This is a genomic window from Burkholderia torrens (genome assembly GCF_984668525.1).
The window spans coordinates 685,452-740,350 of sequence record NZ_OZ480213.1; the positions used below are offsets into that span (position 1 = coordinate 685,452).

Annotated in this window: 56 protein-coding genes and 3 pseudogenes (1 of these 59 only partly in view); 29 read left to right on the forward strand and 30 right to left on the reverse strand. The window is 67.8% G+C overall.

The genetic code is table 11. The features are described 5' to 3' along the window. Positions 1 to 293 precede the first annotated feature (293 nt). The 4 genes from AC5LXX_RS33365 (at position 294) to AC5LXX_RS33380 (ending at position 4,651) form a co-directional block, all read left to right on the forward strand. The gene (locus AC5LXX_RS33365) at positions 294 to 1,478 is read left to right on the forward strand and encodes a porin (protein ID WP_493413494.1); all 1,185 of its coding nucleotides are present in this window, start codon (positions 294 to 296) and stop codon (positions 1,476 to 1,478) included. 132 nt (positions 1,479 to 1,610) lie between these two features. Then, on the forward strand, positions 1,611 to 2,867 hold the full coding sequence (soxC, locus tag AC5LXX_RS33370) for a sulfite dehydrogenase (RefSeq protein ID WP_493413495.1): 1,257 nt from the start codon (positions 1,611 to 1,613) through the stop codon (positions 2,865 to 2,867). Continuing rightward, a complete protein-coding gene (locus AC5LXX_RS33375) occupies positions 2,860 to 3,384 on the forward strand; it encodes a c-type cytochrome (protein WP_493413496.1) in 525 nt (174 codons plus the stop codon). Before soxC ends, AC5LXX_RS33375 begins: the two co-directional genes overlap by 8 nt. A gap of 79 nt (positions 3,385 to 3,463) precedes the next feature. Beyond that, positions 3,464 to 4,651: an LLM class flavin-dependent oxidoreductase gene (locus AC5LXX_RS33380; RefSeq protein WP_493413497.1), complete on the forward strand. Its 1,188-nt coding sequence runs from the start codon at positions 3,464 to 3,466 to the stop codon at positions 4,649 to 4,651. A 31-nt stretch (positions 4,652 to 4,682) separates the two neighbouring features. Here AC5LXX_RS33380 and AC5LXX_RS33385 read toward each other — a convergent pair whose 3' ends face one another. The 5 genes from AC5LXX_RS33385 to AC5LXX_RS33405 form a co-directional block, all read right to left on the reverse strand. Continuing rightward, on the reverse strand, positions 4,683 to 5,900 hold the full coding sequence (locus AC5LXX_RS33385) for an acyl-CoA dehydrogenase family protein (protein WP_493413498.1): 1,218 nt from the start codon (positions 5,898 to 5,900) through the stop codon (positions 4,683 to 4,685). Between the two features lie 150 nt (positions 5,901 to 6,050). After that, a complete protein-coding gene (locus AC5LXX_RS33390) occupies positions 6,051 to 6,938 on the reverse strand; it encodes an ABC transporter permease (protein WP_493413499.1) in 888 nt (295 codons plus the stop codon). Then, entirely contained in the window at positions 6,935 to 7,924 is a 990-nt protein-coding gene (locus tag AC5LXX_RS33395) for an ABC transporter ATP-binding protein (protein WP_493413500.1), read from the reverse strand. Before AC5LXX_RS33395 ends, AC5LXX_RS33390 begins: the two co-directional genes overlap by 4 nt. Positions 7,925 to 7,991: 67 nt before the next feature. After that, the gene (locus tag AC5LXX_RS33400) at positions 7,992 to 9,023 is read right to left on the reverse strand and encodes an ABC transporter substrate-binding protein (RefSeq protein ID WP_493413501.1); all 1,032 of its coding nucleotides are present in this window, start codon (positions 9,021 to 9,023) and stop codon (positions 7,992 to 7,994) included. A gap of 48 nt (positions 9,024 to 9,071) precedes the next feature. After that, positions 9,072 to 9,998, reverse strand: a complete 927-nt coding sequence (locus AC5LXX_RS33405) for a TauD/TfdA dioxygenase family protein (protein ID WP_493413502.1) — start codon at positions 9,996 to 9,998, stop codon at positions 9,072 to 9,074. 409 nt (positions 9,999 to 10,407) lie between these two features. On the opposite strand from AC5LXX_RS33405, the gene AC5LXX_RS33410 reads away from it, so the two are divergent. Next, a complete protein-coding gene (locus tag AC5LXX_RS33410; RefSeq protein ID WP_493413503.1) occupies positions 10,408 to 10,692 on the forward strand; it encodes a helix-turn-helix domain-containing protein in 285 nt (94 codons plus the stop codon). A 49-nt stretch (positions 10,693 to 10,741) separates the two neighbouring features. Further along, positions 10,742 to 10,879 (forward strand): annotated as a pseudogene (locus AC5LXX_RS33415) (HipA domain-containing protein); the annotation flags it as partial. Between the two features lie 62 nt (positions 10,880 to 10,941). On the opposite strand, the gene AC5LXX_RS33420 reads toward AC5LXX_RS33415, so the two are convergent. Further along, on the reverse strand, positions 10,942 to 11,346 hold the full coding sequence (locus AC5LXX_RS33420) for a winged helix-turn-helix transcriptional regulator (RefSeq protein WP_493413504.1): 405 nt from the start codon (positions 11,344 to 11,346) through the stop codon (positions 10,942 to 10,944). A gap of 90 nt (positions 11,347 to 11,436) precedes the next feature. On the opposite strand from AC5LXX_RS33420, the gene AC5LXX_RS33425 reads away from it, so the two are divergent. Next, the gene (locus tag AC5LXX_RS33425; protein WP_493413505.1) at positions 11,437 to 12,063 is read left to right on the forward strand and encodes an FMN-dependent NADH-azoreductase; all 627 of its coding nucleotides are present in this window, start codon (positions 11,437 to 11,439) and stop codon (positions 12,061 to 12,063) included. A gap of 112 nt (positions 12,064 to 12,175) precedes the next feature. Here AC5LXX_RS33425 and AC5LXX_RS33430 read toward each other — a convergent pair whose 3' ends face one another. Beyond that, a complete protein-coding gene (locus AC5LXX_RS33430; protein WP_493413506.1) occupies positions 12,176 to 12,361 on the reverse strand; it encodes a hypothetical protein in 186 nt (61 codons plus the stop codon). A 16-nt stretch (positions 12,362 to 12,377) separates the two neighbouring features. After that, positions 12,378 to 13,307 (reverse strand): LysR substrate-binding domain-containing protein, encoded by a 930-nt coding sequence (locus AC5LXX_RS33435; RefSeq protein ID WP_493413507.1) that lies wholly within the window; start codon positions 13,305 to 13,307, stop codon positions 12,378 to 12,380. Between the two features lie 94 nt (positions 13,308 to 13,401). On the opposite strand from AC5LXX_RS33435, the gene AC5LXX_RS33440 reads away from it, so the two are divergent. Further along, entirely contained in the window at positions 13,402 to 14,499 is a 1,098-nt protein-coding gene (locus AC5LXX_RS33440; RefSeq protein WP_493413508.1) for an alpha/beta fold hydrolase, read from the forward strand. Positions 14,500 to 14,675: 176 nt separating this feature from the next. After that, a pseudogene (locus AC5LXX_RS33445) lies at positions 14,676 to 15,059 on the forward strand (transposase); the annotation flags it as partial. A 95-nt stretch (positions 15,060 to 15,154) separates the two neighbouring features. Here the strand turns inward: AC5LXX_RS33445 and AC5LXX_RS33450 are convergent. Then, a complete protein-coding gene (locus AC5LXX_RS33450; RefSeq protein ID WP_493413509.1) occupies positions 15,155 to 16,120 on the reverse strand; it encodes an SDR family NAD(P)-dependent oxidoreductase in 966 nt (321 codons plus the stop codon). A 139-nt stretch (positions 16,121 to 16,259) separates the two neighbouring features. Here AC5LXX_RS33450 and AC5LXX_RS33455 point away from each other — a divergent pair, with 139 nt between their 5' ends. Then, positions 16,260 to 17,180: an AraC family transcriptional regulator gene (locus AC5LXX_RS33455; protein ID WP_493413510.1), complete on the forward strand. Its 921-nt coding sequence runs from the start codon at positions 16,260 to 16,262 to the stop codon at positions 17,178 to 17,180. Positions 17,181 to 17,370: 190 nt separating this feature from the next. Here AC5LXX_RS33455 and AC5LXX_RS33460 read toward each other — a convergent pair whose 3' ends face one another. The 5 genes from AC5LXX_RS33460 to AC5LXX_RS33480 form a co-directional block, all read right to left on the reverse strand. Further along, positions 17,371 to 17,901: an OsmC family protein gene (locus AC5LXX_RS33460; protein ID WP_493413511.1), complete on the reverse strand. Its 531-nt coding sequence runs from the start codon at positions 17,899 to 17,901 to the stop codon at positions 17,371 to 17,373. A 70-nt stretch (positions 17,902 to 17,971) separates the two neighbouring features. Beyond that, positions 17,972 to 19,042, reverse strand: a complete 1,071-nt coding sequence (locus AC5LXX_RS33465; RefSeq protein ID WP_493413512.1) for a substrate-binding domain-containing protein — start codon at positions 19,040 to 19,042, stop codon at positions 17,972 to 17,974. Between the two features lie 177 nt (positions 19,043 to 19,219). Next, entirely contained in the window at positions 19,220 to 20,275 is a 1,056-nt protein-coding gene (locus AC5LXX_RS33470; protein ID WP_493413513.1) for an ABC transporter permease, read from the reverse strand. Continuing rightward, on the reverse strand, positions 20,272 to 21,765 hold the full coding sequence (locus AC5LXX_RS33475) for a sugar ABC transporter ATP-binding protein (protein ID WP_493413514.1): 1,494 nt from the start codon (positions 21,763 to 21,765) through the stop codon (positions 20,272 to 20,274). Before AC5LXX_RS33475 ends, AC5LXX_RS33470 begins: the two co-directional genes overlap by 4 nt. A 166-nt stretch (positions 21,766 to 21,931) precedes the next feature. Further along, positions 21,932 to 23,239 (reverse strand): NtaA/DmoA family FMN-dependent monooxygenase, encoded by a 1,308-nt coding sequence (locus AC5LXX_RS33480; protein WP_493413515.1) that lies wholly within the window; start codon positions 23,237 to 23,239, stop codon positions 21,932 to 21,934. Between the two features lie 339 nt (positions 23,240 to 23,578). Here AC5LXX_RS33480 and AC5LXX_RS33485 point away from each other — a divergent pair, with 339 nt between their 5' ends. From AC5LXX_RS33485 to AC5LXX_RS33510, 6 genes are read left to right on the forward strand one after another with little or no spacing between them, the layout of a single operon-like run. Beyond that, a complete protein-coding gene (locus tag AC5LXX_RS33485; RefSeq protein ID WP_493413516.1) occupies positions 23,579 to 24,730 on the forward strand; it encodes an MsnO8 family LLM class oxidoreductase in 1,152 nt (383 codons plus the stop codon). After that, positions 24,727 to 25,302 carry a GNAT family N-acetyltransferase gene (locus tag AC5LXX_RS33490; protein WP_493413517.1) on the forward strand — a complete coding sequence of 192 codons (576 nt, stop codon included), beginning with the start codon at positions 24,727 to 24,729 and terminating at the stop codon, positions 25,300 to 25,302. Before AC5LXX_RS33485 ends, AC5LXX_RS33490 begins: the two co-directional genes overlap by 4 nt. 57 nt (positions 25,303 to 25,359) lie before the next feature. Then, the gene (locus AC5LXX_RS33495; RefSeq protein WP_493413518.1) at positions 25,360 to 27,000 is read left to right on the forward strand and encodes an ABC transporter substrate-binding protein; all 1,641 of its coding nucleotides are present in this window, start codon (positions 25,360 to 25,362) and stop codon (positions 26,998 to 27,000) included. A 35-nt stretch (positions 27,001 to 27,035) separates the two neighbouring features. Beyond that, positions 27,036 to 28,046: an ABC transporter permease gene (locus AC5LXX_RS33500; RefSeq protein ID WP_493413519.1), complete on the forward strand. Its 1,011-nt coding sequence runs from the start codon at positions 27,036 to 27,038 to the stop codon at positions 28,044 to 28,046. 13 nt (positions 28,047 to 28,059) lie between these two features. After that, positions 28,060 to 28,929: an ABC transporter permease gene (locus tag AC5LXX_RS33505; RefSeq protein ID WP_493413520.1), complete on the forward strand. Its 870-nt coding sequence runs from the start codon at positions 28,060 to 28,062 to the stop codon at positions 28,927 to 28,929. Next, positions 28,926 to 30,599 carry a dipeptide ABC transporter ATP-binding protein gene (locus AC5LXX_RS33510; protein WP_493413521.1) on the forward strand — a complete coding sequence of 558 codons (1,674 nt, stop codon included), beginning with the start codon at positions 28,926 to 28,928 and terminating at the stop codon, positions 30,597 to 30,599. Before AC5LXX_RS33505 ends, AC5LXX_RS33510 begins: the two co-directional genes overlap by 4 nt. A gap of 25 nt (positions 30,600 to 30,624) precedes the next feature. Here AC5LXX_RS33510 and AC5LXX_RS33515 read toward each other — a convergent pair whose 3' ends face one another. Beyond that, positions 30,625 to 30,837, reverse strand: coding sequence for a twin transmembrane helix small protein (locus tag AC5LXX_RS33515; protein WP_006489184.1), 213 nt, complete (start codon positions 30,835 to 30,837; stop codon positions 30,625 to 30,627). Then, on the reverse strand, positions 30,834 to 31,184 hold the full coding sequence (locus tag AC5LXX_RS33520) for a hypothetical protein (RefSeq protein WP_493413522.1): 351 nt from the start codon (positions 31,182 to 31,184) through the stop codon (positions 30,834 to 30,836). Before AC5LXX_RS33520 ends, AC5LXX_RS33515 begins: the two co-directional genes overlap by 4 nt. Positions 31,185 to 31,410: 226 nt before the next feature. Between AC5LXX_RS33520 and AC5LXX_RS33525 the strand changes: the two genes are divergently transcribed. After that, positions 31,411 to 32,169 (forward strand): YoaK family protein, encoded by a 759-nt coding sequence (locus tag AC5LXX_RS33525; RefSeq protein ID WP_124452640.1) that lies wholly within the window; start codon positions 31,411 to 31,413, stop codon positions 32,167 to 32,169. A gap of 87 nt (positions 32,170 to 32,256) precedes the next feature. Further along, on the forward strand, positions 32,257 to 32,442 hold the full coding sequence (locus tag AC5LXX_RS33530; protein ID WP_124452638.1) for a ribbon-helix-helix protein, CopG family: 186 nt from the start codon (positions 32,257 to 32,259) through the stop codon (positions 32,440 to 32,442). A gap of 34 nt (positions 32,443 to 32,476) precedes the next feature. Here AC5LXX_RS33530 and AC5LXX_RS33535 read toward each other — a convergent pair whose 3' ends face one another. Together AC5LXX_RS33535 and AC5LXX_RS33540 are read right to left on the reverse strand one after the other, a co-directional pair. Then, a complete protein-coding gene (locus AC5LXX_RS33535; protein WP_493413523.1) occupies positions 32,477 to 33,313 on the reverse strand; it encodes a class I SAM-dependent methyltransferase in 837 nt (278 codons plus the stop codon). 40 nt (positions 33,314 to 33,353) lie between these two features. Further along, entirely contained in the window at positions 33,354 to 33,698 is a 345-nt protein-coding gene (locus tag AC5LXX_RS33540) for a zinc ribbon domain-containing protein YjdM (RefSeq protein ID WP_031401187.1), read from the reverse strand. A 389-nt stretch (positions 33,699 to 34,087) separates the two neighbouring features. On the opposite strand from AC5LXX_RS33540, the gene AC5LXX_RS33545 reads away from it, so the two are divergent. The 3 genes from AC5LXX_RS33545 to AC5LXX_RS33555 all read left to right on the forward strand — a co-directional run bounded on the left by AC5LXX_RS33545 (position 34,088) and on the right by AC5LXX_RS33555 (position 35,411). Further along, positions 34,088 to 34,351, forward strand: coding sequence for an HPr family phosphocarrier protein (locus AC5LXX_RS33545; protein ID WP_493413524.1), 264 nt, complete (start codon positions 34,088 to 34,090; stop codon positions 34,349 to 34,351). 65 nt (positions 34,352 to 34,416) lie between these two features. Further along, positions 34,417 to 34,638, forward strand: a complete 222-nt coding sequence (locus tag AC5LXX_RS33550) for a hypothetical protein (protein WP_034190041.1) — start codon at positions 34,417 to 34,419, stop codon at positions 34,636 to 34,638. Between the two features lie 233 nt (positions 34,639 to 34,871). Further along, positions 34,872 to 35,411, forward strand: a complete 540-nt coding sequence (locus AC5LXX_RS33555; protein ID WP_493413525.1) for a GNAT family N-acetyltransferase — start codon at positions 34,872 to 34,874, stop codon at positions 35,409 to 35,411. A gap of 31 nt (positions 35,412 to 35,442) precedes the next feature. On the opposite strand, the gene AC5LXX_RS33560 is transcribed toward AC5LXX_RS33555, so the two are convergent. Both AC5LXX_RS33560 and AC5LXX_RS33565 read right to left on the reverse strand, forming a co-directional pair. After that, positions 35,443 to 35,664, reverse strand: a complete 222-nt coding sequence (locus AC5LXX_RS33560; protein ID WP_493405614.1) for a hypothetical protein — start codon at positions 35,662 to 35,664, stop codon at positions 35,443 to 35,445. A gap of 23 nt (positions 35,665 to 35,687) precedes the next feature. Continuing rightward, on the reverse strand, positions 35,688 to 36,158 hold the full coding sequence (locus tag AC5LXX_RS33565; protein ID WP_493413526.1) for a hypothetical protein: 471 nt from the start codon (positions 36,156 to 36,158) through the stop codon (positions 35,688 to 35,690). A gap of 421 nt (positions 36,159 to 36,579) precedes the next feature. Between AC5LXX_RS33565 and AC5LXX_RS33570 the strand changes: the two genes are divergently transcribed. Beyond that, positions 36,580 to 37,290, forward strand: a complete 711-nt coding sequence (locus tag AC5LXX_RS33570; RefSeq protein ID WP_493413527.1) for a response regulator — start codon at positions 36,580 to 36,582, stop codon at positions 37,288 to 37,290. An 18-nt stretch (positions 37,291 to 37,308) separates the two neighbouring features. On the opposite strand, the gene AC5LXX_RS33575 is transcribed toward AC5LXX_RS33570, so the two are convergent. The 7 genes and pseudogenes from AC5LXX_RS33575 to AC5LXX_RS33605 all read right to left on the reverse strand — a co-directional run bounded on the left by AC5LXX_RS33575 (position 37,309) and on the right by AC5LXX_RS33605 (position 44,036). Then, on the reverse strand, positions 37,309 to 38,937 hold the full coding sequence (locus AC5LXX_RS33575) for an efflux transporter outer membrane subunit (protein ID WP_493413528.1): 1,629 nt from the start codon (positions 38,935 to 38,937) through the stop codon (positions 37,309 to 37,311). Between the two features lie 2 nt (positions 38,938 to 38,939). After that, positions 38,940 to 40,532, reverse strand: coding sequence for a DHA2 family efflux MFS transporter permease subunit (locus AC5LXX_RS33580; RefSeq protein ID WP_493413529.1), 1,593 nt, complete (start codon positions 40,530 to 40,532; stop codon positions 38,940 to 38,942). 88 nt (positions 40,533 to 40,620) lie between these two features. Beyond that, positions 40,621 to 41,997, reverse strand: a complete 1,377-nt coding sequence (locus AC5LXX_RS33585) for an HlyD family secretion protein (RefSeq protein ID WP_493413530.1) — start codon at positions 41,995 to 41,997, stop codon at positions 40,621 to 40,623. 122 nt (positions 41,998 to 42,119) lie between these two features. Next, positions 42,120 to 42,605: a DUF1641 domain-containing protein gene (locus AC5LXX_RS33590; RefSeq protein WP_493413531.1), complete on the reverse strand. Its 486-nt coding sequence runs from the start codon at positions 42,603 to 42,605 to the stop codon at positions 42,120 to 42,122. 116 nt (positions 42,606 to 42,721) lie between these two features. Next, positions 42,722 to 42,904, reverse strand: a pseudogene (locus tag AC5LXX_RS33595) (BON domain-containing protein); the annotation flags it as partial. A 154-nt stretch (positions 42,905 to 43,058) separates the two neighbouring features. Further along, positions 43,059 to 43,571 carry a low affinity iron permease family protein gene (locus AC5LXX_RS33600; RefSeq protein WP_493413532.1) on the reverse strand — a complete coding sequence of 171 codons (513 nt, stop codon included), beginning with the start codon at positions 43,569 to 43,571 and terminating at the stop codon, positions 43,059 to 43,061. A gap of 144 nt (positions 43,572 to 43,715) precedes the next feature. Beyond that, positions 43,716 to 44,036, reverse strand: a complete 321-nt coding sequence (locus tag AC5LXX_RS33605) for a DUF305 domain-containing protein (RefSeq protein ID WP_493414330.1) — start codon at positions 44,034 to 44,036, stop codon at positions 43,716 to 43,718. On the opposite strand from AC5LXX_RS33605, the gene AC5LXX_RS33610 reads away from it, so the two are divergent. The 5 genes from AC5LXX_RS33610 to AC5LXX_RS33630 all read left to right on the forward strand — a co-directional run bounded on the left by AC5LXX_RS33610 (position 44,019) and on the right by AC5LXX_RS33630 (position 51,686). Next, entirely contained in the window at positions 44,019 to 45,872 is a 1,854-nt protein-coding gene (locus AC5LXX_RS33610; RefSeq protein ID WP_493413533.1) for a thiamine pyrophosphate-requiring protein, read from the forward strand. The genes AC5LXX_RS33605 and AC5LXX_RS33610 overlap by 18 nt on opposite strands. A 226-nt stretch (positions 45,873 to 46,098) precedes the next feature. Beyond that, on the forward strand, positions 46,099 to 47,073 hold the full coding sequence (coxB, locus tag AC5LXX_RS33615; protein ID WP_493414331.1) for a cytochrome c oxidase subunit II: 975 nt from the start codon (positions 46,099 to 46,101) through the stop codon (positions 47,071 to 47,073). 13 nt (positions 47,074 to 47,086) lie between these two features. Further along, positions 47,087 to 49,726 carry a cytochrome c oxidase subunit I gene (ctaD, locus tag AC5LXX_RS33620; RefSeq protein WP_493413534.1) on the forward strand — a complete coding sequence of 880 codons (2,640 nt, stop codon included), beginning with the start codon at positions 47,087 to 47,089 and terminating at the stop codon, positions 49,724 to 49,726. Then, entirely contained in the window at positions 49,723 to 50,124 is a 402-nt protein-coding gene (locus AC5LXX_RS33625) for a cytochrome C oxidase subunit I (protein ID WP_493413535.1), read from the forward strand. The genes ctaD and AC5LXX_RS33625 overlap by 4 nt, the downstream gene beginning before the upstream one ends. Further along, on the forward strand, positions 50,115 to 51,686 hold the full coding sequence (locus tag AC5LXX_RS33630; protein ID WP_493413536.1) for a c-type cytochrome: 1,572 nt from the start codon (positions 50,115 to 50,117) through the stop codon (positions 51,684 to 51,686). Before AC5LXX_RS33625 ends, AC5LXX_RS33630 begins: the two co-directional genes overlap by 10 nt. Positions 51,687 to 51,774: 88 nt before the next feature. On the opposite strand, the gene AC5LXX_RS33635 is transcribed toward AC5LXX_RS33630, so the two are convergent. The 3 genes from AC5LXX_RS33635 to AC5LXX_RS33645 form a co-directional block, all read right to left on the reverse strand. Next, the gene (locus AC5LXX_RS33635) at positions 51,775 to 52,140 is read right to left on the reverse strand and encodes an addiction module antidote protein (protein ID WP_493413537.1); all 366 of its coding nucleotides are present in this window, start codon (positions 52,138 to 52,140) and stop codon (positions 51,775 to 51,777) included. Positions 52,141 to 52,142: 2 nt separating this feature from the next. Then, positions 52,143 to 52,439 (reverse strand): type II toxin-antitoxin system RelE/ParE family toxin, encoded by a 297-nt coding sequence (locus AC5LXX_RS33640; RefSeq protein ID WP_185658178.1) that lies wholly within the window; start codon positions 52,437 to 52,439, stop codon positions 52,143 to 52,145. Between the two features lie 152 nt (positions 52,440 to 52,591). Then, positions 52,592 to 54,052 (reverse strand): efflux transporter outer membrane subunit, encoded by a 1,461-nt coding sequence (locus AC5LXX_RS33645; RefSeq protein WP_493413538.1) that lies wholly within the window; start codon positions 54,050 to 54,052, stop codon positions 52,592 to 52,594. Between the two features lie 77 nt (positions 54,053 to 54,129). Between AC5LXX_RS33645 and AC5LXX_RS33650 the strand changes: the two genes are divergently transcribed. After that, on the forward strand, positions 54,130 to 54,747 hold the full coding sequence (locus AC5LXX_RS33650) for a TetR/AcrR family transcriptional regulator (protein ID WP_493413539.1): 618 nt from the start codon (positions 54,130 to 54,132) through the stop codon (positions 54,745 to 54,747). An 82-nt stretch (positions 54,748 to 54,829) separates the two neighbouring features. Next, on the forward strand, positions 54,830 to 54,899 hold the beginning of the coding sequence (locus AC5LXX_RS33655; protein ID WP_493413540.1) for an efflux RND transporter periplasmic adaptor subunit. 1,055 nt of this gene lie beyond the right edge of the window; 70 of the gene's 1,125 nt are visible here — the first part of the coding sequence; it begins with the start codon at positions 54,830 to 54,832; the stop codon falls past the right edge of the window.

Genomic DNA, 54,899 nt, shown 5'->3' on the forward strand with positions numbered 1-54,899 from the left:
CGTAAAAACATCGCGAGCGCGGCCGCCTGCGATGCGGACATCGAACGATTTCATCGATCGATATGACGGCGTGCACGGGTTCGAGGCGCCCGGCGTACGCCGTTCAATCGATGCATTCGCCGCAACGTGCGCATCGGACGCGATCGCGGCGGACATGCCGAGCCGGCGGCAACGCACATTACAAATCGGACGCGCTGCGATTTACAAACCACGGATCGACCGTTCGTCGGCGCGCCTGTCGTCAATAGCATCGTGATCCTCGCAGATGTACCCATAAAAAACAGAGGATAGTCATGATCAAAAAATCGGTAGTCCTGGGTTTGGTTTCGATCGGTTCGGTCAGTGCGTACGCGCAGAGTTCGGTCACGTTGTACGGCGTCGTCGACGCCGGCATCGCGTACACGAACAACCAGGGCGGCGCAAGCAACATCCAGCAGACGAGCGGCAAGCTGAGCGGTAGCCGCTGGGGCCTGAAAGGTGCGGAAGATCTCGGTGGCGACCTGCAGGCGGTCTTCACGCTCGAAGGCGGGTTCCGCCCGAGCGATGGCGGGCTCGGCCAGGGCGGCCGCCTGTTCGGCCGCTCCGCATACGTGGGCCTCGGCAAGAAGGGTCTCGGCACGCTGACGTTCGGCCGCCAGTACGAGCCGATCACCGACCTCGTCGCGCAGTACTCGGGCGCCGGCTTCTGGTCGCCGGCCACGCACGTGGGCGACAACGACAACCTGAACCAGAGCTTCCGGCTGAACAACGCGGTGAAATTCCGCAGCGACACGATCGCCGGCTTCACGGCCGACCTGCTCTATGCATTCAGCAACCAGGCAAACGGCGGTGCGGGTACCGGCTTCTCGAACAACAACGCGTGGGGCGCGTCGGCGAACTATGTGAACGGCCCGCTGTCGGTCGGCGGCGGCTACGTGCGGTTCAACCACCCGAACTCGACGTCGAACACCAGCGGCGCGGTGGGCGGCGCTACTTCGACCACCGGCAACGACTACAGCGGCGCATTCTTCTACGGGCTGAACGGCGGCGTGCTCAAGCAACAGATCGGTGCATTCGGCGCGAACTACGCGCTCGGCCGTGCGACGCTCGGCTTCGCATGGAGCCACACGCAGCTCAACTATGTCGACGGCTCGTCGCGCAAGTTCAACAACTACGACGTGAACGCGCGCTACCAGGTCACGCCGGCCGCCACGCTGATCGGCGTGTATACGTTCACCGACGGGCGCGCGAGCGGCCTGCCGGGCACCGGCGGCCAGACGCTGAAGCCGCGCTGGCACCAGTTCACGCTCGGGTTCGACTACGCGCTGTCGAAGCGCACCGATATCTACGTATCGGGCATTTACCAGCTCGCGGCCGGCGATGCGAGCACGGCCACGTCAGGCGGCTATCGCAAGATCGCGGCGATCTCGAACATCGGCAGCGCGTCGTCGACGAACCGCCAGCTCGCGTTCGTCAGCGGGCTGCGCGTGAAGTTCTGACGGCACGCGCAGCGGGCGCAGCGCGATAAGCGCAATAAGCAAAGCGGGAATCGTTGTTTGCCGCGCCGCGCCCGGTTGCCGAGAATGTTCGTTTCCCTGCGCGCGGCTCCCGCGCGTAACCTGCGTTCGACCATGACCGATTCCCGCTTTCCTCCCCGTGCACCGCGAAGCGGTCGGCGCACGGCGCTGCGCCAGCTCGCCGGCGGCTGGGCGGCGGCGCTGCTGCCTGCCGGCGGTGCGCTCGCGAGCCAGCCGCTCGATGTGCCGCCGTGGACGCGCGCGCCCGGTGCGCCGCTGCTGTCGCCACCGTACGGCGTGCCGGGGCAGCACGAGCGCGACGTGATCCGTCGCAGCGCCCGATCGCCCGCGCTACCGGGTTCCGGCTCGTCGATGACGCCGCTCGCCGACCTGTTCGGCGACATCACGCCGAACGGGCTCGTCTACGAGCGTCATCACGCGGGCGTACCGGACATCGATGCGCAGCGTCATCGCATCGTCGTGCACGGCCTCGTGCGCGAGCCGCGCGTCTTCACGTTGGACGACCTGCTGCGTTTTCCGTCCGAATCTCGGATCCACTTCCTCGAATGCTCGGGCAACACCGGCAGCGAATGGAACGGCCCGAGCGGGCTGCCGGTTCAGTTCACGCACGGGCTGCTGTCGTGCTGCGAATGGACCGGTGTCCGGCTGTCGACGCTGCTCGATGAAACGGGCATCGATGCCGACGCACGCTGGCTGCTCGCCGAAGGCGCGGACGGCGCGGCGATGACGCGCAGCTTGCCGCTCGACCGGATTCTCGAGCGCGCGCTGGTCGTCTATGCGCAGAACGGCGAACGACTGCGGCCGGAGAACGGCTACCCGGTGCGGCTGATCGTGCCGGGTTTCGAAGGCAACACGAACATCAAGTGGCTGCGACGGCTGAAGCTGGTGCGGGCGCCGGAGATGACTCGCGAGGAAACGTCGAAATACACGAATCTGCTGTCCGACGGCTGCGCGCGCCAGTTCGTGTTCGAGATGGACGCGAAGTCGGTCATCACGCGGCCGTCGGCCGGCCATCGGCTCGCCGCGCACGGCTATTACCCGATCAGCGGCTACGCGTGGTCGGGCCGCGGCCGGATTCGCTCGGTCGACGTATCGACCGACGGTGGTCGCACGTGGCGCCCCGCACGGCTCGCCGGCGACGTACGCGACCGTGCGTTGACGCGCTTCGAAGCCGACTGGGTGTGGCGCGGCGAGCCGGCCGACCTGCAAAGCCGCGCGACCGACGAGACGGGTTACGTGCAGCCGACCCGCGACGCGCTCGTCGCCGCGCGCGGCCTGAACTCGCAGTACCACTACAACGGCATCCAGAACTGGCGCGTCGGCACGGACGGCGAGGTGCGCAATGCGTAAGCCGCTCGCTTGCCTGCTGGCGGCCTGCGCGATGACGTCGAGCGCGTTCGGCGCCGGCTTCGGCCTCGGGCAGCCGGTCGACCGCGCGGCGCTCGCCGCGTGGGACATCGACGTCGCGCCGAACGGCAGCGGCCTGCCGCCCGGTGCGGGCACGGTCGCGCGCGGCGGCCACGTGTTCGCGGACAAATGCGCGATGTGTCACGGCGCCGGCGGCGAAGGCGGCGTCGGCGATCCGCTCGTCGGCGGCATCGGTTCGCTCGCCAGCGCGAAACCCAAAAAGACGGTCGGCAGCTACTGGCCCTACGCGACGACGCTGTTCGACTACATTCGCCGTGCGATGCCGTACAACGCGCCGCAATCGCTGAGCGCGGACGACGTCTATGCGGTCACCGCGTACGTTCTCCACCTGAACGGCATCGTGCCCGGCGACGCCCGGCTCGACGTACGCACGCTGCCGCACGTGCAGATGCCGAACCGCGACGGCTTCGTGCCCGACCCGAGGCCGGGCAAGCTATGACGCGCCCTGCTCCGCTTGCCGCCGCATCGGGCACCGCAGCCCCATGAGTCGCGTCGCACCTTTCAGCAAGGAACCCGTGATGAGCGATCCATCCCTCGCCGCCCAGCTCGTGCCGTCGCCGTTCGTCGACGTCCGTTCGCCGGCGGATTTCCCCGACAGCCCCGTGTCGCATGCGCTCGCGCAGCCGCTGATGCTCGGGCTGTTCCTGCCGATCCAGGCCGGCGGATGGAGTGCATCGACGTTGCCGCGCACGACCGACTGGACGTTCGACTACAACGCCGACCTGGTCGCACGTGCCGAGGCGCTCGGCTTCGATCTCGTGTTCGCGCTGTCGCAATGGCTGCCGAAAGGCGGCTACGGCGGCGTGTTCGACGGTCAGGCGCTCGACTCGTTCATGACGCTGGCCGCGCTGACCGCACGCACCGAGCGGATCATCCTCGTCGCGACGAGCCACGTGCTCTACGGGCCGTGGCACCCGCTGCATTTCGCGAAATTCACCGCGACGCTCGATCACATCTCGCGCGGGCGCTGGGGCGTCAATGTCGTGACGGGCCACCGTGCGATCGAGCACGAGATGTTCGGCTGGAACCGGATCGAGCACGACCGCCGCTACGAGCTGGCAGCCGAATTCCTCGATGCGGTCCAGCAGTTGTGGGCGCAACCGGACAACTTCAGCTATACGCCGGCGCTGTCGAGCTGGCGCCTGGGCGGCGCATTCGTGACGCCGAAGCCGCGCTACGGCCGCCCGTTGCTGATCAACGCGACGGGCTCCGACGCCGGCATCGAGTTCGCGGCGCGCTATTCGGACATCGTGTTCGTCACGAGCCCGGCCGGCCCCGACGCCGAACGCGCGATCGACGTGCTGCCCGCGCATACCGCTCGCGTGAAGGCGGCCGCCGCCGCACACGGCCGGACGATCCGCACGCTGCTCAATCCGCTCGTGATCTGCCGCGAGACGGCGGCGGAGGCGCGCGCGTACCGCGACGCGATCGTCGCGCATGCGGACGAAGGCAGCTTCCACCGTTTCGACAGCGATGCGCATGCGTGGCGTGGCGGCTTCGACCAACGTTCGCAGGCCGCCGCGCGCGCGATCGGCGGCAACATCTCGATCACGGGCTCGCCCGACGAAGTCGCCGACACCATCGTGCGGCTGCACCGCGCGGGCATCGACGGCATCCAGCTGAGCTTCTACGACTTCAGGCCCGATCTCGACTTCTTCGGCGAGCGCGTGCTGCCGCTGCTGCGCGAAGCCGGCTTGCGGCGCTGACGTCCGGCCGCGCAAGCCTGCCGCGGCGCGGTCAGAACACGCGCCCTTCGGTCAGGTGCGTCGTCACGCCGTTCAGCGTGTAGTCACCGATCACGCGCGCCTTGTGCAGCAGCGGGTTGTGACTGAAGATCGTGCGCAGGTTGCGCCAGTGCCGGTCGAAGTTGTGTGAGCGCGCCGTCGCCGACGCGCCGCCGACTTCGAACAACCGCTCGGCCGCATGCAGCGCGAGCTTGCTGACGATCAGCTGCGTACGAGCGGTCGCGAGCGCGCTGTCGAGCACGAGCGCATCCGCGTCGGCAGCGCCTGCTTCGATCGCATCGGCTGAGCGATCGAGCGCCCGCGCGTTTTCGCGCACGAGCGCGTCGATCGCGTGACTGTGCGCGGACAGCTCGCCGACGACCTGCTGGACGAAATGATCGTCACGTGCGGTCGGCGCCGGGCTGTGCAGTGCCGGGCGTCCGTGCTCGAGCACGTAGCGGCGTGCATCGGCCACCACGTTGCGCACGATGCCCGCCCCCGTCGCGACGAGATGCAGCTGCCGCAGCGCGCCGCAATGACGGCCGACGAGCGTCGATCCGTCGCGCGGCGCCACTTCGTCCACGAACACCTGCACGTCGTCCAGCACCAGGCTGCCGCTCGCCGTCATGCGCTGCCCCATCCCGTCCCAGTCGTCGAGCACCTGCAGGCCGTCGCGCGCGACGGGAATGATTACGGCCAGCGCGTCGCCCTGCTCGTCTTCCACGTTGATGCGTGCGAAATCGGCGAACGCGGTGCCGGTCGAATAGTATTTGCGGCCCGTCACACGATGGTGCCCGCCGTCGCGGCGCAGCACGGTCGTGTTCTCGCCCGGCCGCGACGTACCGAGTTCCGTCGACGCGCCGCCGAAGATCGCGCCGGCCAGCACGCGTTCGAGCTGCACGTCGTTGAACGGCGTGCGCGGCGAGAGCCGCAGCGTCTCGGTCTGGTCGTAGTGAATGCGCAGCGCGTGCGCGAGATTCGAATCGGCGGCGGCCAGCGTTGCGATCGTGTCGAACAGATCGACCAGCGTGCCACCGAGGCCGCCGCGTTCGACAGGAATCCGCAACGCGCCCAGCGCCGAGCGCCGGAAGATCGCGAAGCCTTCGAACGGCAGTTCGCGGCGAGCTTCGCGTTGCGCGGCATCCTGGCCGATCGCGTTCGCGACATCGGGCAGCGTGGCGAGCGCGTCGCGCAACGCGTCGCGCGGATCGACGGCATCACGGGCAGTCATCGGGCAAATCCTTGTGCGAGAAGATCGGAAGCGTCGCGGCGTGGCGCGATCGCGGCATCGCAAAGTATAGGGACGCATCCGGCGCGCGCGAAAAACCGATTTCAGCTTTTGTTATGCGTGCGCCGGGATTGGTCGCGCATCGCCGCCGCGTCAGTGCTGGATGCCCCAGCGGCGCACGGTCACGCGCTCGAGCGTGTCGAACACGAGGTTCTCGACGAGCAGGCCGATCACGATGACGGCCGCGAGACCCGCGAACACGCGGTCGGTATATAGCTCGTTGCGGTTCTGGAAAATGTACCAGCCGAGCCCGCCCTGCCCGGCGCTCGCGCCGAACACGAGTTCGGCCGCGATCAGCGTGCGCCACGCGAATGCCCAGCCGACGCGCAGGCCCGACAGGATCGACGGCAGCGCGGCCGGCACGAGGATCAGCGCGATCTGGCGCAGGCCCGTGAGGCCGTAGTTGCGCCCGGCCATCTTCAGCGTGGCCGGCACGCTGGCGAAGCCCGTGTACATGCTGAGCGCGAGCGGCCACAGCACCGCATGCACGAGCACGAACAGCAGGCTGCCGGTGCCGAGCCCGAACCACAACAGCGCGATCGGCAGCAACGCGATCGACGGCAGTGGATTGAACATCGACGTGAGCATCGTCAACAGGTCGCGGCCGATGCGCGTCGACACCGCGAGCGACGTCAGCACGAACGCGAAAAACACGCCGAGCGCATAGCCGCGCAGCAGTACCGACATCGAGATGCCGGTCTTGACGAGCAGTTCGCCGGACTCGATGCCCTGCACGAATGCGGCCAGCGTCGCGCCGAAGGTCGGCACGAGCAGGTCGTTCGCGACGATGCGCGCGACGATTTCCCATGCGGCGATCAGCACGAGCGCAATGACGCTGCGGCGAAACCACCCGGCGTCGACGATGCGACGCACCAGCGGAGCCGGCGCCGCGCGTTCGGCATCGGGCAGCGTGTCGAGCGTGCGCTCGTACTCGGCGCGAACGGGCGGCAGCGGCGTCAGGGACGGATCGATCGTGCTCACGATGCTGTTGCCTCCGTGGTTGGCGCGCCGGTCGCATCGGTATCGAACAGCAGGCGATGAATCCGTGCGACGTTGTCGCGGAAGTCGCCGGTATCGACGTTGTCGAGCGAATGCTCGTGACTGTTGAGTTCCGCGCGTACGCGGCCGGGATGCGGCGACAGCAGCAGGATCCGGTTGCCGACGACGAGCGCCTCCTCGATCGAATGCGTGACGAACAGCAACGTGAATCGGAACTCGTCCCATAACCGCAGCAGTTCCTCCTGCATCTTGCGGCGCGTGAGCGCATCGAGGGCGGCGAACGGTTCGTCCATCAACAGCACGCGCGGCTGCATGGCGAGTGCACGTGCGATCGCGACACGCTGCTTCATGCCGCCCGACAGCGTGTGCGGATAGGCATCGGCGAATGCACTCAGTCCGACCTTGTCGAGATAGTGAAGCGCACGCTCGCGCGCATCGGCACGCGACAGTTTCGCGGCGGCGCGCAACGGAAACGCGACGTTCTCGACGACCGTCTTCCATGGCGGCAACTGGTCGAACTCCTGGAACACCACGACGCGATCGGGGCCCGGCCCGCGCACGGGTTTGCCGTCGAGTGCGATCGAACCGGATACGGGCTCGATGAAACCGGCAATCGCCTTCAGCAGCGTCGACTTCCCGCACCCCGACGGGCCGAGCAGCACGAAGCGATCGCTGCCGTACACGTCGAAGCTCACCTGGTGCGTTGCGCGGACGATCCGCGCGCCGCTCCGGTATTCGAGGCTGACGCGGTCGATGGCCAGCAGGCGCTCGCTGTGCGAACCGGCCTGCGCGTCGTCCAGGCCGGACTGCCCGGCAACAGGCGTGGCGGGCGCGGCCTGAGCGGCGGGCGACGCACCGCGACGCGACGCATACGGCGGCAGCCAGGTTCGGAGTGAATTGGCGTTCACGATCGGGACTCTTGCGGGGAAAGCATCAACATACGGCCGCGCGTGGCGCGGACCAACCATCGATTGAGCATATCGAAACCGCGCCGACGCATAAGCGTCGATCGCGGCGTCGAAGCGCCGGCGCGGTTCAACTGCCGCCGGCAGTCGCCGGATCGTCGAAGAAGTAGTCGCGCCACGATTTCGGTTCGTTGCGGATCGCGCCGGTGCGATGCATGAACTGCGCGAGCGGCAGCGTGTTCTGCGGCGCGGTCTTGAACTGCACCTGCGGATTGCGCAGGATCTTCAGCAGCAATGCGCGATCGATCTTCGATCCGTTCACGCGAATATACGTATCAGCCGCACGCTCGGGATCGGCCGCGATCTGCCGCGCGGCGTCGGCCAGCGCGGCGACGAATGCGTGGTAGGTCTTCGGGTTGTCGTCGCGGAATTTTTCCGTCGCGTACAGCACCGTCGCGGAGCTCGGGCCGCCGAGCACGTCATACGAATTCAGCACGATGTGCGCGTTCGGGTTGCCGGCCAGTTCCTGCTCCTGGAACGGCGGATTGCCGAAGTGGCCGGTGATCACGCTGCTGTTCGCGAGAATCGCGGCCGTCGCGTCGGGGTGCGGAATCGCCTGCGTGAGCGCGTCGAGCTTGTCGAACTGCTTGTCGCCCCACTGCTTCGCGGCCGCATACTGCAGCACGCGCGACTGCACCGACACGCCGACTGCCGGCACCGCGATGCGGTCCTTCGCGCTCAGGTCGGCGATCGTCTTCACGCTCGGGTTGCTGCTGACGAGGTAGTACGGGAAATTGCCGAGCGACGCGACGCCCTTCACGTTCTGCCGGCCGCGCGTGCGGTCCCACACGGTCAGCAACGGCCCGACGCCCGCACCGGCAACGTCGACCGCGCCCGACAGCAGCGCGTCGTTCACGGCCGCGCCGCCCGACAGGCGCACCCAGTCGACCTTGATGTCGAGGCCGGCCTTGCGCCCTTTCTTTTCGATCAGTTGCTGGTCGCGCGCGACGTTCAGCATCAGGTAGACGACGCCGAACTGCTCGGCGATGCGGATGCGGCCTTCCGCATGCGCGGCTTGCGGAATGACCGCGCCCGCGAATGCGAGCGCGGCGGTAAGCGTGGCCGCCAGCGCGCGGCGCGCCGGCAAAAACGAAAACGACATCGGAACTCCGGTCGGGATGGGGCGGGAATGAATGACGCGGCGCGCGGCTCAGAAAGGCGCGTCGCCTTCGATCGTCGTGCGGTACAGCTTGCGGCGCAGGTGGTCCGGCGTGCCGGCGGCGAGATGCATCAGCGAACGGTTGTCCCAGAACACGAGATCGTGCTCGCGCCACCGGTGCCGGTACTGATGCTCGGCGCGGACGCTGTGCGCGAACAGTTCGTCGAGCAGCGCGCGGCTTTCATCGTCCGGCAAGCCGACGATGCGCGTCGTGAAATGCTCGCTGACGAACAGCGCCTTGCGGCCGGTTTCGGGATGCGTGCGCACGACCGGGTGGACCACCGCCGCAACCTGCGCGACCTGCTCGTGCGACAGCTTCGGCCGCCATGGGCTGCGCGCCCGCAGCTCCTCGTAGCGCGCGAGATACGTATGCTCAGCGCGCAGCCCTTCCACCGCGCGGCGCAGGTGGGCCGGCAGTGTGTCCCACGCGAGATGCATGTTCGCGAACAGCGTATCGCCGCCTTCCGCCGGCAATTCCTGCGCGTGCAGCAGCGAGCCGAGGCTCGGCTTTTCCTTGTACGACAGGTCGGAATGCCAGAAATGGCCGGCATCGCCGAGCCCGACCGGTTTGCCGTTCTCGACGATGTTCGACACGATCAGCACTTCCGGGTGGCCGGCCAGCGCGAACTGGTGCAGCACGTGGATCTGCAGCGGGCCGAAGCGGCGGCTGAACGCGATGTGCTCGTCCGGCGTGATGCGCTGGTCGCGAAACACCAGCACGTGGTGATCGAGATGCGCGCGATGGATCCGCGCGAAATCGTCGGCGCCGACCGGTTGCGACAAGTCGAGGCCGATCACCTCGGCGCCGAGCGGCGCGTCGAACGGCACGATGTCGAAATGCTGCGCCGCGCCGTCCGGCCGCAAGGCGGGATGCCCGGCAGAAAGCGTTGCGGCGTCGCGGATGGCGGGAGTCGTCACGGCACGGCCTCTGATTCGGTCAAAACGCGAATCTACGAGGCCGTGCCGGCGCGCGTCAACGAAGCGATTCGGATACGTTTATCTGCTGCGGTGATTAAGATCGCTGCTTGCGCATACGGCAGCGATCGGGGGCGGAATCGTCCAACCGGCGCCGACGTCCACTGGGCGTCCTTGCCGGCGTGCCGGGGGAAGCGCAAGCAAAGTCGCCCTCTTGTCTCTTTTTCCGTATCCGCTCGGATACGGACATGCTGCCCAGCACTTTTTCTTGATGTTTTGTTCCCGATCGGGTACGAAATGATCCTCCTGCGGCCAAAATCTGCTGTTCGTTTCCGAACGAATACGAATCAATGCCCGACCCGGCAAGTTGTGCAATATTGTTCCCGCTCAGATACGAAGCACGGAGAACGTCATGTCGGAGTCCCAGTCCATCGACACGATCGGCGCGCTCGCCCACCTCATTCGCGCGGCCCGGATCCAGCAAGGGTTCACGCGGGACGCACTCGCGAACGCGACCGGCCTGTCGCCGAAATTCATCAGCCAGGTGGAAGCCGGGAAGCCGACCGCGCAAATCGGCAAGGTCATGCTGCTGCTGGGCGAGCTCGGCGTGCGCCTGTACGCCGAGTCGTCGGTCGAGATTTCGGAAGCCACCGCGCTGAAGGCCGCGCAACGCCGCAGGAGCAGCCATGGCGGCTAGAACGCTAATCGCCTCGGCCAACGGCGTGCGCATGGGCACGCTCTCCGACGATCGTCACGTCGAGCAGACGCTCGATGATGTGCGGCACATCGCGCACCCGGACGCCGGGGAAATGCGGTTGCTGAATTCGATCGTCGCGATGCCGATCGCGGAAATGGGGGGCGCGCTGCGGCAGACGCGCGGATAGGCTGCCGCGCGCGGGTGTCGTGCCGTTGCCGATACCTGCGAGCGCCCTCTCCCGGCCGAACGTCAGGCCTGCTCCGAGCCGCCTCGCTTGGTGCGCGCATGCGTGTCCTGATCATAGCGTGCACGGTTGTTCTCGATCTCTTCGAGATGCTCTCCCGCCCACGCACCCAATGCACGAACCGGCACCGCCAGAGCGTGTCCGAGCGGCGTCAGCGCATATTCGACTTGCGGGGGCACCGTCGGGTAGACCGTGCGGCTGACCATGCCGTCACGCTCGAGCGCCTTGAGGGTACGCGTGAGCATCTGCTGCGAGATGCCGCCGACCGTCCGCTTGATCTCGTTGAAGCGGTGTGGCCGCTCGACCAGCACCCTGACGATCATCACCGTCCATTTGTCGCCGACGATTGCGAGCACCTTGCCGACTTCATGGCAGCGGGTGCTGACGCCTGGTTGGGCAGGCATATCCATCTGACCTAGTCCTAAAAATGTGCGTTCTTGGCGGATCGCCTCCAGTTACATAGCATAGTGCCGATCGCAAATCCACACCGGAGGTATCCAGTGAACCTGCTTCATCTCGATTCCAGCATCATGGGCGCGAACTCCGCCAGTCGCGTGCTTTCTGCCGCCATCGTCGAGCGGATCGTCGAATCAAATGACGCGGTGAATGTCACCTATCGCGATCTTGCCAGCGAAACGCCCCCGCACCTCTCCTTCGACGCGTTCATGGCGCTCGACGCCGGCAAGGACGTGCAGCAGTTTCTCGAAACCGACGTCGTGGTGATCGGGGCGGGCTTCTACAATTTTTCGGTTCCCACCCAGCTCAAGGCCTGGATCGATCATATTGTCGTGCGCGGCAAGACTTTCGCGCGCGGCGAGAACGGGCCGATCGGTCTCGCCCAGGGCAAGCGCGTGTTCGTCGCGCTGGCGCGCGGCAATGTTTACAGCGAGGGATCCCCGTATCAGGCGTTCGAGCATGCCGAGACCCTGCTTCGCTCGGTATTCACGTTCCTCGGTATCCCGGATATCGAGTTCATCGTCGCTGAAGGGCTCGGGCGCAGCGAGGAGGTACGCCACTCGTCGATCGCGAGTGCACTTGAAAAAGTGCGCAAGCTCTCTCCGAAAGCTGCGGCTTCGGCAGCGCGGGGTATGAACAACGCAAGCGCAATTTCCTATCAGAAGCCTTGAGGTTATGAAATTCCTTGCACTAATGTCTCGAATGCATTGACTGGCGGCCTACTGCTTGAAATCCCGTGAGCTAAACGCGTGATCGACCTGCCGAACTCGCTACACCTCGTCGCTATGCAGATAGGTCGACGTTGTCGGTTCTTAGCATCATCCAAAGCCTGACACCTGCCTTCCCATTGCTGCCGTCAGGTGGCCCGCTATCGACGCTTGAGGCGAGCGCTTGCGGGCCACACATCACCTTGCGGGTTTCGTTGTTGCGGGAGTCTGCTGCGTACACGTTGCCGCCGGCGTCGACCATGACGCCAGTCGGACCGTTAAACAATGCTGCTGCCCCTCGTGTACGTTGGAGCGCTATTGATCACGTCGCTCGCTTCGTATTCTTGGAACAAGCGCCATACCTTTTGCACGTGGGGCGATGCGGGCCCCTGACTCATGAACATCGCGAGGGGCCACGTCGGGAGACTCGCGTCCAGGACGCGAGCATAGCGAACCCCTGCGAACTGGAGGCGTTGTGTCGAGGTCGGCAAGAGTGTGGCGCCGAGTCCGGCGGAGACCAGCGATAGGAGGCTCAATGCCCGGTTGGCCTCCGCGACGATCCGTACATCCACTCCTGCCTTGGTAAAAGTATCGAGCAATTGTGCATGCAGGACCGGCCCTTGCGAGGCGGGGAACAAGATCAGCCCCCTGTCGGCAATGTCCCGCAGCGTGATATCTCCGTGTTGTCCATCGTCGAATAGCGCCGCGATGCTGTTCTCCGGAGTGAAGGGATGAACACGCAGCGGGCCAGCGAGGTTGAACGGCGGGTGGGCGAATCCGATATCGATCCTGCCGCTTGCGAGCGCGCTCAACTGGTCGTTGGTCGAAAGCTCGCGCAATTCGGGTTGAACTGCCGGGAACCGCGTCCTCATGGCGAGCAATCGTCGAGGCAGGTGCTCATACAGGGCGGCCGAATCGAAACCGATTCGAACGACCCCTGCCTCGCCACTTTCCACTGATTGTGCGATGGCGGTCGCACGATCGGCATGGTGGACCGAGGCTTGCGCCTCCTCCCGGAAAACTGCACCCGCGACGGTCAAGGTCAAGCGCCGATGCGCGCGAGCGAACAACAGAACTCCCAGTTCCTTTTCCAGACGCGCAATGGATTGACTGAGCGGTGGTTGCGCCATGCCAAGCCGCTGAGCGGCGCGCCCCATGTGCAATTCCTCAGCGACGGCAAGAAAATGGCGCAGGTGGCGAAGTTCCATATCGCAGTGATATCAAAAATATTCAAAACCATTATAGATAGATCATCGATAGATCGGGACAATCTTCCCTAGCGCTACTATTTTTGAGGACACCATGCGCCATACCAATTGGGCCATCGCCGCATTGCTTAGTTTTGCTTCCTTCTCCGCGCAGGAAATTCGCGCTGAAGTGATGCGTCGCGACTACACCGTAAAGGCCGAAGATGGTCTGCAAATTTTCGTGCGCGAGCTGCGCGACGACAAGGCGTGCGTTGATCGCGGCCCCATGCTCCTGGTCAATGGCGGCCGGCCAGGGGTATTGGCGAGTTGGGACGTTGATGCGGCGGAACCTTCCACGGCGGAAGCGTTCGCAAAGGCCGGACATCATCTCTATCTCATGGATGTACGCGGTTTCGGTCGATCGGAATTTCCGCCCGAAATGGACGACGGGCGCCTTGGCGCACCTCCGGCCGTGCGATCCAACCAGGCGGTGCGGGACATTGCCGCGGTCGTTCGCGATATTCAGCGCCGCAACCCGGGGGAAACGCGCCTGACGGCAATGGGATGGGCCACTGGCTCGCAGTGGCTCGGCCATTATGCGTCGCTCTATCCGGAAAGCATCTCACATCTGATCTACTATAACGGCGCGTATGGCGGCCCGGCGGGCGGATGGCGATTACAGGCGGAGTTCGGCGCTCCGGACGATCCCGCACAACTGGATCGGAAGCGTTATGGCGCTTACCAGTCCTCGACCGCCGGTGCGTTGGGCAACCGCTGGCGCGACGAAGGCGTTGACCCTGCCTTTCTGGAGCGCTACGTTGCGTTGGCCATGGAAGGAGACAAGGCCGCGAAGGCTCGGCATCCCGCCAGTTTTCACCATCCTACCGGGCCGCTTGCCGACACCTTGCTGATGGTCAACGGCAGGCCGATCTTCGATGCGTCGTTCATCCGCTCGAACGTGCTAATCCTGCGGTCCGACAACGACTTTTGGTCCCGGCCGGTGGATGCGCAGACCTTATTGGCACATCTGACTAACGCGGCTTCCACACGGTTCGTCGAACTGCCGGGCGCATCCCACTACGCACACCTACTGCCCGCCCCAGATCGGCGCACGTTCATCGAAACCGTGCTCGCCTTTACGGCACCACTAGTCGCAGGGAGCGAAACCGTGCTGCGGGAGTGTACCGATAACAAGGGGGCGGCACATTCGTAAGCGGCTGAGAAAAGGCAGCCATACCATTCTCAACGCGCACTTTCGCAGCGACAAGCCATGTACTCGGAGAATGTACGGTAGAGGCCGTCAATTCGTACCTGATCCCACTAGATCCCTCAGTCTTTCCCAAACTTTTCGTCCGGATACAACGCTTCAAGTGGCTCGGGATCGTCCACACCCCGATCTACGCGGCTGCCAGCGAAGAGGCGGCACGGCAGGCACTGCAAGACTTCGCCGACGAACCGTGGGGCGCGACGTACCCAACGATCGTGCAGTCGTGGCAACGCGCGTGGGAACACGTCGTGCCGTTCTACGTGTTTCCGCCGGAGATTCGACGGGTCGTGTACACCACGAACGCCATAGAAAGTTTGAACATGCAGTTGCGCAAGATCATCAAGACCCGCGGTCACCTCCCGAATGATGAGGCCGCGATCAAGCTGCTCTGGCTGGCACTGCGCAACGTACTGGCCAAAACCGTGCGGTCTGCGTTCAACTGGAAATCAGCGATGAACCAGTCTGCTATCTTGTTCGGAGAGCGATTTGTGCAGGCGCGTGGATAACGTGCTGTTCAACCGCCTCGCCAACAAAAATGCGGACAGGTTCGAGTATCGTGCCGCCGCCGATACCCGCGCGGCGCCCGCCGAATGCGTGCGCGTCAGCGGCGCGCCGCAAAGGCATCGACGCCCGTCGCTGCCGCAGACCACGCCCACAGCCGAGCCGCCGCCTCCGGATCGATCGCATGCGGCCGCACGCCCGATTCCTCGTTGCCGCGCGTCACCACCGCAACGTCGCAATCCTCGCAATAGACGCCGCCGAGATCGGCAATGCGCGGCGACGTCGCGGCCCATACCTGGGTCGCCGCCCCCTGCGCAGGCGTCTTGAAAGTCGGATCGACCGGCACGCCGTGCTCGTCGACCCAGCCCTGCGCCATCATTTCCTCTCGCGTCAGATGACGCTGCAGCGGCGTCGCGATCTTGCCGGGATGCAGCGAATACGCTCGGACACCGAACGGCGCGCCAAACACGTCGAGCTGCACCGCGAACAATGCGTTGGCGGTTTTCGATTGCGCGTACGCCAGCCATTTGTCGTAGCCGCGCGCGAAATCGATATCGTCCCAGCGGATCGGCGACAGCCGGTGCCCGAGCGACGACACCGCGATCACGCGGGCACCGTCACCGTGCGCGAGCGCAGGCCACAGTCGGTTGACGAGCGCGTAGTGACCGAGGTGATTGACGGCCATCTGCGCTTCCCGCCCGTCGCCGACGCGGGTCTCGGGGCACGCCATGATGCCCGCGCTGTTGATGACGATATGCACGAGGCGCCGCGCGTCGACGAATCGCGCGGCGAATGCGGCCACGCTCGCTGCGTCGGCGAGTTCGAGCGCCGCGATCTCCACGCCGGCGATGCCGTGCGTCGCCTCGCGCGCGGCCGCGACGCTCCGTGCGCCGACGACGACGTGCGCACCCGCCTGCGCCAGTGCCCGCGTGGTTTCGAGCCCGAGACCCGAGTGGCCGCCCGTGACGATGGCTGTCTTGCCACGCAGGTCGAGACCGGCCAGGACGTCGCTCGCCGTCGATGCGGCGTCGAATCCGGAATGAAGGGGGTGCTGCCTGCTCGTCATTGAAGGCTCCAGGAACGGTGCACGAAGCACGCGGCCGCCCATCGGCCGCGTCACTGCACGAGATCATTCTCCGGCGGCGCATCCGGACTGTGAATGCAATAGAATCCGGTTTTTCGTCGAGATCGTCCGGGGATTGCGCGTGGACCCGCTATCGGAAGTGCTGTCGCTGCTGGAAACGCGCGACTCGTTTTTCACCGGCCTGCGGGCCGGCGGCCCGTGGGCGGTCGACCTTCCTCCGCCGGACGGGATCAAGTTCAACGCGGTGGTCGAAGGCAGTTGCTGGCTGACCGTCGACGGCGCGGGACCACCCGTTCGGCTGCGCACGGGAGACTGCTTCCTGCTCGCCGCGCCGCGGGCATTTTCTCTGGCGAGCGATCCGTCGGTCACACCGGTGCCGGCCGCCGACGTGTACCGGCATGTCGAACGCGGCATCGCGCACTATGGCGAACCGGCCGACTGCTTTCTGATCGGCGGACGCTTCGCCTACGAGGAAGGCATGCCGCTGCTGCTCGGCAGCCTGCCGCCCGTGGTCGTCGTGAGCGGCGATTCCGAACCGGCGGCGGTGCTGCGCTGGTCGCTGCAGCAACTCGCACGGGAATTCGGCGCGTCGTCGCCGGGCGGGTCGCTGATGGTCCGGCATCTCGGACACATGATGCTGGTGCAGATCCTGCGGCGCTATGTGGACGCCGGCGCGAACGGCGATGTCGGGTGGCTGGCCGGGTTCGCGGATTCGCGGGTCAGCGCGGCGCTGGCCGCGATTCACGCCGCGCCCGAGCGACGCTGGACCGTCGACGCGCTGGCGTCGTGCTGCCACGTGTCGCGTTCGACGTTCGCGCTGCACTTCAAGCGGCGGCTGGGATTCGGGCCGCTCGAATACGTGCTGCGGTGGCGGATACAGTTGGCGATGCGCGAACTGCGCCGCTCGAACGCATCGATCTCGGCGATCGCGCAGCGGCTCGGCTACGACTCGGATAGCGCGTTCGGCCATGCGTTCAAACGCATCGTGGGCTGCTCGCCGCGCGCGTATCGCCATGGCCTGACGAACGAGCCGGGCAACTAGCGTCGTTACCCCCCTCGTCGGGCAAGCGATGCGGCGATTCCGTCGATGCTACGCATTCACATTACGACTATCGGGATAAGTTTTCTTATCACAATACATCCATTTAAAAACGAAACACGCCAACGCATGATTCGTCGCACCGCGCACGACGCATTGCCGATACACGGGAACAATGCACCGCGCCGGCGCGTTACCCGCTGGTATGCCGCAATTCGCCGTCGATATGTTGCGGCAGCCTCAGCAGGTTGAAGATCGGGCAGACGGCTTCGACTGCCTGATGCAACGCACGGATGGCCTCCGGCGGCTCGGGTGACGCGATGTCCAGCGTATAGCGGATGTTGTGCGGGAAGACCGGGACATGCTCGAACCCCGGCTGCTGGGCGAGCGGATGCTGGTCGCCGGTCACTTCGACCGCGATCGAGTCGATCTTCAGGCCGCGCTCCGCAGCCTGGATCAACGTGATATGCGTGAGGCAGCTGCCGAGCACGCCGAGTTGCAGTTCGGGCGATGCGGGCCCGAGGTTGTAGCCCGCGAAGTCGGGCGGACTGTCGCTGATCACTTGAAAATCGCGAATCCGGATCTCGCGCACGCCGCTGCGGCCGAGCGCACGCACGGTCGCCTTCAGCGGCGTCGCCTTGAAATCGGGATCGTTGCGTGCCGCCTGCTGCTTCGCTTGCCACGCGGTGCGTTTCTGGGCGAGATAGTCGTTCAGGGTCGTCATGTTCGGGTCACGGGTAGGCGGCGCGTAAAAGGAGGAAGAAGGAGGATCGCGTCGCGGCGTTCAAAGGCGATCAGTCGATCGCCGGAATCCATGCGGCCGTCGCGGCATCGCTCGCACGGAACGCCGGAAACTTCGCGCCGAGCTCGGCGACGGTGCGAATGTCGTTTTTCACGAGATCGTCGCGCGTGATCAGCGTCGGCTTGACCGCGATGCGCGCGCCCGGGTTCTGGCCGGCGACGAGCAGTGCCGCGGCCCGCACGGACACGGCCCCGACGACCGCGGGATTGGCCGCGGCCGTCGCGACCCATGCGCTGTTCGGCGCGCGGATGGCCTCGATGTCGGCCGTCGAGATGTCCGCGCTATAGATGCGGACTTTCGACGACAACCTGGCCTCGTCCGCCGCGAGCTTCGCGCCGCGCGCAAACTCGTCGTAAGGCGCGAACACGACGCGGATGTCCGGGTTCGCGCGATAGGCGGCCGCCGCCTGATTCGCGACCGATTGCGCGATCGGATTGTCGACGGTGCCCCAGCGCGCCTTTTCCTGAACCTTCGGGTGTGCGCGCTTGAAATCCCGCCACGCCGCATCGCGCCGGTCGAGCGGCGCGAATCCGGCCACGTAGACGTAACCTGCCGCGAACGCGTCGCCGTTGTCCTTGACTGCCTGATCCAGCAGCAGGTTCGCCAGGTCGCGATCGTTCTGCTCGATCTGCGGCACCTTCGGATTGGCGAGGTCGACGTCGAACGCGACGACCTTGATGCCCTTGTCGAGTGCGCGCTGAACGACGTCCTTCAGCGACTCGGGCAAGCCGTGATTGACGATGATCGCGGACACGCCGATGCTGATCGCCTGCTGAATCTGCTCGCGCTGCTCCGCCGCATCCTGCCGGCCTTCGTAGATGCGCAGATCCACACCGAGCGCACGCGCCTGCTTCTGCGCGCCGGCTTCGTAAGCCTGGAAGAAGTCGCCGGTCGACAGGTAGTTGACGAGCGCGATCTTCACGCCGCCCTTGTCGAACGGCGCCGGCGCGCCCTTGAGCGGGCCGGCCTGTGCCGCGGGCGTCCCCAGCGCGATCGCGGCACCCAGGACGAATGCGCCGACCTTCAGGTCGATACGCGATTTTCGGCGAAGCAACGATTGCATGGCGTGTCTCTCTCCACATCGAACGATATCGGCCCAATCTATCAGTGCGACGTGCGAACGCAAACCGACCGATTCGACAATGGTTATTACTCTGGATAACAAACCGTCCGGAACCGGGGCTTACCGGCGAACCGATGAACCCGGCCGCACCCGCGCCGCGTGTCGCGACGCCAGGCATCATGCGCGGGCATCCGCTCGGCGACCGATGCCGAACGTGAACGCAAGCGCCAGCACCAGCAACACGCCCTTGATGAAATCCTGCATGTAGTAAGGCGCGTTCAGCATCGTCAGCCCGTTGAGCAGCACGCCGACGAACACCGCCCCGACGACCGTGCCGAAGACGTTGGGTCGCTTCGCGCCCCACACGGCGTACCCGATCAGCGCGGCGGCCACCGCGTCGAGCAGCAGCGAGTGCCCCGCGCTCACGTCGCCGCGGCCGACCCGCGCGGCGATCAGCATGCCGCCCAGTGACGCGATCGCGCCCGACACGACATACGCGGCGACACGATAGCGCGCAGCCGGCGCGCCGGCCAGCCGTGCCGCCGTTTCGTTGCCGCCGATCGCGTAGATCACGCGGCCCCAGCGCGTCGCCTCCATCGTGACGCAGGCCAGCACCGTCACGGCCGCGAGCATCAGCACCGGCAACGGTACGACGTCGAACACGCGCAGCCGGCCTAGCGCGAGAAAGGCGGCGGGGAACACGCCCGTCGCGTCCGTGCCGTCGGGCAGCACCGAGCCGGTCGCGAGCGAGCGGCCACCGGTCGGGATCAACTGCAATCCGGCCAGCAGGAACAGCGTGCCGAGCGTCGCGAGCTGATCGGGCACGCGCAACCGCGTAATCAGCAAGCCGTTGAACAACCCGGCGGCCACGCCGAGCACGATGCACGCGATCACGGCCGCCAGCGCGCTGCCGTGCCAGACGACCAGCACGTAGCTCGCGGCCATCTGTGCGGTCGCGGCCACGCTGCCGACCGACAGGTCGAAGCCGCCGGCCGCGAGCGTGACGGTCACGCCGATGCCGAGCAACGCGACGATCGACACGGCCTGCAGGATGCTGAACAGATTGTCGAGGTTCAGGAATGCGGGCTCCCTGAGCCCGAACACGATCACGAGCGCGGCCAGCACGAGCAGGATGCCCGTGCGTTCGAGTGCGTCGCGGATGCGTGCCGGTGCGGGGCGCGGCCGTTCACCGGGCGACGCGGGTTGCAAGACGGAAGGCGGAACGGATTTCATGAGGTAGCTGGCTCGACAGAAGAAGTCGGATGCAGGCGATCGAGCGTGGCGCGATCGAACCGCACGATGCGATCGGCGATCTCGGCCGCTTCCTCGAGATCGCTGACGAACACGAGCGTCGCGCGCTCGGGCGCGTGACGCCTCAGCGTATCGACGATATCGGCACGCGCACCCGCATCGATACCCTGAAACGGTTCGTCGAGCAGCAACAGCCGCGCAGGCTCGGCGTGCCAGCGCGCGAGCACGACCTTCTGCTGATTGCCGCCGGACAGGCGGGCCACGCGATCGTCCGGGCCCGTGCAGCGAATGCCGAACCGGGAGATCGCCGCCGCCGCGGCCGCGCGTTCGCGCGAGCGACGCACCGCGCCGCTCGCGAACCAGCGCGACAGGAACGGAAAGCCGATCGTGCCCGCGATCGACGCGAACGGCACGCCGTCGGGAAACAACGAGGTACGCCAGCGATCTTCGCCGGCCAGGAACACGCCGGCGCGAATCGCGTCGGCCGGCGAACGCGGCCGCCATGGCCGGCCGTCGAGCGTCATCTCGCCGGCCGCCGCGCGCACCGCGCCGAAGATCGTATTGGCGAAGCGCGACTTGCCGCCGCCAACCGGGCCTGCGATCGCGACGATCTCGCCGCGCCGGACATCGAGGTCGAACGGGGCACTGGTGGGCGTCAGCCGGATCTGCCGCGCACTGAAGCCCGGGCCGGACCCGGACGGCCCGTCGCGAACCGGCGCCGATGCACGCGCGCGCGGCAGAGCGCGTCCGATCATCGTTTCCACCGCGGCATCGAAATCCACTGGGGCGGCCAGATCGGCGACGATCCTGCCATCGCGGACGATCGCCACGCGATCGGCGATGCGACGCAAATCGCCGAGTCGATGCGACACCAGCAGGATCGCGACGCCGTCGCGGCGCAGCGCGTCCACCAGCACGAACAGCCGCTCGGCCTCCGGCGCGGACAGGCTGGCGGTCGGCTCGTCGAGAATCAGCAACGACGGCTGCCCGGCAAGCGCGCGCGCCAGCGTCACACGCTGCTGGTCCGCCAGCGACAGCGAGGCCAGCGGCGCCGCGAGGTCGACGTCGAGCCCGACTCGCTCGGCGAGCGGCCGCGCCGCGGCGCGCCGCGCGGCCGGCGGCACGCGCCAGGCCGACGCCGGATCGCACAGCCGGTCCAGCAACAGGTTGTCGGCAATCGACAGCGTCGGCACGACGGCATCGGCAACCGACTGGTGCACGGTCGCGACGCCGAGCCGCTTGGCGGCATGCGGCGACACCGGTCGATAAGGTTCGCCGCGCAGCGCCAGCGTGCCGCCATCCGGCCGCAGCGCACCGCTCAGGATCTTGACGAAGGTCGACTTGCCGGCACCGTTCGCGCCCATCAACGCGACTACCTCGCCCGCGTCGATCGACAGGTGCAGCGCCGACAGCGCGACGGTCGCGTCGAAGCGCTTCGCGATGCCCGCGGCGCTCAGGACGGGCGTCGGCATGAAGCAATCCGGCTGGTCGTCATGGATGGCGGCCGCTTCCCGTCCGCCGCTTCCCGCTTCGCCGGTACCGGCACGTCGTGGTTCATGTCACGCGACTCCCTGTCGTTCGTTTCGCCGTGGCCGACGTACGGTCCGTCGCCCGGCACATCGCTCACCCGGCGCCCGTTCATGCCGTCGCCGTCTCGCGCCGCAGCGCCGGCAGTTCCAAGTTCGCGCGGAAATCGCCGCCCACATAATCGGTGTCGAGCAGATCGCGGCGCCGCAACTCGGGCAGCAAGCCGTTGAGCAGCAAGTCCTCCTGGTCGAGCTGGCCGAGCCCGTGCAGCGACAGCACGTCGACGAGCCCCGCGCGATAGCGCGCTTCGATCGCATCGGCGAGCTGCTCCGGGGTGCCGGCCGCGAACCAGTGGCCGGTCTCCTGCGCGCGGACGATCAGCTCGCGCAGCGTCAGCCGCTGGCGTGCGTAGCCGACGAAGATCGCGACCCGCCCGCGCCGGCGATGCACGCTGTCGATCGCCGGCAACAGCGAGTCCGGCAACGGCCGGTCGAGCGGCAGGCCGCGCAGGTCGACATTGCCGCCGAGCATGTCGGCGAGCTTCAGCCTGCCTTGTTCGTAATCGATTCGTTCATGCTTGTCGCGCAACCGCCGTGCGACGTCGGCATCGGATTCGCCGATCACCGAATGAAACGAATTCATCACGAGCGGCAGCCGGTCGCCGCGACCGAATGCGGCAGCCTGCCGGTGCAGCTCGGAGACGAATATGCGGGCATCGTCGAGCGTCGGCTGCGACGTATAGACGACTTCGGCATATCGCGCACCGAGCGTCACGCCGCTCGCCGATTGCCCTGCCTGGAACAGCACCGGCCGCCGCTGCGGCGAGGGCGGCACGTTCAGCGGCCCCTGGACCTGAAAGTGCGCGCCACGGTAGTCGATCGGGCCGAGCCTGAGCGGATCGACCGAAATGCCGCCGCCCTGCCCGCGCCGCACCGCATCCGGATCGTTCGCATCGAACAGCGCGTTGACGACTTCGACGAATTCGGCCGCGCGTGCGTAACGTCGCTCCGGGTCGGGCAATGCCGCGTCACCGAAGTTTTCCTCGCCGACCGACGACGTGACCGCGTTCCATGCGGCGCGGCCGCCGCTCACGTGGTCGAGCGTGCCGATCAGGCGCGCGAGATTGTAGGGGTGGTGATACGTCGTCGACACGGTCGCGACGAGCCCGATGGCCGAGGTCGCCTGGCTCAGCGCCGCCAGCGCGACGATGGGCTCCTGGCTGCCCGTGCTGCCGGCAAGGCCGGCCGTATCGGCCTGCAGGAGGTCGGCGGTGAAGAGGCCCGTGATCTTCTCGGCTTCCGCCTTGCGTGCGAGCGACGCCGCACGCCGCACGCCCTGCGCAACCTCCGCATCGCCGGGTGCGTACAGCACGCTTGCCGCGCCAACGAGCGTCTTCAGCCGTCTGCGGGCGCGGCTCATGACGCGGCCCCGGTGAGCGCGCCCGTGCGTGCGGTGCGTGCCATGCGTCGTTCGCCATGGTCGTTCATCTGCAATCCTCGTGATTCCGTCGGTTCGGGCAACGCATGTCGGCATCACGATGGCGAGCGCACTCGCGTCGGATCGTCCGGCAGGCTCCAGGCACGCGCCGCGAGGCGCGCAGCCAACGACCATAACGCAAGCCCCCCGGTCGGCCGGAACGAATATTTTCGGCTTTCGATATTCTTCTTGATTGTTTGACCGCGCGAACGTCGGCGAAAAATAATTCTGCATGCCTAACCCGTTGATCAGGCCGCTTCGACCCGCGCCGATCGCTTCACCATGACGTTCGACGCCATCCCTTCCGATTCCGCGCTGTCCGCGTTGCCGTTCCGCCTGAGCGTGCTCGACAAGAGCCCTGTTGCGCCCGGAGAAAGTGCCGCCGACGCGCTGGCGCGCAGCGTATCGCTCGCGCGCTTTGCCGATGCCGCCGGCTATCACCGCTACTGGCTCGCCGAGCATCACAACACCGCCGCGCTCGCGTGCCCGTCGCCGGAGATCCTGATCGCGCACGTGCTCGCACACACGCAGCGCATCCGTGTCGGGTCGGGCGGCGTGATGCTGCAGCACTACAGTTCGTACAAGATCGCGGAAAACTTCAACCTGCTCGCGTCGCTCGCGCCCGGCCGCGTCGATCTCGGCATCGGCAAAGCGCCGGGCGGGCTGCCGCTGTCGACGCGCGCGCTGCAGGACGGCTACGACCCGGCGCGGCGCGCGTCCTTCGCCGATCTGGCAGACACGCTGAACCGTCATCTTCAGGGAGCCGCCGCGACCGCCGATGCGGCCGGGCAGGATGCCGGCGCACTGCACGCGACGCCGCATCCGCCGGTCCCCGCGCAACCGTTCCTGCTCGGCGCCAGCGCGGCAAGCGCCGCGCTCGCGGCGCGGCTCGGCTGGGCGTTCGTTTATGCGTCGCATCTCAACGCATCCGTCGCAGATCTGGAACATGCGTTCGACGCGTACCGTCGCGCGTCGGGCAACCGCACGCCGCTGCTTGCGGTCTCCGTGATCGTCGCGGCAACCCGCGACGCGGCCGCTCGACTGGCGAGCGGGCATCAGGGCTTTCGCGTGCAGGTGGGCGACACGCCCGCCGTCAACGTCGGCAGCCTCGAACAGGCGCATGCCTACATCCGCCAGGCCGGCGGCGGCCCGCACCGGATCGACCCGCGCGAAACGCGAATCGTGCACGGCACGCGCGACGACGTGCTGCGCGAACTCGACGCATTGCACCGCCGTCACGGGATTGCCGAATTCGTCGTCGACACGCCGGTCGCCGATGCCGCACCGCGGATTGCGTCGCTGCGATTGCTGGCCGGCGCGCGCGCCGACGACCACGACCACGACGCGGCGGCGTTACGCGACCGGCCGGATGCGCGAGACGCGAACCCGCGCCCCGTCACCCGCCAACCGGACTTCGAGAGCTCGGCGCGATGACCGATACGATCCGCATCGCCGACGCCGACGACGTGCCGGCTGTCTACGCGTTGCTGCAGGACGCGTACGCGCCGCTGGTCGCGCAAGGCGTGCACTTCAACATCACCCGCTCGCCGATCGGTCTCGTCGCGCAAACGATCATTCGCGAAACGACATTCGTGCTCGAACGGGCAGCCGACGACGGCCGCGCCGCGCTCGCCGCGACACTGACCGTGCGGTTCCCGTGGGTATCCGGCGAACCCGGCCGCACGCCGTATCCGTTCCTGCACTGGTTCGCGGTCGCACCCGCGTTCAAGCGTCAAGGCCTGGGTCAGGCACTCATCGAGCACGTCGAATCGCGGTTCCTGGCCGCGCAGGTGAAGGCCCCCGCGACCTATCTCGCGACCGCGACCAACCATCCGTGGCTGCAGCCGTATTACGAGCGTCACGGCTACGTCGCATTCGACCGCTCGACGAATACGCTCGGCACGCCGCTCGTGTGGTTGCGGAAGATCCTGATCCCGGATCTCTACCGCGATCCGCCGGCGGTCGAGGCCGCCGGGAACGGTGCGCGCGTCCGCGCAAGCGCGTGACGCACGGCCCGTCGCGCCGAACCTTCCTGCCATCCCTATCGTGAAAGGCTTCCCAGCATGACATTTGCATTTCCGGATTCCGCCCGATTCGTGTCGCGCCGCACCGCGCCGGCCGCGCTCGTGCTCGCACTCGCGTTGCCGCACGCCGCGTTCGCGCAGGGCACGCCCGTCTCGGGCGGCACGCTGACCTGGGGCGTCGAAACGGAGCCCCGCACGCTGAACCCGCAACTGAACGGCCAGGACAAGGTCGAGTTGCTGCTGCGCAATGCGTACGAGAGCCTGCTCGTGCAGAAACCCGACGGCAGCTACGTCCCGTGGCTCGCGACCGGCTACAAGGTCTCCGCCGACGGCAAGACCTATACGTTCACGCTGCGCGACGGCGTGAAGTTCACCGACGGCGCGCCGTTCGACGCGAAGGCCGTTGCGCGCAACTTCCTGAACGCACGTGAACTGTCGTATGCGGCCGGCAGCCAGCTCGCGCGGCTGAGCTCGCACGTCGCCGACGTCAAGACCCCGGACGAGCGCACGGTCGTCATCACGCTCGACGCACCGTATGCGCCGTTCCTGACGTTCGCCGGCCGGCTGCCGCTGCTGTCGCCCAACGCGTTCGACCGGCCCGGCCTGAAATCGGGCGGCACCGACATCGCGGGCACCGGCCCGTTCATCCTGCGCCGCTACGTGAAGGGGCAGGAAATCGAATTCGCGAAGAACCCCGACTATCGCTGGGCGCCGCCGACGGCCGGCCACCAGGGGCCCGCCTACCTGGACCGGATCGTCTACCGGTTCCTGCCCGAATCGTCGGTCCGCACCGGTGCGCTGCTGTCCGGTCAGGTCGACGTGATCGAGGGCGTATCGGGCAACGACGCCGCGCTGATCCGCAAGAACGCCGATTTCACCTACCGCCGTGCACTCAACACCGGTACGCCCTACTCGCTGTTCCTGAACGTCGCCTATGGCCCCACGCAGGACGTGAAGGTACGCCGCGCGCTGCTCGAGGGCCTCGACACGACCGGCATCGTGCAGTCGATCTACCGCGGCGAACGCACGCGCGCGTGGGGGATCACGTCGCCGATCGATCCGTTCTACGACGCCACGATCGAACGGTCCTACGGCAACAATCCGAAACTCGCGAATCAGTTGCTGGACGAAGCCGGCTGGAGCACGCGCGACAGCGGCGGCTACCGCACGAAGAACGGCGAGCGGCTGACGATCGCGGTGATCCAGGCACAGGCGACGGTGCGCGACCAGCGCGACGTGCTGCTGCAGGCGCTGCAAGCGCAGGCGCGGCAACGACTCGGCATCGACCTGAAGATCCAGTACGTCGACGACGGGACGTACGTCGAGGCACGCAAGAGCGGCAAGTTCGGCTCGATCGCGAACTCGAACACGCCGCCGGACGGGATCGACATAGAAGGACATTACCTGCCGGTCGATCGCGGCGGTGCGCTGAACTACAGCCGCGCGTCGGCCCCCGAACTGACGCGCTGGCTGCAGGCGGCCGCACGCACGCAGAACGTGGCGGAGCGCAAGAAGCTGTACGGCGAGCTGCAGCGCTTCGCGATCAACGAGCAGGCGTACGCGGTGCCGCTGTATGAGCCCGAAGACCAGATCGCCGCCGCGAAGACGGTCCAGGGGTTGCGCTTCCGCTCGTTCGCGCAGATGCCCGAGAACCCGTACGACGTGTGGGTGAAGAAGTAGGCCGGCGCGCGCCGATCCGACTGGAGAATTCGACCATGAACCGTTCGCCGTCCACGCCCCTCGCCGTCCCGGACACGCTGCCGGTCGCAGCGCCGCCGGCGGCATGGCGCCGCTGGTTGCGTTCGCCGATCGCGACGCGGCTCGCCACCGGCGCACTCGTGCTGTGGGCCGCGGTCACGCTGTCGTTCGCAGCCGTGCATCTCGCGCCGGGCGATATCGTCGGCATCCTGATCGGCGAGCAGCTGAGCACGCCGGAGATCGAAGCGGCCATCCGCCAGGAATGGGGACTCGACGAACCGCTTGCGCTGCAGTACCTGCATTACCTGTGGCGCGTGCTGCACGGCGAGTTCGGCCGCTCGTACATCCTGAACACCGACGTCGCGCCGCTCGTGCTTGGCCAGCTGTGGCCGACATTGAAACTGACGGGCGCGGCGCTCGTCGTGACGATCGGGTTCGCCGTCGGCCTCGCGGTGCTGACGGCCGGCCGCCGCTGGGCCGGGCGCGTCGCGTCCGGCGTCGAGCTGCTGCTCGCGTCGACGCCGTCGTTCTGGCTCGGCATCATGCTGCTGTTCGTGTTCAGTTTCACGCTGAAGCTGTTCCCGGTGGCCGGCGATCGCGGCTTCGCGTCGCTCGTGCTGCCGGCGCTGTCGCTCGGGCTGGCACAGGGCGCGGTAATCGGCCGCGTGCTGCGGCAAGGCATCGAGCGTGCGCTCGACGAACCGTACGCGCTGACGGTGCGTTCGTGGGGCGTCGGCGGGCTCGCGCTGCGCGTGCGTCATGCGCTGCGCCACGCGGCGCTGCCGGCCGTCACGCTCGCCGGCTGGCTCGTCGGCGGCTTGCTGAGCGGCGCGGTGATTACCGAGCAGGTGTTCGGCCGGCCGGGTCTCGGCAAGGTGACGGTCGACGCGGTGCTGTCGAGGGACATGCCGGTGATCCTCGCGATCGCGATCCTGTCGGCCGCCATCTATGTCGCGCTCAGTACCGCCGTCGACCTGCTGTACCTGCTGATCGATCCCCGCCTGCGCGACCGCCGCGCAGCGCATTGAACCGGAGGCACCGATGTCCGTTCCCGTCGATCTCGCGCTGCACGCACCGGCGACGTCCCGCGCGGCCGGCTGGCTGCGCCGCCACCCCGGCCTCGCGCTCGCGGCCGTCTATCTGCTGCTGAACGCGGTCGCCGTCGTCGTACCCGGCTGGCTCGCACGCTACGATCCGCTGGCGGCCGATCCGCTGTCCGCGCAGCTCGGCAGCAGCGCCGAGCACTGGCTCGGCACCGACCAGCTCGGCCGCGACATTTTTTCGCGCGTCGTGCATGGCGCCCGCTACTCGCTGTCGATCAGCGCGGCGGCGATCGGCGTCGCGACGCTGTTCGGCACCGCACTCGGGCTGTTCGCCGGCCTCGCGCGCGGCTGGCTCGACGAACTGATCACGCGCTTGCTCGATGTCGTGTCCGCGTTCCCCGACCTGCTGCTCGCGCTGATGCTGATCTCGTTCACCGGACCGGGCGCGACGAACCTCGTGTTCGCGCTCGGCGTCGCATCGGTGCCGCGCTTCGCACGCGTGGTGCGCGCGCAGACCTTCGTCGTCGCGGCGTCAGGCCATGTCGAGCACGCGCGCACGCTCGGCCTTGCGCCGGCGGTGCTGGTATGGCGGCACGTGTTGCCGCATGCGATTGCACAGGTACCGGTACTCGCGACGATCGGGCTGGGCACCGCGATCATCGGCACGTCGGGACTGAGCTTCCTCGGCATGGGGCCGCAGCCGCCCGCCGCGGAATGGGGGTTGATGCTCGCCGAAGGCCGCAACTATCTGTACAACGCGTGGTGGATCGCGGTATGGCCGGGCCTCGCGATCACCGCGGCCGTCATCGCCGTGAATGCGCTCGGCGGCTACTGGCAGACACGCTTCGAGCGCCGGGAGGTCGCATGAGCACCCGTGGAAACGCTTCGCGCGCGACGAGCGCCGCCGCGCCACTGGTCCGCATCGAGCGCCTGACGATCGGGTTTCGCGGCCCGCACGGGACGCGCGCCGTCGTCGGCCCGCTCGACCTTGCCGTGCATGCCGGCGAATGCGTCGCGCTCGTCGGCGAGTCGGGCTCCGGCAAGTCCGTCACCGCCCGCAGCCTCGTCGGGTTGAACGGCCCGCGTGCCGTGATCGATGCCGCGTGCTTCGAGATCGGCGGCACGGACGCGCGCGGCCACCGGGAACGCGACTGGCGCGCCATACGCGGCCGCCGGATCGGCTACGTGCTGCAGGACGCGCTGGTGTCGCTCGACCCGCTGTGGCGCGTGCGCGACCTCGTGGCGGAGGCGTTGCACGACACGCGCCGGCGCGACGTCGCGGCGTGCAGCGCCGACCTGCTGCGCTCGGTCGGCATCGACGACCCCGAGCGGCGGCTGCCGCAGTATCCGCATCAGCTGTCGGGCGGCTTGCGGCAGCGCGTGCTGATCGGCACCGCGATCGCTGGCGGCGCGTCGCTGCTGATTGCCGACGAGCCGACCACCGCGCTCGACATGACCGTGCAACGCCAGATCCTGACGCTGCTGCGTGCGCGGCGCGATGCCGGCGACGCGATCCTGCTGATCAGCCACGACCTCGCGGTCGTCGCGGACCTGGCCGACCGCGTGCTCGTGATGCGCGCCGGCCAGGTCGTCGAACAAGGGCCGGCACGCGACGTGCTGGGCACGCCGGCGCATCCGTACACGCGCGAGCTGCTCGCGGCGATTCCCACCGCCGCGTCGCGCGGGTTTCGGCTCGCGACCGCCGCACGCGTTCCGCTGCCGCCGAAGCGCATCGATGCGCACGCACCGGTACTGGCCGTCGACGCGCTGACGAAGCGCTATGGCGGGCGCGACGCGCCGGCCGCGGTCGACGACGTATCGTTCTCCCTTTCGCGAGGCGAGACGCTCGGCATCGTCGGCGAATCCGGCTCCGGCAAATCCACGGTCGCGCGAATCGTGCTCGGGCTCGTCGAGCCCGACAGCGGCACCGTCGTGCTCGACGGCCAGCCGTGGAACGGCGTACCGGAAGCCGCACGACGCGCCCGTCGTGCGCGGCTGCAGTTGATTGCACAAGACCCTTACAGCTCGTTCGACCCGCGCTACTCGGTCGGCCAGATCGTCGGCGAAAGCCTCGATGCGCTCGGTATCCGAGGTGACGCACGCCGCCGCCGCGTGCTGCAACTGCTCGACGAAGTGCAGCTCGGCGCCGCCTGCTTCGACCGCTACCCGCGCGAATTGTCCGGGGGCCAGCGGCAGCGCGTCGCGATCGCGCGCGCGTTCGCATCGAACCCGGCGCTGCTCGTCGCGGACGAGCCGGTCAGCGCGCTCGACGTGTCGATCCAGGCCCAGGTGCTCGATCTGCTCGCCGATCTGCAGGCCGAACACGGCACCGCGATGCTGTTCATCTCGCACGACCTCGGCGTGGTCCATCACGTGGCCGACCGGATTCTCGTGATGCGACGCGGCCGCGTGGTCGAGAGCGGCCCCGTCGGGCAGGTATTCGATGCGCCGTCGCACCCGTACACCGTCTCGCTCCTCGATGCGCTGCCGACGCTGCCCGGTGCGTACGCGGCATCGACGCTCGCCGCGCTCGCATGAGCGTTCCCGGGCGCCGACGCGCTCGTCAGCGCCCGATCGGCAATCCGGTCGGTTCGATCCAGCCGAGCTTGTACGCGATCAGCAGCGACAGAAACAGCGTGACCGACAGCCCGACGCGGGCGGCGAGCGACCACGCCATCCGCTTGGACTTGCCGCGATCGTGATTCATGAAATACAGCGCGAAGATGAGGCTCGCGATGATCATCGCGAATGCCACGGAGACCAGCAGGGTTTTCATTGCTGTTGCCTTTGAAGATCCGAATCGGCCTGAATGAGTTCGGCCAGTTTATTCCGTTCGTCGGCGACGCCGCCGACGCCTGATGCGGGCCAGTCCAGCGCGACGCCGTTGCCCAGCGAATCGCGCACGAGCGCCTGGTAGCGCCGGTCGTTGATCCGGCCATGGTCCATGGCATCCGAGATCTCGTGCCGGAACGGCAACGGGAAACTCGCGTACGCACGCGACAGCGCCGCATATTGTCTCGCATCGATCTCTTTCGACGATGGTATGACGGTCCAGAGCACCACGGCCACGATGGCCGTGAACGGAATCGCCGTGTAGCGAAGAATGAACTTGATCGGGGTCATGACGCGGTAGGTCGAAGGAAGCGCGGCTGCACAGCCGCAGGCTGGCCGTACCGTTCGCATTGTACTGTCAGCCCCATGAGGCTAACAGAGTATGATAATGACATTATCATGTTCATCACATGAATCGACAGACCCGGCCTTCGGCGCAGGGGGCGTGCCCGCCCTGCCGCCTGGCGTCGGTCTTCATGTCCGTGCCCGAGATCCGCGGCGATTGAGCGAAGCCCCTATGCCAGCGCAGTACTTTCGAAACCTGACGGGAAAACACCGCAGCGCGACCGCGAATCGCCAGCTCGGGTTTTCGCTGGCGTTCGTCGCCGGCGCGGCCAATGCCGGCGGCTTTCTCGCGGTCAAGCAATACACGTCGCACATGAGCGGCATCGTGTCCGCGATCGCCGACCAGACGGCACTCGGCGACGTTCGGCTGGCACTGGCCGGCATCAGCTCGCTGGGCTCGTTCCTGATCGGCGCCAGCTGCTCGGCGATCCTCGTCAACTGGGGGCGCCGCCGCGGGCTGCAGAGCCAGTTCATGCTGCCGCTGCTGGTGGAGGCCGCGCTGCTGCTCCTGTTCGGGCTGCTCGGCAGCCATCTCGCGCTGTGGGAAACCTTCTTCGTGCCGGTGACCGTGACGCTGCTGTGCTTCATTATGGGACTGCAGAACGCGACGATCACGAAGCTGTCGGGCGCGGAGATCCGCACGACGCACATGACGGGCATCGTGACCGACCTCGGCATCGAGCTCGGGAAGCTGTTCTACTGGAACCGGTCGGCCGTCGACGTCGACGCGCATGCGGTGATCGCCAACCGCTCGAAGCTCAGGATTCACGCGACGATGCTCGCGTCGTTCTTCGTCGGCGGGCTGGCCGGCGCGATCGGCTTCAAGCATGTCGGCTACGTGTCGACGGTGCCGCTCGCGGCGGTGCTCGTGCTGCTCGCGATCGTACCCGTGATCGACGACCTGCTCGCGTTGCGCCGCAGCAGCCGCTAATCGGCGCGGAGAACCGTCATTCCGGCGGCGGCACCGAAGTCGGATCGATTATAATTTGATTAACATACCGACCACGCTCGCCCCGTCATGGAAACGAAAACCGCCCGCCTGACCGTCCTGATCGACCCTGCGAAGAAGGAAGCCTTCGAAATGCTCTGCGCGGAGCAGGATCTGACGCCGTCGCAAGTCGTGCGGCAGTTGATCCGCGAATATCTCGACCGGCACGGCGTCACGTACAAGACCAAGAGCACGCTCGGCAAGCGCGTGAAGTAAGCGCGGCCGCCCTCACGCACCGCTCACACACCGGTTAAGCGCCGATTTCCCAGCGTCCTTGCGATTGTGCGCGCCGCACCAGCCGCTGCGGATCGATGCTCTCCCCTGCCTTCATGCGCCTCGCCGTGGCCGCCAGCTTGAGCGTGCCGGCCTGCGTACACGCAAGCGCGCGTTCGAGCAGGATCCGCAATGACGGCAGCCGGTTGTCGTTCTTCCATGCGAACGCGACGAAGTTGTTGTCGTCACCGCACGGTACCAGCGCATACGACGCACCGAATACCGCCCGCAACTGCTCGACGTGTTGCGGCAGCGCCGGGTCGTCGTCCATCAGGTTGATCGCCAGCACTCCGGTTTCGCCCAGGCGTGCGCGGCACGCGTCGAGGAATGCCGCGCCCGTACACCGGCCCGGCGTGCCGTCGGCGACGAACGCGTCGTGCAGGATCACGTCGGTCCGGATGTCCGCCCTGTTCACATGATCCGCGGCGTCGGCGCAGATCACCGCGAAACGCGCGTCATCGGCAGGAATCCTGAAGACATCGCGCAATGCGATCACGTCCGGATTGATCTCGACCGCGTCGATCGCCGCACCGGGCAGGTGCCGATAGCAGTACTTCGCGAGCGAGCCGCCGCCAAGCCCGAGCATGCAGATGTGCGCCGGCTCGGGTTGCAGCAGCAGGAAGCCCATCATCACGCGCGTATAGCCAAGCTCGAGCCGGACCGGATCGCGCAGCGACATGAAGCTCTGCGTGCCGAAATGATCGAAGTGCAGCGACAGCGCGTGCCGCGTCTCCAGCACGAACGGCCGGCCGTCGTTCAGCGGCGTCGCCAGGAATTTGACGAACGCGTCGTAGGAAGCTCGATCGTCGATCATGGTCGGGCAATCGGACGAAAACGGGCGGGCACGCGGATGCTCAGACCTTCTTCAGGTAGCAGGCCTTCAGCATGAAGCCGCCCATGTCGGTCTTGCAATCGACTTCGTGATCGCCGCCGACGAGCCGGATGCTCTTCACCTTGGTGCCCATCTTCAGCGTGATCGATGAACCCTTCACGCGCAAGTCCTTGATCAGCACGACCGAATCGCCGTCCGACAGCACGTTGCCGTTCGCGTCCTTGACGACGTCGCCCGCGGGTTCGTCACCCGCTTCGGCGCCGGCACCGGCCGACCATTCATGGCCGCAGTCGGCGCAGACGGTCAGCGTGCCGTCCGGGTAAGTGTTTTCCATCGCGCATTGCGGGCAGGCGGGGGCGGCGTTCATTGCAGCTTCCATTCGGGAGGAGTCGGGTCGATCAAAAAAATGCCGGGCGAGCAGGTTGCGCACCCGGGCGTCCATGCGGCCGGGACACGCCGGCCGGCGGAGCGGCAGGCCGGCATCGGCGCACACGGCATTATAATGCAATACACATGTTCTGACCGATGCATTATAATCTTCGACTTCGCGACATTCCGCGAACTTGAAGGCAGCTTTACCGAGGTTGCCGGCATGTTCGCACCGGATCGTGCGCCGCGGCCCTGCGGGAAACCGCGACAGCCCGGCCCGACGGCGCACGCGGTACACATCCCGGCACCGCATTTCACGCGGCCCGCTGCGTGGCCGGCCCGGCGCCGCGCACCGATTCCGACCCCGTCCGGAGGATTTCCAGCATCGTGGCAACCGTTGTGTACGTCCAGATCGGCCCCGCGTGGAACCGCAACCGCGGCGCCGCCGCCCGCGACGCAATCGTCGACGCAGCGCGCCGCTTCGAAAGCGACATCCAGCTGATCGCGAACGGGATCAGCGGAAACGCGAAGGACGGCGCGGCCATCGCGTCGTTGCAGGTACACGGCGGCACGTCGGCCCAGGTGCTGGCCACCGGGCCCGACGAAGAAGCGGCGCTGCACGCGCTGCTGCCGTTGCTCCAGGCGTGCTGATGCTTGTGCCGCCAGCCCCGCGGCATTGCGCCGCCCACCCCGAATTTCCACTCCCCGAGGAAGCGATGAGCGATACCGACATGTCCAACACCCCCAACCTGTCCGCCTCCGCCATCTGGGCGCTCGAACGCCTCGCCGACGTCCGCTACGGACGCGATGCGCCGGCGCTCGGCTGGTCGATCGCGCGGGAGCTCGTCAGCGCCGGATTCGTCAGCCATCCCGTGCACGGACGCTCCGGCGCGTCGATCACGGCCGAAGGGCGGACGTTCCTGAAAAGCCGGAAGTAGGTCGCCCGCGGCGCTTGCGGGCGGCCGGACGGCAGGACGGCGAAGGCGATCGAATGTCGGTGACGACCGCACGCGGCTCTATGACGGCAATGCGCGCGGGTATGCGGGCCTTCGGTCCGCTTCGCCGCGAAACGGCGACAGCGCCATGCCGGCATCGTCGCCCAGGGGTTTTGATATGATTTCGGCGCCTTGACGGCCCGGTTGTTCTGTTCAACCCTGTTCCGGAAAATTCGATGCCGCCCGTCTCTTCCCCGCCCATTCTCGACACGCCCCGCCTCGTCCTCGAAGGCCATCCGCTCGGCGACTTCGACGCGCTCGCCGCGATGTGGGCCGAACCGGAGGTCGTCGCGCATATCTTCAATGGCGAACCGTCCGCGCCGCGCGATTCGTGGATGCGCATGCTCGCGTATCGCGGCCTGTGGCCGCTGCTCGGCTACGGCTACTGGGCGATTCGCGAGAAGGCATCGGGGCGCTATGCCGGCGATCTCGGCTTCGCGGATTTCCACCGGAACATCGAGCCGTCGGTGCGCGGCGTGCCGGAAGCCGGCTGGGCGCTCGCGACCTGGGCGCACGGCAAGGGCTACGCGACCGAGGCACTCGCGGCCGCACTGGCGTGGCTCGATGGGCAGCAGCGCTTCGAGCGCAGCGTGTGCCTGATCGCGCCGACGAATGTCGCGTCGATCCGCGTGGCGGAGAAAGCCGGCTACGGCGAACCGGAACGCATCCGTTTCAACGACGCCGATTCGTTGCTGTTCTCGCGCAAAAGCCGATAGGCGAAGGCGCCGCGTCGATCCGGTGGCCCGGTCACTCCGCTACCGGTTCGTAGAAATGCTTGAAGAGGCCGTTGTCCATCGGCCAGCAGTTTCCGCATTCATCGAGCAGGATCCAGTCGCCCGGCTTCACCGAGCGCCAGCCTTCGGGCGTCGCGACGGCCCAGATGCCGTGACGGCTCTCCACCCGGTCATGATCGCCCTCGGCGAACCACCGTGTCGCATCGACATAACTGGTGCGTTTTCTGAATCTCATGCCATTCCAAAGGGAAGCGAATATCAGCTTCGTGTTGCAGGGCGGGAATTGGATCGGGTGCCCATGCGGTAAGCACGGCGCGGTGCTGCAGCGCCCACCCCGAGCAGCTGCTGCCTGGCCTTCAACGCGTTCGTCGCCGCGCGGGATTCGTGCAATGCAATCCGGCTCTCGGCTATGTGCACCTGCAACTTGTCGCGTGCGACCGTGGAAATCCGGACATCGATCTCCTGCATGCGCCTGAGCGCCGCCCGCACCTCGTCCGGTGATTCGGTTGCGAGCGCAACCACAAACCCCAAACGCGCGTCGGCGGCCTGAACGGCCTCGTCCCAGTCGGCCCGCGCCACCGCGACTTCGATCGCGTTCGTGAGCACAGCGAGACGCTGGACGACTTGCAACGGCGTCATTTCACCCCCGTCGATGGCACGCGGTTCGTTTGCCTGCCCGGCGGACGCCGGCGCGCAAGACGGCCGCGAACCCGACGAATCGCCATCCATCATGCAACACGTGGCAGGTGCTGCAATTGTAGGGACGGATATCCGGCGATATTGGTAATATTTTGTAATGATATGTCGAGTAACCTTGCCTGGCCTTGGTTCCGCCGATGCGGACGGCGTTCCGGACAACGGATTTTCGCAAACGTTTTCGTCTGAAGGATGCCTGATCGTGCATCCTCGTCGACCCCGCGCCGGCTATCGCGCCGAGCCGTTTCGGTCGAACGCGCGCCCCGGCCCCGCCAGCCATTCATCGCTCCGCCGGGCAGCGGCACTTTCCCCATCGATACGCTCACCGAACGAATCAGCTTTCGTCACATTCCGGCGGAATATTGCGCAGTACCATGCACGTCGCGTCGGCTGCCACGCATTCGGACTGGACCTGACCGCTCGCCACTTTCCCGTTTTACCCCCTCGTTCAGCGATGCCCATCCGAATCCTGCTCGTCGAAGACGACGCCCCTCTGTCCGCGCTGATCGCCGACTATCTGCGCAAGCATCATTACCAGGTGGACACGCTGTTCGACGGCACCGGCGCCGCCGCCACGATCGTCGCGAGCCGCCCCGACGTGGTGCTGCTCGACATCAACCTGCCGGGCAGGGACGGCTTCGAGATCTGCCGCGCGGCACGCACGCAATACGACGGCGTCGTCATCATGCTGACGGCCCGCGACGAGCCGTTCGACGAATTGCTCGGACTGGAACTCGGCGCCGACGACTTTCTCCGCAAGCCGGTCGAGCCGCGCATCCTGCTCGCACGGATCAAGGCGCAGTTGCGGCGGGTACGGACGCAGCCGGCCGACTGCGTGCCGGAATCGCCGCAGCGCTTCACCTTCGGCAAGTTCTCGATCGACCGCACGGATCGCCGCGTCCATCTTCCCGACGGCAGCGTACCGCGCCTGACGTCGACCGAATTCGACCTGCTGTGGGCGCTGGCGTGCCGCGCCGGCGAAGTGGTCAGCCGCGCGGAGCTGACGTTGCTGCTGCGCGGCATCGCGTTCGACGGCCTCGATCGCTCGATCGACGGCCGCATCTCGAAGCTGCGCCGCAAGCTGTGTGACGACGCGGCCGAGCCCAAACGGATCAAGACGATCCGCTCCAAGGGCTATCAGTTCAGCAAGCACGCGTGGGAATGACGCGGCGCGTGTGACCGATCAGCGTCCGGCCTGCCATCCTCCGCCCAGCGCCTTGTAGAGCGCGACGAGATCGGTCGTCGTCTGCAGCGCCCCCTGTTCGGCCTGTTGCCGCCCTTGTGACCATTGCCGTTCGGCATCCAGTACGTCGAGGAAAGGCGACAACCCCTTCCGGTAGCGATCGCGCGCAAGGTCCAGCGCGCCCTGCTCGGCCTTCACTGCATCGTCGAGCGCCGTCGCGCGCGCCTGGTCGGTGCGATACACGACCAGCGCATTGTCGACGTCGCGCAGCGCGACGAGCACGGCCTGCCGGTACGCCAGAGCCGCTTCGGCCTGACGCGCCTGCGACAGCCGCAGGTTCGACACGAGCGCGCCGCCGGAAAAGATCGGCAGCGACACGGCCGGCCCGAACGCATAGAACAGGTGCGACCAGTGCGCAAGCTCCCGCACGTGCGACGCGCGCAGGCCGACCTGCCCCGTCAGCGAGACGTCCGGATAGAACTGCGCGACCGCGACGCCGACGTCGGCCGTGGCCGCATGCAGGTCGGCCTCGGCCCGGCGGATGTCGGGGCGCCGGCGCGCGAGCGTCGACGGCAGGCCGACGGGCACGGTCGGCGGCACGCCCGGTAACGCGGCCGGCGCGGCGAGCCAGTCGTCGAGCGCGCCCGGCGCGCCGCCGACCAGGTACGCCAGACCGTTGCGCAGCAGTACGATCTGCTGGTCGAACTGCGGCAGTTGCGCGCGGATCTGCGCGAGCCGTGCATCGGCCGCCCGTACGTCGAGGTCGCTCGCGAGCCCGTGCGCGGCCTGCTCGCGCGTCAGGTCGAGCAGTTCGCGCTGCGCGCGCTGCAGGTCGTCGGCCAGTGCGCGTTGCGCCTGCGCGCCACGCAGTTGCAGATAGGTCTGCGCGACCTCGGCTTCGAGCGACAGCAGCGCGTCGTCGCGGCTCGCGACCGCCGCACTCGCCTGTGCGCCGGCCGATTCGACCGAGCGGCGCACGCGCCCGAACAGGTCGAGCTCCCACGATGCGTCGAACCCGGCCTGCCACAGGTTGACCGGCGCTTCGAGGGCATCGAGCGCGCCGCGCGCGCCTTGCCGCACGCTCGCGCCGGTGCCCGGCCCGAACCGGTCGAGCGGCGAGCCCGGTGCGCCGAGCCGGTCGACACGCTGGTCGATACCCTGTTCCTCGACGATGCCCTTCACGCCGAGCTGCTCGCGCTGGTAGCTCGCGCTCGCGCGCACGTCGGGCAAGCCCTGCGCGGCGGCCGCGCGAACCTGCGCGCGTGCCTGAGCGATACGCAGCACGGCGGCCTGCACGTCGAGGTTGTCGCGCGCGGCACGCTCGACGAGCCGGTCGAGCAGCGGATCGCCGAACGCGTGCCACCAGCGCGGATCGGGATCGGCACTCGTCACCGGCGACGACGGCGCACGCGCACCGGGAGCCGATGCCGATGCCGCCGATGCGCCCGATGCCGGCGATGCCGCGTCCGCGGCCTGCAAGTCACGCCAGTTGGCCGGCGCCTCAGCCTGCGGCGGCTTGAAATCCGGCCCGACAGTACAGCCCGCGAACACCGCGCAGGCGGCGAGCATCGCGGCGATCCCGCGTGCTCGTAGCGAATGTCGGCGACGGCCGCGTCGATGCGTCGTCATCGTCAATGCCCTCCCGCGCCGCGCGCGGCCTTTGCCGGCGAGAAGAGGAACGTCAGTGGAATACTGAACGCGCAGAACACCGCGAGGATCGCAAACACGTCGATATACGCGAGGATCGTCGCCTGCGAGACGAACGTTTCGTACAATCGTCCGCCGGCCGCCTGCAGCGTGGCCGCAGGCGGCGCGCCCGTCAGTTCGCCGATCGCGCGCGCGTTCTGCTGCAGCGCCTCCTGGAAGTTCTGCGACAGCGTCGACATGTGCGTGGACAGATGGGCCATGCGCGCCTGCGTGCGTTCGCGGATCAACGCAGTCGACACCGAGATGCCGATCGAGCCCGCGACGTTGCGGAACATCGTGAACAGCGCGGAGGCGTCGTCGTTGAGCCGCTGCGGCACGGTCAGGTACGCGAGCGTCGTGATCGGCACGAACATGAAGCCGATCGCGAGCGATTGCGCACACCGGATGATCATGAGGTGCTTGTAGTCGATGTCGGGCACCAGCAGACGCGAATAGATCAGCGCGGCGCACAGCAGCACGAAACCGAACCCGACGAGGTAGCGCGTCTGCACGTGCGGCATCAGCCGGCTCACGAGCGGAATTTCCATCGTGATCAGCAGCGCGCCGGGCGACAGCACGAGCCCCGCGAGCGTCGCCGTGTAGCCGAGATGCTGCTGGGCGAGCTGTGGCACGATCACCGCGCTGCCGTACAGCACGGCCGCGAACGTCGCGATCGTCACGCAGCCGAGCGCGAAATTGCGGTCGCGCAGGCACGACAGGTCGACCACCGGCTTTTTCGTGCGCAGCAGCCACAGCGTCGCGCCGACGAGGCCGAGCACGGACAGCACCGCGAATACCCGGATGAAGTTCGAGCCGAACCAGTCCTCGTCCTCGCCGCGATCGAGCATCACCTGCAGGCAGCCGAGCCCGATCGCGATCAGCCCGATGCCGACGTAGTCGATCGAGATCCCGCGTTCGGCACCGCGCCGCCACGGCGGATCCTCGACGAGCTGCATCACCGCGAGCACGGTCAGCGCGCCGATCGGCACGTTGAGCAGGAACACCCAGCGCCACGAGAAATGGTCGGTGATCCAGCCGCCGAGCGTCGGTCCGAGCACGGGAGCAACGACGATCGCGATCGCCGAGATCGAGAATGCGCGATTGCGCTGCTCGGGCGGGAACGTGTCGAGGATGATCGACTGCTGGTTCGGCTGCAGCCCGCCGCCGAACAGCCCCTGCAGCACGCGGAACACGATCAGTTCGCCGAGGTTGGTCGCGACGCCGCACAGGAACGAGCACACGGTGAACGCGGCGATGCACAGCAGGAAGTAACGCTTGCGGCCGAGCAAGCGCCCGAGGAACCCCGAGATCGGCAGCACGATGCCGTTCGCGACAAGGTACGACGTGAGCGTCCAGGTCGCCTCGTCGTAGCTCGCCGACATCGTGCCGGCGATGTGCGGCAGCGCGACGTTGACGATCGTCGTGTCGAGTATTTCCATGAACGCGGCGAGCGTGACGACGATCGCGACGAGCCACGGGTTCGCGGCCGGGCGCCACGCGCCGCCCGACGCATCGTGCCGGTCGGGCGGCCGGTTCATCGACGGGCTCCGGGAAACGGAAACGGCATGCGACTGTCAGCCATGGGATGATCGCTCCGGTCGAACCCGGCCGCGGTGCGGCGACCGGTCATTTCAGGTGCACGGTCGGCACGGCCGACAGGCCGAGACCGAGCGGCGGATGGTTCGGCAGCGGGCCGTCGAGCACGATCTTCACCGGCACGCGCTGCACGATCTTCACGAAGTTGCCGGTCGCGTTCTCGGTCGGAAACGCGGAGAAGCGCGCGCCGCTGCCAAGCTGGATGCTGTCGACATGGCCGTGGAGGTCGAGATCGGGATACGCGTCGACCGACACGTCGACGCGATCGCCGATGCGCATCCGTTCGAGTTGCGATTCCTTGAAGTTCGCGGTGATCCATACGCGCGGCGTGACGATCGAGAAGATCGACGTGCCCGGCTGCAGGAACGAGCCGGCCTGCACGTTGCGCCGCGTGACCCAGCCGTCGGACGGCGCGCGCATCTCGCAGTACGACAGGTTCAGGTCGGCCGTATCGAGCTGTGCTCGCGCCTGCAGCACCTGCTGGCGACGTTCCTCGACCGTCGTCTCGGCCTGCAGGATTTGCTGCGGCACGAGGCTCGCGGTGCGCGCCTGCGCCTGGGCCATCGCGACGTTCGCGTCGGCGCTCGCGCGCTGTGCGTCGGCCGCGTCGATCGCCTGTTGCGACGTCGCCCGCGCATCGACCGCGCGCTGCCGCTCTTGCGCGGCGAGCGCCTGCCGATACGCGGCTTCCGCCGATTCGATCTGGGCACGCGCTTGCCGATACTGGGCCGGATACTGCACGTGCGCGATATCGAGCTGCACGCGCGATGCGTCGAGCTGTGCCTGCGCGAGACCGAGTTGCGCACGCGCCGCATCGACCTGCGCGCGATAGTCGCGCGAATCGATCTCGACGAGCACGTCGCCACGCCGCACGTATGTGTTGTCGTCGACCGCCAGCCGCGTCACGTAGCCGGACACATGCGGCGCGACCGCGACCGCATTGCCGTCCGTGTAGGCATCGTCGGTACTTTCCTGGTTGCGCGTCGCGAGCCACCACACGAGCCCCGCGATCACTAGCACGAGCACTACCGCGCCGATGATGATCAACGGCTTCTTGCCCGGACGCCTGCGTTCGTCTTCGCCGTCGTTGCCGTCTCCGTCGCCGCCGGTGCGGCCGCCGCGATCGTCGTGCGGATGGCCGTCGCCTCCGCCACCGCCCGGCGCGTCGGTGTGGCGATCGTCGTGGCGGCCTCGTTCCGCGCCGCCGCCGTGGCCACTGTCGGCGCCGCCGTCGCCTGCACGGGCGACGACGGGCGGTTCGAGACCGTCGTCGCTTCGACCAGTCGGTGCATCGAATGGCTCGACGATTCGCGCGCGCCTGTCACGCGGACCGAACATCGGCGCGCGCGGCAGCACGCCGCCGGATCGCTCGGGAACGGATAACGGACACAGGATCGCATCGGACATGAAACGTCGCTCCAGGCGGCGGCCCGCGTGCGTGATTGCACGTGCCGGCCTCATCGCGCGTCATCCAGCAAACGGCGGGCCCGGACGCGACATCCGGAGTGCCCCGGTACGTCCGGGCATCGTCAGGTATCCGTCGCCCTCTCGCCGAGCGTGGTCACCGACGTGTCCGGGTCGCGTGCGAGGCCTTGCGCGAACACCTTCAGGCCTTCGAGCAACGGCGTCAGCGCGTCCCACAGCGCTTCGTCGTGCAGCAGCCGGTACGCGCCGCGCACGCCGGGCGCGACGTGCTCGTGCTGCGACGGCTGCCACGCGCCGACGTGATGCAGCGCATCGGCCGCCGCGAACACGGCCTTGCCGAACTGCTCGGGCGGAATGCGCGACAGCGCCATCAGCAGCACCGCCAGATTCTGCATCCCGCTCTGCATGCCCGGCTTGTCGAGCGTTTCGACGAACGTGTCGGCCAGCCGCGCGTTCGCGCTGACGACCTCGTTCGCGAAATGCAGGAAACCATGCCGGTGCAGGCTGCCCAGCAGGTGTTCGAGCGCGTCGTGCGCGCTGGGTGGCTCCGCGTGCGGAGGCGTCGTGTCGGGGGGCGGACTATCGGTCATTGGGTGGGCTCCGGATGAGGCGCCAGGCGGCCGGCGCTCCGGCTGCCCTGCATGCGCCGAACTCTCGTGTGGCGTCGTTCACCGCCCCGGCGACCTGCACCGCGGTCAGTGCGGATGCCCGCCGGGCGGCCCTTGTACTCGCGGCGTGCGCCCATCGCGTCCTCGACCGTGTTCACGCCAGCCAGCACGGCCGCGCCGTCGACGATCGCCTGCCGTTCGGCTTCGTCGATCTGCCCGGTCAGGCACACGCGCCCGTGCTCGACGCTCACGTCGACATCGCGCGGATGACCCGTGCCCCGAACGATCATGCCGTCGGCAAACGGTGCGTCACCGCGCGTTCAGCGCACGGACGGCCTTCACTCTGCGACGCCGGGACAGAAATGACAAGCGGTTGAAATATCGTCCGAGGTTCCGGCGGCGGACTCCGCCGACGTTCGCCTGTTCGCCCGTTCGTCACGATTCGGGCGGATGACCGGCCTGCTCGCGATCGCGGCCGGCGTCCGGTTCGTCCTCCCCGGCGGCCACCCGCTTCGCCATGTCGAGATAAGTCTGGGCCATCGCGCGCAACTCTTCTTCCGATGCGTCCTCGATCCCGATCAGCCGGTCGCTCGCCGCGTGCGTGACAGCCACGAGTTCGTCGAGCTTCAGGTGCAGCGCGACGCTGTCGCGATTCTGGTTGCGCTGCAGCAGGAACACCATCAGGAACGTGATGATCGTCGTTCCAGTATTGATGACGAGTTGCCAGGCGTCCGAATAGCGGAAGATCGGCCCGGTAGCGAGCCACAGCACCGTGACGGCGACCGCGCTGCCGAACGCGACCGGCGAACCGGCCCAGACGGTTACGCGCGACGCGAAACGTTCGAACGCGCGCGTGACGGGGTGTCGTACCGTCACTGCTCGCGGGTCGGCGGTGGTACGGGCCTCGTTGCCTGCCCCGGCGCGGGGTGGATCGTTCGAATCACGCATGGCGCCTCCCGGATGCGAATGTGGATGTCGGCGCACGCGCGGACCCGTCATGCGCGAGGGCACGGGGTTCGGTCCCGTATGCGGGCGCCGTCCACGAGCCAGCAGTTTGCGTGCCCGGTCGCGGGACCGGCCGTGCGCTGCGGCTCACGGCGTCTTGCCGTGCTCCTCCTGCCAGCGCTCCAGCAACGCGATCTCGTCGCGCTGCGCGGCGACGATCCGGCTGGCGAGTGACGGCAGCGCAGGATCCTTGCCGTACTTCAGCGCGACCTGCGCCATGTCGATCGCGCCCTGGCGATGCGGCGCCATGTGCGCAACGAAATCGCGATCGGCGTCGTCCGCGTATGGCGCGCGCTCCATCGCCTCCATCATCTTGCCGGCCGTGCCCGGCGCGGCACATGCGTTGCGCGACAGCCGGCATCGGCTCATGGCGAACCAAGGAGAAACGGCATGGCGACAGTGGCGGATTTCATCGTCGAGCGGCTGTACGACTGGGGTGTGCGTCGCATCTACGGCTACCCGGGCGACGGTATCAACGGGTTTTTCGGCGCGCTGGGTCGCGCGGAACGCAAAATCGAATTCATCCAGGCCCGCCACGAAGAGATGGCGGCCTTCATGGCATCCGCGCATGCAAAATTTACAGGCGAGCTCGGCGTCTGCGTCGCGACGTCGGGCCCCGGCGCCTCGCACCTCGTCACCGGTCTGTACGACGCGCGGCTCGACCACATGCCGGTGCTCGCGATCGTCGGCCAGCAGGCGCGTGCGGCGCTTGGCGGCCACTACCAGCAGGAAGTCGATCTTCCCGCGCTGTTCAAGGACGTTGCGGGCGCATTCGTCCAGCTCGCGACGGTGCCCGGCCAGGTGCGCCACCTGGTCGACCGCGCGGTGCGCACCGCGCTTGGCGCCCGCACGGTCACCGCGCTCGTGCTGCCGAACGACCTGCAGGAACTCGACTATGCGCCGCCGAAACGCGCGCACGGCACCGTGCATTCGGGCATCGGCTATGCCGCGCCGAAGGTCGTCCCGTATCCCGACGACCTGCAGCGCGCGGCCGACGTGCTGAATGCCGGCAAGAAGGTCGCGCTGCTGGTCGGCGCGGGTGCGCTGCGCGCGACCGACGAGGTGATCGCGGTCGCCGACCGGCTCGGCGCGGGCGCCGCGAAGGCACTGCTCGGCAAGACCGCGCTGCCCGACGACCTGCCCTGGGTCACGGGCTCGATCGGCCTGCTCGGCACGAAGCCGAGCCATGAACTGATGACCGGATGCGACACGCTGCTGGTCGTCGGCTCGGGCTTCCCCTATTCGGAATTCCTGCCGAAGGAAGGCCAGGCACGCGGGGTGCAGATCGACCTGAAGGCCGACATGCTGAGCCTGCGCTATCCGATGGAGGTCAACCTCGTCGGCGACAGCGCCGAGACGCTGCGCGCGCTGCTGCCGCTGCTGAAGCCGCGCAACGACACCGGCTGGCGCGAGACGATCGCGCGATGGAATGCGGACTGGCGCGAGACGCTCGCCGCGCGTGCGGCCGCGAAGGCCACCGCCGGGCGCGGCGTGAATCCGCAGCGCGCGTTTACCGAACTGTCGCCGCGGCTGCCGGACGACGTGATCCTGACGAGCGATTCGGGCTCCTGTGCAAACTGGTATGCGCGCGACCTGATGATCCGGCGCGGGATGATGGGCTCGCTGTCCGGCGGGCTCGCGTCGATGGGGGCCGCGGTGCCCTACGCGATCGCCGCGAAGTTCGCGCATCCGGTGCGTCCCGTCATCGCGATGGTCGGCGACGGCGCGATGCAGATGAACAACATGGCCGAACTGATCACGGTCGCGAAATATTGGCGGCAGTGGCGCGATCCGCGCTGGATCTGCATGGTGCTGAACAACGAGGACCTGAACCAGGTCACGTGGGAGCAGCGCGTGATGGAAGGCGACCCGAAATTCGACGCATCGCAGCAGATTCCGAACGTGCCGTACTACCGTTTCGCGACGCTGCTCGACCTGAAGGGCATCTACGTCGACGACCCGGAACAGCTCGGCGCCGCATGGGACGAGGCACTCGCCGCCGACCGGCCGGTCGTGCTCGAGGTGAAGAGCGACCCCGAGGTGCCGCCGCTGCCGCCACACGTGACGCTGCAGCAGGCAAAGCATTTCGCCGAAACGCTGGTGAAAGGCGATCCGCGCGAAACCAGCGTGATCGTCGAGACCGCGCGACAGGTGCTGTCGGCCGTGCTGCCGGGCAACGGCGAACACGGCGGCAAGGGCGGCAAGGGCGGCAAGGGCGGCAAGGGCGGCAAGCACGAGTCGTAGCCGATAAACGGCAGCCCGATTTACAAGCCGGCTGTAACACGCCGGCCGTAGCGCGCGCAACGCGGCCGTCACACAGGTCCGCGCCGCACGCGCACGAGAATTGCTCCGCCGCAAACGGCTGTCGTCATGCCGCCGAATCCTGCAAGGAGTCGCATTGCCTGCTCCGCTGCCCTTGAAAACACGTCGTATCGCGTGCCTCGTGCCGGTTGCGTGCGTCGTCGTGCCGATGGTCGCGCGCGCCGCCACCGGGCCCGCGAATCCCACCGCGCCGTTGCCGCTCGCGTACGTCGTGCACGCAGCCGGCCCCGCCGCGCAGCCGGTCTTCGTGCTCGGCTGGGCGCTGCTCGCGCTGTGCGTGTTCGTCTGCGTCGCGATCGCCGTGCTGCTGCTGATCGCGATGTTCCGCCGGCGCGCGCAGGCAGGCGGCAGCCACGGCAGCGGAATGACGATCGTGACCGTCGGCAGTGCGGTCTCGATCGTGCTGCTGTTCGGCGCGCTCGTGTCCATGCTGCGCGTGCTCGGTGCGGTCGCGACGCCGCCGCATCCGCCCGCGCTGACGGTCGTCGTCACCGCGCACGACTGGTGGTGGGCCGCGCGCTATCCGGACGACGCGGGCGGCAGCGCATTCGTCACCGCGAACGAGCTGCACATCCCGGTGGGCGAGCCCGTCGCGATCGAACTGAAAAGCGCCGACGTGATCCACGCGTTCTGGGTGCCGCAGCTCGCCGGCAAGACACAGACGATTCCCGGCCAAACGAATCGCCAATGGCTGCAGGCCGACCGGCCGGGCATCTATCGCGGACAGTGCTCACAATACTGCGGCGCGCAGCACGCGCACATGGCGCTCGAGGTCGTGGCCGAGCCGCCCGCCGCGTTTCGTGCGTGGCTCGCCACGCAGCGCCAGCCGGCACCCGCGCCCGGCACCGACGCGCAACGGCATGGCCGGCGCGTGTTCGCCGCGCGCTGCGCGGGCTGCCACACCGTGCGCGGCACCGACGCGACGGGCGACGCCGGCCCCGATCTCACGCACGTCGGCTCGCGCCGGCTGCTCGCGGCCGGCACGCTCGACAACACCCCCGACGACCTGCGCCGCTGGATCGCGCATGCGCGGCAGGTCAAGCCGCAGTCGCTGATGCCGTCGATCGCGCTCGCGCCGCGCGACGCCGACGATCTCGCCGCGTATCTCGCGACGCTGCACTGAACGGAGGATGCCGATGGACGTTGCCCGCGAGACGCCCGCCGCCCCCAGCCGCGTGCCGGATCTCGGCGAGGCGCCACCGGGCTCGGTGCACGAGCGCGCGCTGGCGGAACTGTGGGAGTCGGTACCCGGCTGGCGCGGCTGGCTCGGCACCGTCGACCACAAGCGCATCGGGCTGCGCTACATCGTCACCGCGTTCGCGTTCCTGCTGCTCGGCGGCGTCGAGGCGCTCGTGATGCGCATCCAGCTCGCGCGGCCCAACGCGACGCTGCTCACGCCCGCGCAATACGATGCGCTGTTCACGATGCACGGCGTCACGATGATCTTCCTGTATGCGCTACCGGTGCTGTCCGGCTTCGCGAACTACCTGTGGCCGCTGATGCTCGGCTCGCGCGACATGGCGTTTCCGCGGCTCAACGCGTTCTCGTACTGGTCGTTCCTGTTCGCCGGGCTGTTCCTGTACGCGAGCTTTCCGCTCGGCGCCGTGCCGGACGGCGGCTGGTTCAACTACGTGCCGCTCACGTCGCTCGACTACAGCGCCGGCGCGAACATCGACATCTATGCGCTCGGGATGATCCTGCTCGGCATCTCGACGACGGGCGGCGCCGCGAACTTCGTCGTCACGCTGCTGCGGATGCGCGCGCACGGGATGTCGATCGACCGGCTGCCGATCATCGTCTGGGGCACGCTGACCGCGTCGGTCGCGAACCTCGTCGCCGTGCCGTCGGTGAGCCTCGCGTTCCTGCTGCTGTGGCTCGACCGCAACGCGGGCACGCACTTCTTCGACGTCGCGCAAGGCGGCCGGCCGCTCCTGTGGCAACACCTGTTCTGGATGTTCGCGCATCCGTGGGTGTACGTCGTCGTGCTGCCCGCGATGGGGATCGTGTCGGACGCACTGCCGACCTTCTGCCGGCGGCCGCTCGTCGCGTACGAGGCCGTCGCGGTATCGACGGTCGCGACGATGCTGATCGGCTTCGAAGTGTGGGTCCATCACATGTTCGCGACCGGTATCGCGCCGCTCGCGCTCGCGTTCTTCGGCGCCGCGAGCATGCTGATCTCGATCCCGAGCGCGGTCGCGGTGTTCGCGTGGATCGCGACGATCTGGACGGGCCGCCCGGTGTTCCGCACGCCGTTCCTGTATTTCGCGGGCTTCGTGCTGATGTTCGTGATCGGCGGCGTGTCGGGCGTGATGACGGCCGCGGTGCCGCTCGACTGGCAACTCACCGACACGTACTTCGTCGTCGCACACCTGCATTACGTGCTGCTCGGCATCAACGTGTTCCCGGTGCTCGGCGGCGTCGCGTACTGGTTCCCGAAATTCACCGGGCGGATGATGAACGAGCGGTTCGGCCGCTGGACGTTCTGGGTCGTCCTGGTCGGCTTCAACCTCGGCTTCTTCCCGATGCACCTCTCGGGGCTGCTCGGGATGCCGCGCCGCATCTACACCTATCCGTCCGGGATGGGCTGGGACACGTCGAACCTGCTGACGACGATCGGCTCGTTCGTGTTCGGGATCGGCATCGTGATGTTCGTCGTCAACGCGCTGGTGAGCGCACGGCGCGGCGCACGCGCCGGCGACAACCCGTGGGGCGCGCCCGGCCTCGAATGGTCGGTCGCGTCGCCGACGCCCGTGTACAACTTCGCAGTGCTGCCGCTCGTCGCGTCGCGGCACCCGCTGTGGGAAACGCGCGACGATCCGACGCGCACCAGCATGCGCGTCGGCTACCGGCTCGCGGATGGGCGCGAGGCGCTCGCGGTCACGCCGCTTGCCGCGACGCCTGACGCGATCCTGAAGATGCCCGACGACAGCTGCGTGCCGTTCGTGCTCGCGCTACTGGCGACCGGCGTGTTCGCGGCGATGCTCGTGCGCTCGCCCGCACTCGTCTGTGCGGCGGTTGCCGGTTGCACGATCGCGACCGGCGCGTGGCTGTGGCCGCGCCGCACGCTCGGACAACGCACGCGCCTGTCGGCCCGCGCCGACACGCAGGCGCCCGCCGCCTCGGCCGGGCTTCATCCGGACGAACCGCCGTCGGCGACGGTGCCGACCGGCGCGCCGGCTGCCTGCATCGACCCGCTGCCCGTCGGCAGTTGCGGCGAGCGCGCGGGCGGCTGGTGGGGCGTACTGACGCTGATCGTGACCGAGGCCGGGCTGTTCGGCTACCTGCTGTTCTGCTACTTCTACCTGCAGTCGCAATCTTCCGCGCCGTGGCCGCCCGAAGGGATGCCGAAGATCGGGCTCGCGACCGGCAACACGGTCGTGTTGCTGTCGAGCAGCGGATTCGTGTGGCTCGCGGAGCGTGCGGTGCGGGCCGGGCGGCGGGCGCGCTCGGTCGCGATGCTCGCCGTCGCGCTGGTGCTCGGCGCCGCGTTCGCGCTCGTCCAGCTGCACGAATGGCGCGAGCATCCGTACGGCCCGACCGCGCACCTGTACGGCAGCCTCTATTTCACGATCACCGGGTTCCACCTTGCACACGTGGTGGCAGGCCTCGTCATCCTCGCACTGCTCGCCGGCTGGACGGCCGCCGGCTTCTTCGATCGCGAGCGACGTGTCGCGCTGACGGTCGGCGGGCTCTACTGGCACTTCGTCGACATCGCGTGGCTGTTCATCTTCACCGCGCTGTACGTATCGCCGTTCTGGCTGAGGAGCGTGGGATGAACGACGCCCGACGCGCATGGACACCGCTGCTCGCGATCGCCGCCGGCCTCGTCGGCGCGCCCGCGCTGTGGTTCGCGCAGATGCTGGCGTCGGAGACGCTTGCGTCCACCGCGTGTTATCCGCTCGGTGTCGCGCAAGCCGTGCCGCGCTGGGCGCATGTCGGCGTGTGGCTCGCGCTGATCGCCGCGGGCGCATTCGCGCTGGCCGCGGCCTGCGCGACGTGGCTCGCACGCGCGTGGCGGCGCCGGCACGATGCCAAGGCGTCCGTCGCGACGCGCGACGACAGTACGCGCTTTCTCGCGCGCTGCGGAATGCTTGCCGCGCTCGGTTTCGTGATCGGTCTCGTGTTTACGGGGATCGTCGCCGCTTTCGTGGGGCCTTGCAGCCCATGGCGCTGATCTCGTTCCCGTTCCGGGTTCCGGGCCGCCGCGCGGGTGTCTTGCTCGCGATATGCGTCGCGCTCGGCGGATGCGACAGGCAGCGCGACGACAATGCGGCTTCGGCCGGCGAGACAGCCGGCGCCGCATCGGCGGCGGAAGCGCCCGAACCCGCGTCGGGCTGGAGGTTCGTACGGATTGGCGCGTCGGCGGCCGATGCCGGCGCGTCGATGTCCGCTCGCGCGAGAGACGATCCGCGTCTTTCCAGGTCGAGGGAGGCGGCGCCGGGTTCGGCAGCGTCCGGGGCGTCCGCCCCGCCGCCCGACGCCGCTTCCGCTTCGATCGCCCGCCGCCCGGTGATCGCCGCGGCTGCCGCGAGCGCCGACGCCGCGACGATCGCGCGCGGCCGCTACCTCGCGCTCGCCGGCGATTGCGCCGCGTGCCACGACGCAGCCGACCACACGCCGTACGCGGGCGGCCAGCCGGTGAATTCGCCGTTCGGGCCGATCTACGCGCCGAACATCACGCCGGATCCGGCGCACGGCATAGGCAACTACACGCTACGGCAATTCGACGATGCCATGCGGCGCGGCGTGCGTGCGGACGGCCGCCGGCTGTATCCGGCAATGCCGTATCCGTCGTTCGCGCACCTGACCGACGACGACGTGCGCGCGCTGTATGCGTATTTCATGCGCGGCGTCGCGCCGTCCGCGAATGCGGCCAAACTCACGCAACTGCCGTTTCCGTTCAACCAGCGCTGGGCGCTCGGCCTCTGGAGCCTCGCGTTCGCGAACCGCAGCCGATTCACGCCGCAGCCGTCGCAATCGGCGCAATGGAATCGCGGCGCGTATCTCGTGCAGGGGCTCGGCCATTGCGGCGCATGCCATACACCGCGCGGGCCGGCCTACAACGAACGGGGCTACGACGAGCGCAGTCCTGCATTCCTCACCGGCGGCATCAACGACCACTGGTTCGCGCCGAACCTGACCGGCGCGGACACGGACGGCCTCGGCCGCTGGTCGGCTGACGACATCGCCGCGTTCCTGCGCAGCGGTCACGCGCAACGCGGCGCCGTATTCGGTGCGATGGCACCGGTCGTCGGCGAAAGCACCGCGTTGCTGACGGACGCCGACCGCCAGGCGATCGCCGTGTACCTGAAGTCGTTGCCCGCGCAACCGACTGCCGCGACGAATCCGCTGGGCGTCGGCGTGCCGCGGCTGACGGCCGCCGGGCCGCGTCCGGAAGGCGGTCAGCAGGCGCCGGGGGGCGGTGTGTATGTGGCGTTCTGTGCGCGTTGCCATGGTGCGGACGGCATGGGGGTGCGCGATCGGGGGCCGGCGCTTGCCGGGAATCCGGCCGTGCTCGCGGCGGATCCGACGAGTGCGATCCGCATCGTCGTCGAAGGCGCGCGGCCGGCGCCGGGCCAAACCGGGCCCGTGCGCCGGATGCCGGCAATGCGCGGCGCGCTGACGAGCAGCGAGATCGCGGCGGTGGTCAGCTACGTGCGCGGTGCGTGGGGGAATCGGGCGGCGCCGGTGTCGGAACGGGAGGTGAGGCGGTTGCGAGGGGCGATACATCGGTAGCGGCATGCCACGCGCAGGGCTCCCCCGTTCGATGCCGACCGGATCAATACGGGTGAGCCGACGCGAAGTTTGCAGCCCCTTGATGACATCATCCGTGGGCCGCCGCGCGCGTGTGCGAGCGCGCGCGAGAGGTCGGTTCAGGCGCGGGCGCGGCTTCGGCGGTCTGCGTGGTCGGCGCAACGGTCAGATGCAATCCCAACGCGGCGACAACCTTCATGATCGTTGCAAACTCCGCGTTCCCACCCTCCGACAACGCACGGTAGAGCGCTTCACGCTTCACACCGGACTCCCGCGCCAGCGCCGTCATGCCACGCGCCTTCGCGACGTTCCCGAGCGCGGCCTGGATCAGTCGAGGATCCCCGTCTTCGAACGCCTGCGCCAGATAGTGACGAATCGCTTCCTCATCCTTCAGGTACTTCGAGCCATCGAATTCGGCCAGTTCGCTGATTTTCATATTCAATCCTCCAGTTCGGCGGCGATTTGCTTCGCCGTCTTGATGTCCTTCTTCTGCGTCGACTTGTCCCCGCCACACAACACCACGACGATGATCTTTCCGCGCCGCACGAAGTAGGCCCGGTACCCCGGCCCCACATCGATCTTCATTTCATTGACGCCATCGCCGATCGTACGCCACTGGCCAAGGTTGCCGAGCTTTGCCCGCTCGAGGCGCAGGCTGATCGCGGCGCTGCCGACCGGGTCGCGAAGGCCGTCAAGCCATTTGTCGAATTGGGGGGTGGTCAGGACTTTGAACATGAATCGATTGTAACCCATGAGGGACAATTCGACTACTGCTCCGCGTTGCTCATCAGATCCGCAGGCACCGTGGCCGCGCACTGGGCACGGCGCCGGGCATCGCAATCATTCGACGCTTGTCCGGCCCGACCGATCAGGTTCCGAAGCTACCGCTACCGGCCCGCAACAGCCTGCGCTTCCGGCGCCTGCCACCCACCGCCGAGCGCCTTGAACGCGGCGACCGCCGCGCGCGCCGATTCGGTTCGTGCCTGCACGCGCTCGTCCGATGCGCGCAGCAGGCTTTCGTCGGCCTGCAACACTTCGATCAGGCTCACGACGCCTTTCTGGTACGCCGCAAACGATGCCGCCCTCGCGCGGCCAAGCGAATTGACGCCGTCGGCCAGAACGGCCGCCTGCTCGTCACGCTTGACGAGCGCCGAGAACGCGTTCTCGACGTCCTCGGTCGCATGCAATGCCGCGAGCCGATACGCGGCCAGCATTTCGGCATCCTGTCCTTTCGCCTGCGCGATCTGCGCATTGATCCTGCCGAAGTCGAACAGACGCCAGCGCAGGCCGAGCACACCCGCCGCCTGGTTCGCGCCGCCGGCAAACAGATTGCCCGCGCCCATCGTGGTCGCGCTGCCGATCAGTCCGCTCAGCGAGAACTTCGGGTAATACTCGGCAATGGCCACGCCGATGCGGGCGTTCGATGCCGCGACACGCCGCTCGGCGACGATCAGGTCGGGCCGGCGCCGGAGCAGTTCGCCGGGCGTGCCCGTCACCGCGATCCGCGGCGCGACCGGAACGTCGCCGCCGGCGAGCAATGCCGCGCGATGCGTGCCGGGCTGCGCACCGAGCATCACGTCGAGCGCATTCATCGCCGCGTCCAGCGCCGCTTCGAGCACCGGCACCGTGGCGCGAACCTGCGCGAGCGCGCCTTCGGCCTGCCTGACCTGCAGTTCCGCCGCGAGGCCCTTTCCATAGAGCAGGTTGATGGTCGACAGCAGGTCCTGCTCGGTCTGCACCTGATGCCGCGCGACTTCGAGCCGGCCCTGCAGCCCGCGAATCGTGATGTAGATGTCGGCGGTTTGCGCGGCGACCGCGAGCCGCGTCGCGACCGCCGCCGCTTCGGAAGCCTGATAATCGGCGAGCGCCGCTTCGCGGCCGCGGCGCAATCCGCCGAATACGTCCAGTTCCCAGCTCGCGTTGAAATCGGCCTCATAGTCGTTACCGTGACGGTCGAAACCGGGCGTCGCATTCAACACGCGCCCTAACGGGGTCTCGACCGACTGGTAGACGCTCGCCGCCTGGCCGCTCACGTTACCCGACGGCAGCAGAGCGGCATTCGCCGCACCGAGCCCCGCGCGCGCTTGCTCGACGCGCGCCGCGGCCTGGGCCAGATCGAGGTTCTGCGCGAGCGCGAGCGAGACGAATCGCGTCAGTTCCGGATCGCCGAAGCCCGCCCACCACGTCGCGAGGTCGACGTCGGCAGCCGCGTGGCGCTGCTCCACGGCGCCCTGCCCCTGGAACCGCTCCGGCATCGCCACGTCCGGCCGCACATAGTCGGGACCGACGGCGCACCCCGCCGACAAGATGGCGGCCAGCGCCGCGGCAACGATGGGTTTGGGTAGCATGTGGGCATTAGCAAGAATCCGGTTGTGACTATAATACCAAATAGTCACTCGTTGTCCATTCCTGTCTGTTGCAGCCCATGAAAAAAATCGACCCTTCCCCGGCGCCCGCGCGCGGCCCGGCCGACCACGACGTCCGCGACCAGATCGTGGCCGCCGCCACCGAGCACTTCAGCCGGTACGGCTATGAAAAGACGACCGTGTCGGACCTCGCGAAGGCGATCGGCTTCTCGAAGGCCTATATCTACAAGTTCTTCGAGTCGAAACAGGCGATCGGGGAAATGATCTGCGCGAACTGCCTGCACGAGATCGAAACGGCCGTTCGCACGGCTGTCGCCGAGGCGGAGCTGCCGACCGAAAAGCTGCGCCGGATGTTCAAGGTCTTTACCGAAGCGAGCCTTCGGCTGTTCTTCCGCGACCGCAAGCTGTACGACATCGCCGCGTCGGCCGCCACCGGAAACTGGCAGTCGGTGCAAGCCTACGAGGCACGCGTGCAGAAGCTGCTGCAGGACGTGCTGCAGGAAGGCCGGCAAAACGGCGAGTTCGAACGCAAGACGCCGCTGGACGAAACCGCGACGGCGATCTATCTGGTGATGCGCCCGTACCTGAATCCGTTGCTGCTGCAATACAACCTCGACACCACCGACGCCGCGCCCGCTCAACTGTCCAGCCTCGTTCTCCGCAGCCTCGCGCCTTGATGCGTCACCACATGTGACCATTGACTATATTAGTCACTAGATACACAATGAAAGCCCCGATCACTTCGTCACTGGGTCTTTCATGGTTCGGCGTCGCCTCGCTCTCTTCGCAGTCGCTTCCGCACTGCCCCTCGCGCTAGCCGCCTGCAGCG

Bases quoted from the DNA above. Each gene is read 5' to 3' on its own strand.
- AC5LXX_RS33365 (WP_493413494.1), top strand. From the start codon at position 294: ATGATCAAAAAATCGGTAGTCCTGGGTTTGGTTTCGATCGGTTCGGTC.
- soxC (WP_493413495.1), top strand. From the start codon at position 1,611: ATGACCGATTCCCGCTTTCCTCCCCGTGCACCGCGAAGCGGTCGGCGC.
- AC5LXX_RS33375 (WP_493413496.1), top strand. From the start codon at position 2,860: ATGCGTAAGCCGCTCGCTTGCCTGCTGGCGGCCTGCGCGATGACGTCG.
- AC5LXX_RS33380 (WP_493413497.1), top strand. From the start codon at position 3,464: ATGAGCGATCCATCCCTCGCCGCCCAGCTCGTGCCGTCGCCGTTCGTC.
- AC5LXX_RS33385 (WP_493413498.1), bottom strand. From the start codon at position 5,900: ATGACTGCCCGTGATGCCGTCGATCCGCGCGACGCGTTGCGCGACGCG.
- AC5LXX_RS33395 (WP_493413500.1), bottom strand. From the start codon at position 7,924: ATGGTTGGTCCGCGCCACGCGCGGCCGTATGTTGATGCTTTCCCCGCA.
- AC5LXX_RS33400 (WP_493413501.1), bottom strand. From the start codon at position 9,023: ATGTCGTTTTCGTTTTTGCCGGCGCGCCGCGCGCTGGCGGCCACGCTT.
- AC5LXX_RS33410 (WP_493413503.1), top strand. From the start codon at position 10,408: ATGTCGGAGTCCCAGTCCATCGACACGATCGGCGCGCTCGCCCACCTC.
- AC5LXX_RS33420 (WP_493413504.1), bottom strand. From the start codon at position 11,346: ATGGATATGCCTGCCCAACCAGGCGTCAGCACCCGCTGCCATGAAGTC.
- AC5LXX_RS33430 (WP_493413506.1), bottom strand. From the start codon at position 12,361: ATGGTCGACGCCGGCGGCAACGTGTACGCAGCAGACTCCCGCAACAAC.
- AC5LXX_RS33435 (WP_493413507.1), bottom strand. From the start codon at position 13,307: ATGGAACTTCGCCACCTGCGCCATTTTCTTGCCGTCGCTGAGGAATTG.
- AC5LXX_RS33440 (WP_493413508.1), top strand. From the start codon at position 13,402: ATGCGCCATACCAATTGGGCCATCGCCGCATTGCTTAGTTTTGCTTCC.
- AC5LXX_RS33450 (WP_493413509.1), bottom strand. From the start codon at position 16,120: ATGACGAGCAGGCAGCACCCCCTTCATTCCGGATTCGACGCCGCATCG.
- AC5LXX_RS33460 (WP_493413511.1), bottom strand. From the start codon at position 17,901: ATGACGACCCTGAACGACTATCTCGCCCAGAAACGCACCGCGTGGCAA.
- AC5LXX_RS33465 (WP_493413512.1), bottom strand. From the start codon at position 19,042: ATGCAATCGTTGCTTCGCCGAAAATCGCGTATCGACCTGAAGGTCGGC.
- AC5LXX_RS33470 (WP_493413513.1), bottom strand. From the start codon at position 20,275: ATGAAATCCGTTCCGCCTTCCGTCTTGCAACCCGCGTCGCCCGGTGAA.
- AC5LXX_RS33475 (WP_493413514.1), bottom strand. From the start codon at position 21,765: ATGCCGACGCCCGTCCTGAGCGCCGCGGGCATCGCGAAGCGCTTCGAC.
- AC5LXX_RS33480 (WP_493413515.1), bottom strand. From the start codon at position 23,239: ATGAGCCGCGCCCGCAGACGGCTGAAGACGCTCGTTGGCGCGGCAAGC.
- AC5LXX_RS33485 (WP_493413516.1), top strand. From the start codon at position 23,579: ATGACGTTCGACGCCATCCCTTCCGATTCCGCGCTGTCCGCGTTGCCG.
- AC5LXX_RS33490 (WP_493413517.1), top strand. From the start codon at position 24,727: ATGACCGATACGATCCGCATCGCCGACGCCGACGACGTGCCGGCTGTC.
- AC5LXX_RS33495 (WP_493413518.1), top strand. From the start codon at position 25,360: ATGACATTTGCATTTCCGGATTCCGCCCGATTCGTGTCGCGCCGCACC.
- AC5LXX_RS33500 (WP_493413519.1), top strand. From the start codon at position 27,036: ATGAACCGTTCGCCGTCCACGCCCCTCGCCGTCCCGGACACGCTGCCG.
- AC5LXX_RS33505 (WP_493413520.1), top strand. From the start codon at position 28,060: ATGTCCGTTCCCGTCGATCTCGCGCTGCACGCACCGGCGACGTCCCGC.
- AC5LXX_RS33510 (WP_493413521.1), top strand. From the start codon at position 28,926: ATGAGCACCCGTGGAAACGCTTCGCGCGCGACGAGCGCCGCCGCGCCA.
- AC5LXX_RS33515 (WP_006489184.1), bottom strand. From the start codon at position 30,837: ATGAAAACCCTGCTGGTCTCCGTGGCATTCGCGATGATCATCGCGAGC.
- AC5LXX_RS33520 (WP_493413522.1), bottom strand. From the start codon at position 31,184: ATGACCCCGATCAAGTTCATTCTTCGCTACACGGCGATTCCGTTCACG.
- AC5LXX_RS33525 (WP_124452640.1), top strand. From the start codon at position 31,411: ATGCCAGCGCAGTACTTTCGAAACCTGACGGGAAAACACCGCAGCGCG.
- AC5LXX_RS33530 (WP_124452638.1), top strand. From the start codon at position 32,257: ATGGAAACGAAAACCGCCCGCCTGACCGTCCTGATCGACCCTGCGAAG.
- AC5LXX_RS33535 (WP_493413523.1), bottom strand. From the start codon at position 33,313: ATGATCGACGATCGAGCTTCCTACGACGCGTTCGTCAAATTCCTGGCG.
- AC5LXX_RS33540 (WP_031401187.1), bottom strand. From the start codon at position 33,698: ATGAACGCCGCCCCCGCCTGCCCGCAATGCGCGATGGAAAACACTTAC.
- AC5LXX_RS33550 (WP_034190041.1), top strand. From the start codon at position 34,417: ATGAGCGATACCGACATGTCCAACACCCCCAACCTGTCCGCCTCCGCC.
- AC5LXX_RS33555 (WP_493413525.1), top strand. From the start codon at position 34,872: ATGCCGCCCGTCTCTTCCCCGCCCATTCTCGACACGCCCCGCCTCGTC.
- AC5LXX_RS33560 (WP_493405614.1), bottom strand. From the start codon at position 35,664: ATGAGATTCAGAAAACGCACCAGTTATGTCGATGCGACACGGTGGTTC.
- AC5LXX_RS33565 (WP_493413526.1), bottom strand. From the start codon at position 36,158: ATGGATGGCGATTCGTCGGGTTCGCGGCCGTCTTGCGCGCCGGCGTCC.
- AC5LXX_RS33570 (WP_493413527.1), top strand. From the start codon at position 36,580: ATGCCCATCCGAATCCTGCTCGTCGAAGACGACGCCCCTCTGTCCGCG.
- AC5LXX_RS33575 (WP_493413528.1), bottom strand. From the start codon at position 38,937: ATGACGACGCATCGACGCGGCCGTCGCCGACATTCGCTACGAGCACGC.
- AC5LXX_RS33580 (WP_493413529.1), bottom strand. From the start codon at position 40,532: ATGAACCGGCCGCCCGACCGGCACGATGCGTCGGGCGGCGCGTGGCGC.
- AC5LXX_RS33585 (WP_493413530.1), bottom strand. From the start codon at position 41,997: ATGTCCGATGCGATCCTGTGTCCGTTATCCGTTCCCGAGCGATCCGGC.
- AC5LXX_RS33590 (WP_493413531.1), bottom strand. From the start codon at position 42,605: ATGACCGATAGTCCGCCCCCCGACACGACGCCTCCGCACGCGGAGCCA.
- AC5LXX_RS33600 (WP_493413532.1), bottom strand. From the start codon at position 43,571: ATGCGTGATTCGAACGATCCACCCCGCGCCGGGGCAGGCAACGAGGCC.
- AC5LXX_RS33610 (WP_493413533.1), top strand. From the start codon at position 44,019: ATGGCGACAGTGGCGGATTTCATCGTCGAGCGGCTGTACGACTGGGGT.
- coxB (WP_493414331.1), top strand. From the start codon at position 46,099: ATGGTCGCGCGCGCCGCCACCGGGCCCGCGAATCCCACCGCGCCGTTG.
- ctaD (WP_493413534.1), top strand. From the start codon at position 47,087: ATGGACGTTGCCCGCGAGACGCCCGCCGCCCCCAGCCGCGTGCCGGAT.
- AC5LXX_RS33625 (WP_493413535.1), top strand. From the start codon at position 49,723: ATGAACGACGCCCGACGCGCATGGACACCGCTGCTCGCGATCGCCGCC.
- AC5LXX_RS33630 (WP_493413536.1), top strand. From the start codon at position 50,115: ATGGCGCTGATCTCGTTCCCGTTCCGGGTTCCGGGCCGCCGCGCGGGT.
- AC5LXX_RS33635 (WP_493413537.1), bottom strand. From the start codon at position 52,140: ATGAAAATCAGCGAACTGGCCGAATTCGATGGCTCGAAGTACCTGAAG.
- AC5LXX_RS33640 (WP_185658178.1), bottom strand. From the start codon at position 52,439: ATGTTCAAAGTCCTGACCACCCCCCAATTCGACAAATGGCTTGACGGC.
- AC5LXX_RS33645 (WP_493413538.1), bottom strand. From the start codon at position 54,052: ATGCTACCCAAACCCATCGTTGCCGCGGCGCTGGCCGCCATCTTGTCG.
- AC5LXX_RS33650 (WP_493413539.1), top strand. From the start codon at position 54,130: ATGAAAAAAATCGACCCTTCCCCGGCGCCCGCGCGCGGCCCGGCCGAC.